Source organism: Pseudomonas bohemica (genome assembly GCF_002934685.1).
Lineage (GTDB): Bacteria > Pseudomonadota > Gammaproteobacteria > Pseudomonadales > Pseudomonadaceae > Aquipseudomonas > Aquipseudomonas bohemica.
The window spans coordinates 1-55,792 of record NZ_NKHL01000117.1 but is presented as its reverse complement, the minus strand read 5'-3'; the positions used below and the strand labels follow the sequence as shown (position 1 = coordinate 55,792).

General features: G+C 59.1%; 62 protein-coding genes, 2 tRNA genes and 2 pseudogenes (1 of these 66 cut by a window edge). 54 read left to right on the top strand and 12 right to left on the bottom strand.

The window, feature by feature from the left end:
- The 7 genes from CE491_RS22070 to CE491_RS22040 form a co-directional block, all read right to left on the bottom strand.
- Positions 1-628 carry the 5' portion of a substrate-binding periplasmic protein gene (locus tag CE491_RS22070; protein WP_110950464.1) on the bottom strand. The gene continues 128 nt to the left of window position 1, outside the view, so the window shows 628 of its 756 coding nt (coding positions 1-628); it begins with the start codon at positions 626-628; its stop codon lies beyond the left edge, outside the window.
- 269 nt (positions 629-897) lie between these two features.
- Positions 898-1,668 (bottom strand): imidazole glycerol phosphate synthase subunit HisF, encoded by a 771-nt coding sequence (hisF, locus tag CE491_RS22065; protein ID WP_110950463.1) that lies wholly within the window; start codon positions 1,666-1,668, stop codon positions 898-900.
- Between the two features lie 134 nt (positions 1,669-1,802).
- Entirely contained in the window at positions 1,803-2,540 is a 738-nt protein-coding gene (gene hisA, locus CE491_RS22060; RefSeq protein WP_110950462.1) for a 1-(5-phosphoribosyl)-5-[(5-phosphoribosylamino)methylideneamino]imidazole-4-carboxamide isomerase, read from the bottom strand.
- Between the two features lie 95 nt (positions 2,541-2,635).
- Positions 2,636-2,893 (bottom strand): DUF2164 domain-containing protein, encoded by a 258-nt coding sequence (locus CE491_RS22055; RefSeq protein ID WP_110950461.1) that lies wholly within the window; start codon positions 2,891-2,893, stop codon positions 2,636-2,638.
- Positions 2,893-3,531, bottom strand: a complete 639-nt coding sequence (gene hisH, locus CE491_RS22050) for an imidazole glycerol phosphate synthase subunit HisH (protein WP_110950460.1) — start codon at positions 3,529-3,531, stop codon at positions 2,893-2,895. Before hisH ends, CE491_RS22055 begins: the two co-directional genes overlap by 1 nt.
- The gene (gene hisB, locus CE491_RS22045) at positions 3,531-4,124 is read right to left on the bottom strand and encodes an imidazoleglycerol-phosphate dehydratase HisB (RefSeq protein ID WP_110950632.1); all 594 of its coding nucleotides are present in this window, start codon (positions 4,122-4,124) and stop codon (positions 3,531-3,533) included. The genes hisH and hisB overlap by 1 nt, the downstream gene beginning before the upstream one ends.
- Before the next feature lie 282 nt (positions 4,125-4,406).
- Positions 4,407-6,068: an OFA family MFS transporter gene (locus tag CE491_RS22040; RefSeq protein ID WP_110950459.1), complete on the bottom strand. Its 1,662-nt coding sequence runs from the start codon at positions 6,066-6,068 to the stop codon at positions 4,407-4,409.
- 392 nt (positions 6,069-6,460) lie between these two features.
- Here CE491_RS22040 and CE491_RS22035 point away from each other — a divergent pair, with 392 nt between their 5' ends.
- The 6 genes from CE491_RS22035 (at position 6,461) to CE491_RS22010 (ending at position 11,775) form a co-directional block, all read left to right on the top strand.
- The gene (locus CE491_RS22035) at positions 6,461-8,689 is read left to right on the top strand and encodes an AsmA family protein (RefSeq protein ID WP_110950458.1); all 2,229 of its coding nucleotides are present in this window, start codon (positions 6,461-6,463) and stop codon (positions 8,687-8,689) included.
- A gap of 188 nt (positions 8,690-8,877) precedes the next feature.
- Positions 8,878-9,945, top strand: a complete 1,068-nt coding sequence (mutY, locus tag CE491_RS22030; protein WP_110950457.1) for an A/G-specific adenine glycosylase — start codon at positions 8,878-8,880, stop codon at positions 9,943-9,945.
- Positions 9,942-10,214 (top strand): oxidative damage protection protein, encoded by a 273-nt coding sequence (locus tag CE491_RS22025; protein ID WP_081563613.1) that lies wholly within the window; start codon positions 9,942-9,944, stop codon positions 10,212-10,214. Before mutY ends, CE491_RS22025 begins: the two co-directional genes overlap by 4 nt.
- 102 nt (positions 10,215-10,316) lie before the next feature.
- Positions 10,317-10,392: transfer RNA gene (locus CE491_RS22020), tRNA-Phe, on the top strand.
- Positions 10,393-10,550: 158 nt separating this feature from the next.
- On the top strand, positions 10,551-11,042 hold the full coding sequence (locus CE491_RS22015; protein WP_110950456.1) for a hypothetical protein: 492 nt from the start codon (positions 10,551-10,553) through the stop codon (positions 11,040-11,042).
- Positions 11,043-11,133: 91 nt separating this feature from the next.
- On the top strand, positions 11,134-11,775 hold the full coding sequence (locus CE491_RS22010; RefSeq protein WP_234407654.1) for a cytochrome b: 642 nt from the start codon (positions 11,134-11,136) through the stop codon (positions 11,773-11,775).
- Here CE491_RS22010 and gabP read toward each other — a convergent pair.
- Positions 11,768-13,159 (bottom strand): GABA permease, encoded by a 1,392-nt coding sequence (gene gabP / locus CE491_RS22005; protein WP_110950455.1) that lies wholly within the window; start codon positions 13,157-13,159, stop codon positions 11,768-11,770. The genes CE491_RS22010 and gabP overlap by 8 nt on opposite strands.
- A 421-nt stretch (positions 13,160-13,580) precedes the next feature.
- Here gabP and CE491_RS22000 point away from each other — a divergent pair, with 421 nt between their 5' ends.
- From CE491_RS22000 to CE491_RS21955, 11 genes are all read left to right on the top strand, one after another.
- Positions 13,581-14,354 carry an ABC transporter ATP-binding protein gene (locus CE491_RS22000; protein ID WP_110950454.1) on the top strand — a complete coding sequence of 258 codons (774 nt, stop codon included), beginning with the start codon at positions 13,581-13,583 and terminating at the stop codon, positions 14,352-14,354.
- 13 nt (positions 14,355-14,367) lie between these two features.
- Positions 14,368-15,132 carry an ABC transporter substrate-binding protein gene (locus CE491_RS21995; RefSeq protein WP_110950453.1) on the top strand — a complete coding sequence of 255 codons (765 nt, stop codon included), beginning with the start codon at positions 14,368-14,370 and terminating at the stop codon, positions 15,130-15,132.
- Between the two features lie 54 nt (positions 15,133-15,186).
- The gene (locus CE491_RS21990; protein ID WP_110950452.1) at positions 15,187-15,882 is read left to right on the top strand and encodes an ABC transporter permease; all 696 of its coding nucleotides are present in this window, start codon (positions 15,187-15,189) and stop codon (positions 15,880-15,882) included.
- A complete protein-coding gene (locus tag CE491_RS21985; protein ID WP_110950451.1) occupies positions 15,879-16,568 on the top strand; it encodes an ABC transporter permease in 690 nt (229 codons plus the stop codon). Before CE491_RS21990 ends, CE491_RS21985 begins: the two co-directional genes overlap by 4 nt.
- Before the next feature lie 134 nt (positions 16,569-16,702).
- Complete coding sequence (locus tag CE491_RS21980; protein WP_110950450.1) at positions 16,703-17,908, top strand: methyltransferase; 1,206 nt, start codon at positions 16,703-16,705, stop codon at positions 17,906-17,908.
- A gap of 295 nt (positions 17,909-18,203) precedes the next feature.
- Positions 18,204-18,279 (top strand) — tRNA-Thr (locus CE491_RS21975).
- 110 nt (positions 18,280-18,389) lie between these two features.
- A complete protein-coding gene (locus CE491_RS21970) occupies positions 18,390-19,202 on the top strand; it encodes a hypothetical protein (RefSeq protein WP_110950449.1) in 813 nt (270 codons plus the stop codon).
- An 855-nt stretch (positions 19,203-20,057) separates the two neighbouring features.
- On the top strand, positions 20,058-20,774 hold the full coding sequence (locus tag CE491_RS21965) for an antA/AntB antirepressor family protein (protein ID WP_199885215.1): 717 nt from the start codon (positions 20,058-20,060) through the stop codon (positions 20,772-20,774).
- 309 nt (positions 20,775-21,083) lie between these two features.
- Entirely contained in the window at positions 21,084-21,242 is a 159-nt protein-coding gene (locus CE491_RS30390; RefSeq protein ID WP_199885214.1) for a hypothetical protein, read from the top strand.
- Positions 21,239-21,445: a hypothetical protein gene (locus CE491_RS21960; protein WP_110950447.1), complete on the top strand. Its 207-nt coding sequence runs from the start codon at positions 21,239-21,241 to the stop codon at positions 21,443-21,445. The genes CE491_RS30390 and CE491_RS21960 overlap by 4 nt, the downstream gene beginning before the upstream one ends.
- A 325-nt stretch (positions 21,446-21,770) precedes the next feature.
- Positions 21,771-23,123, top strand: coding sequence for a Fic family protein (locus CE491_RS21955; RefSeq protein ID WP_110950446.1), 1,353 nt, complete (start codon positions 21,771-21,773; stop codon positions 23,121-23,123).
- A gap of 364 nt (positions 23,124-23,487) precedes the next feature.
- Here CE491_RS21955 and CE491_RS21950 read toward each other — a convergent pair whose 3' ends face one another.
- Positions 23,488-24,561 (bottom strand): phage portal protein, encoded by a 1,074-nt coding sequence (locus CE491_RS21950; protein ID WP_110950445.1) that lies wholly within the window; start codon positions 24,559-24,561, stop codon positions 23,488-23,490.
- Positions 24,561-26,321 (bottom strand): terminase ATPase subunit family protein, encoded by a 1,761-nt coding sequence (locus CE491_RS21945; protein WP_110950444.1) that lies wholly within the window; start codon positions 26,319-26,321, stop codon positions 24,561-24,563. The genes CE491_RS21950 and CE491_RS21945 overlap by 1 nt, the downstream gene beginning before the upstream one ends.
- A gap of 155 nt (positions 26,322-26,476) precedes the next feature.
- Here CE491_RS21945 and CE491_RS21940 point away from each other — a divergent pair.
- The 25 genes and pseudogenes from CE491_RS21940 (at position 26,477) to CE491_RS21825 (ending at position 46,274) form a co-directional block, all read left to right on the top strand.
- Positions 26,477-27,342, top strand: a pseudogene (locus tag CE491_RS21940) (GPO family capsid scaffolding protein).
- Positions 27,343-27,379: 37 nt separating this feature from the next.
- Positions 27,380-28,384: a phage major capsid protein, P2 family gene (locus CE491_RS21935; protein ID WP_110950443.1), complete on the top strand. Its 1,005-nt coding sequence runs from the start codon at positions 27,380-27,382 to the stop codon at positions 28,382-28,384.
- A 2-nt stretch (positions 28,385-28,386) separates the two neighbouring features.
- Positions 28,387-29,091, top strand: a complete 705-nt coding sequence (locus CE491_RS21930; RefSeq protein WP_110950442.1) for a phage terminase small subunit — start codon at positions 28,387-28,389, stop codon at positions 29,089-29,091.
- Positions 29,092-29,190: 99 nt separating this feature from the next.
- Entirely contained in the window at positions 29,191-29,658 is a 468-nt protein-coding gene (locus tag CE491_RS21925; protein WP_110950441.1) for a head completion/stabilization protein, read from the top strand.
- The gene (locus CE491_RS21920) at positions 29,658-29,870 is read left to right on the top strand and encodes a tail protein X (RefSeq protein WP_110950440.1); all 213 of its coding nucleotides are present in this window, start codon (positions 29,658-29,660) and stop codon (positions 29,868-29,870) included. Before CE491_RS21925 ends, CE491_RS21920 begins: the two co-directional genes overlap by 1 nt.
- A gap of 62 nt (positions 29,871-29,932) precedes the next feature.
- Entirely contained in the window at positions 29,933-30,247 is a 315-nt protein-coding gene (locus tag CE491_RS21915; RefSeq protein ID WP_110950439.1) for a phage holin, lambda family, read from the top strand.
- Positions 30,244-31,083, top strand: a complete 840-nt coding sequence (locus CE491_RS21910; RefSeq protein ID WP_110950438.1) for an N-acetylmuramidase domain-containing protein — start codon at positions 30,244-30,246, stop codon at positions 31,081-31,083. The genes CE491_RS21915 and CE491_RS21910 overlap by 4 nt, the downstream gene beginning before the upstream one ends.
- The gene (locus CE491_RS21905) at positions 31,080-31,286 is read left to right on the top strand and encodes a hypothetical protein (protein ID WP_110950437.1); all 207 of its coding nucleotides are present in this window, start codon (positions 31,080-31,082) and stop codon (positions 31,284-31,286) included. The genes CE491_RS21910 and CE491_RS21905 overlap by 4 nt, the downstream gene beginning before the upstream one ends.
- Entirely contained in the window at positions 31,283-31,726 is a 444-nt protein-coding gene (lysB, locus tag CE491_RS21900; RefSeq protein WP_110950436.1) for an Rz-like lysis system protein LysB, read from the top strand. The genes CE491_RS21905 and lysB overlap by 4 nt, the downstream gene beginning before the upstream one ends.
- Positions 31,641-31,835, top strand: a pseudogene (lysC, locus tag CE491_RS30860) (Rz1-like lysis system protein LysC); the annotation flags it as partial. The gene lysB and the pseudogene lysC, both read left to right, overlap by 86 nt.
- Positions 31,832-32,314: a phage tail protein gene (locus CE491_RS21895; RefSeq protein ID WP_110950435.1), complete on the top strand. Its 483-nt coding sequence runs from the start codon at positions 31,832-31,834 to the stop codon at positions 32,312-32,314. The pseudogene lysC and the gene CE491_RS21895, both read left to right, overlap by 4 nt.
- Positions 32,311-32,763: a phage virion morphogenesis protein gene (locus CE491_RS21890; protein ID WP_110950434.1), complete on the top strand. Its 453-nt coding sequence runs from the start codon at positions 32,311-32,313 to the stop codon at positions 32,761-32,763. Before CE491_RS21895 ends, CE491_RS21890 begins: the two co-directional genes overlap by 4 nt.
- A gap of 74 nt (positions 32,764-32,837) precedes the next feature.
- A complete protein-coding gene (locus tag CE491_RS21885; protein ID WP_234407653.1) occupies positions 32,838-33,383 on the top strand; it encodes a phage baseplate assembly protein V in 546 nt (181 codons plus the stop codon).
- Positions 33,380-33,733: a GPW/gp25 family protein gene (locus CE491_RS21880; RefSeq protein ID WP_110950433.1), complete on the top strand. Its 354-nt coding sequence runs from the start codon at positions 33,380-33,382 to the stop codon at positions 33,731-33,733. The genes CE491_RS21885 and CE491_RS21880 overlap by 4 nt, the downstream gene beginning before the upstream one ends.
- A complete protein-coding gene (locus tag CE491_RS21875; protein WP_110950432.1) occupies positions 33,730-34,644 on the top strand; it encodes a baseplate J/gp47 family protein in 915 nt (304 codons plus the stop codon). The genes CE491_RS21880 and CE491_RS21875 overlap by 4 nt, the downstream gene beginning before the upstream one ends.
- On the top strand, positions 34,641-35,252 hold the full coding sequence (locus CE491_RS21870; RefSeq protein ID WP_110950431.1) for a phage tail protein I: 612 nt from the start codon (positions 34,641-34,643) through the stop codon (positions 35,250-35,252). The genes CE491_RS21875 and CE491_RS21870 overlap by 4 nt, the downstream gene beginning before the upstream one ends.
- Positions 35,249-38,236 (top strand): phage tail-collar fiber domain-containing protein, encoded by a 2,988-nt coding sequence (locus CE491_RS31080; RefSeq protein WP_110950430.1) that lies wholly within the window; start codon positions 35,249-35,251, stop codon positions 38,234-38,236. Before CE491_RS21870 ends, CE491_RS31080 begins: the two co-directional genes overlap by 4 nt.
- 22 nt (positions 38,237-38,258) lie before the next feature.
- Positions 38,259-38,948, top strand: coding sequence for a tail fiber assembly protein (locus tag CE491_RS21860; protein ID WP_199885212.1), 690 nt, complete (start codon positions 38,259-38,261; stop codon positions 38,946-38,948).
- 115 nt (positions 38,949-39,063) lie between these two features.
- The gene (locus CE491_RS21855) at positions 39,064-40,236 is read left to right on the top strand and encodes a phage tail sheath protein (RefSeq protein WP_110950428.1); all 1,173 of its coding nucleotides are present in this window, start codon (positions 39,064-39,066) and stop codon (positions 40,234-40,236) included.
- A gap of 51 nt (positions 40,237-40,287) precedes the next feature.
- Positions 40,288-40,803 carry a phage major tail tube protein gene (locus tag CE491_RS21850; RefSeq protein WP_110950427.1) on the top strand — a complete coding sequence of 172 codons (516 nt, stop codon included), beginning with the start codon at positions 40,288-40,290 and terminating at the stop codon, positions 40,801-40,803.
- 57 nt (positions 40,804-40,860) lie between these two features.
- Complete coding sequence (locus CE491_RS21845; protein WP_110950426.1) at positions 40,861-41,196, top strand: phage tail assembly protein; 336 nt, start codon at positions 40,861-40,863, stop codon at positions 41,194-41,196.
- Positions 41,197-41,204: 8 nt separating this feature from the next.
- Positions 41,205-41,324 carry a GpE family phage tail protein gene (locus tag CE491_RS21840; RefSeq protein WP_110950425.1) on the top strand — a complete coding sequence of 40 codons (120 nt, stop codon included), beginning with the start codon at positions 41,205-41,207 and terminating at the stop codon, positions 41,322-41,324.
- Positions 41,317-44,541 (top strand): phage tail tape measure protein, encoded by a 3,225-nt coding sequence (locus CE491_RS21835; protein WP_234407652.1) that lies wholly within the window; start codon positions 41,317-41,319, stop codon positions 44,539-44,541. Before CE491_RS21840 ends, CE491_RS21835 begins: the two co-directional genes overlap by 8 nt.
- Before the next feature lie 6 nt (positions 44,542-44,547).
- Complete coding sequence (locus tag CE491_RS21830) at positions 44,548-44,988, top strand: phage tail protein (RefSeq protein ID WP_110950424.1); 441 nt, start codon at positions 44,548-44,550, stop codon at positions 44,986-44,988.
- The gene (locus CE491_RS21825; protein WP_234407651.1) at positions 44,985-46,274 is read left to right on the top strand and encodes a phage late control D family protein; all 1,290 of its coding nucleotides are present in this window, start codon (positions 44,985-44,987) and stop codon (positions 46,272-46,274) included. The genes CE491_RS21830 and CE491_RS21825 overlap by 4 nt, the downstream gene beginning before the upstream one ends.
- Before the next feature lie 30 nt (positions 46,275-46,304).
- Here the strand turns inward: CE491_RS21825 and CE491_RS30385 are convergent, their stop codons facing one another.
- Complete coding sequence (locus CE491_RS30385; protein ID WP_199885211.1) at positions 46,305-46,478, bottom strand: hypothetical protein; 174 nt, start codon at positions 46,476-46,478, stop codon at positions 46,305-46,307.
- A 116-nt stretch (positions 46,479-46,594) separates the two neighbouring features.
- Positions 46,595-46,951: a helix-turn-helix domain-containing protein gene (locus tag CE491_RS21820; RefSeq protein ID WP_199885210.1), complete on the bottom strand. Its 357-nt coding sequence runs from the start codon at positions 46,949-46,951 to the stop codon at positions 46,595-46,597.
- A gap of 103 nt (positions 46,952-47,054) precedes the next feature.
- Between CE491_RS21820 and CE491_RS21815 the strand changes: the two genes are divergently transcribed.
- The 12 genes from CE491_RS21815 (at position 47,055) to CE491_RS21760 (ending at position 55,736) form a co-directional block, all read left to right on the top strand.
- Positions 47,055-47,255 (top strand): DNA-binding protein, encoded by a 201-nt coding sequence (locus CE491_RS21815; protein WP_110950422.1) that lies wholly within the window; start codon positions 47,055-47,057, stop codon positions 47,253-47,255.
- Positions 47,256-47,284: 29 nt separating this feature from the next.
- Entirely contained in the window at positions 47,285-47,758 is a 474-nt protein-coding gene (locus CE491_RS21810; protein ID WP_110950421.1) for a YmfL family putative regulatory protein, read from the top strand.
- A 76-nt stretch (positions 47,759-47,834) separates the two neighbouring features.
- Entirely contained in the window at positions 47,835-48,116 is a 282-nt protein-coding gene (locus CE491_RS21805; RefSeq protein WP_110950420.1) for an ogr/Delta-like zinc finger family protein, read from the top strand.
- Complete coding sequence (locus CE491_RS21800; protein WP_110950419.1) at positions 48,116-48,490, top strand: hypothetical protein; 375 nt, start codon at positions 48,116-48,118, stop codon at positions 48,488-48,490. Before CE491_RS21805 ends, CE491_RS21800 begins: the two co-directional genes overlap by 1 nt.
- Before the next feature lie 64 nt (positions 48,491-48,554).
- Positions 48,555-48,788 (top strand): hypothetical protein, encoded by a 234-nt coding sequence (locus tag CE491_RS21795; protein ID WP_110950418.1) that lies wholly within the window; start codon positions 48,555-48,557, stop codon positions 48,786-48,788.
- Between the two features lie 2 nt (positions 48,789-48,790).
- Positions 48,791-51,595: a toprim domain-containing protein gene (locus tag CE491_RS21790; RefSeq protein ID WP_110950417.1), complete on the top strand. Its 2,805-nt coding sequence runs from the start codon at positions 48,791-48,793 to the stop codon at positions 51,593-51,595.
- A 40-nt stretch (positions 51,596-51,635) separates the two neighbouring features.
- Positions 51,636-51,932, top strand: coding sequence for a hypothetical protein (locus CE491_RS21785; RefSeq protein ID WP_110950416.1), 297 nt, complete (start codon positions 51,636-51,638; stop codon positions 51,930-51,932).
- A gap of 38 nt (positions 51,933-51,970) precedes the next feature.
- Positions 51,971-52,108, top strand: coding sequence for a hypothetical protein (locus CE491_RS30380; protein WP_199885209.1), 138 nt, complete (start codon positions 51,971-51,973; stop codon positions 52,106-52,108).
- 470 nt (positions 52,109-52,578) lie between these two features.
- Entirely contained in the window at positions 52,579-52,782 is a 204-nt protein-coding gene (locus CE491_RS30840) for a hypothetical protein (RefSeq protein ID WP_110950414.1), read from the top strand.
- A complete protein-coding gene (locus tag CE491_RS21770; protein ID WP_110950413.1) occupies positions 52,779-53,927 on the top strand; it encodes a site-specific integrase in 1,149 nt (382 codons plus the stop codon). Before CE491_RS30840 ends, CE491_RS21770 begins: the two co-directional genes overlap by 4 nt.
- 236 nt (positions 53,928-54,163) lie before the next feature.
- The gene (locus CE491_RS21765; protein WP_110950412.1) at positions 54,164-55,066 is read left to right on the top strand and encodes a hypothetical protein; all 903 of its coding nucleotides are present in this window, start codon (positions 54,164-54,166) and stop codon (positions 55,064-55,066) included.
- 262 nt (positions 55,067-55,328) lie between these two features.
- On the top strand, positions 55,329-55,736 hold the full coding sequence (locus CE491_RS21760) for a Cthe_2314 family HEPN domain-containing protein (protein WP_110950411.1): 408 nt from the start codon (positions 55,329-55,331) through the stop codon (positions 55,734-55,736).
- Positions 55,737-55,792: the final 56 nt, after the last annotated feature.

Sequence of the window (55,792 nt, the reverse complement as noted above, 5' to 3'; positions counted from 1 at the left end):
TGAAGCGCAGCACGGTCTTCAACCCCGTCACACCCTCCTGACGCGCCAGATAACGGCCCGCCGGATCACCCGTCGCCCACAAATCGATCTGACCTTCGATCAGTTTCCGGGCATTGTCCTTGTCGCTGAGCACGGTGATCGGATTCATCCCCTGTCGGCCAAGCTCTTCGGCAATCGCGTCGCCCTTGTAGGCGCCGATCTTGTATTGCCGGGCGTCTTCAAGAGTGTTGAGCTGAATCGGGCTATCAGCTTTGGCCAGCATGATCCAGTCGTCCGGGCCGATGGGGCCGACCCATTTGAAGAGTTTTTCACGCTCAGGCAAACGCGCGGTGACGAACACGCCGTAGCCGGGCTTTTCCAGAGCGAGCTTGTAGATACGATCCCACGGAAAGCGCAGGGTCATGTTGTAGCCGATGCCTGCGCGCTTGAACGTCTCACGAACGATCTCGACGGCAATGCCCTTGATATTGCTTTCCTGGGCGAAATTCTTGCCGTCGATGGCCATGTTGTAAGGCGGGAAGTTCTCGGTCAGAAGCACCATCGAATAGCCCGGCGCATCGTCCGCTCTGGCAGTGCCTGACAGCAACGCGACAACGCTGATCAGCGCAAGAAAAACACCTTTGAACATATCCCTGGCACCCGATCCTGACGACGGCAAGAGAGTGCCGTTAACGTCGGACGTTGTCCAGTTCGGTAATGGCTATGGTCGGTTTCAGAACAGAGGTGTCCCGCAGCGTCTATTGCGGGGGGGCCCCGAAGATCTGAAGTTTGCTCACCGATACTGTGGGGAGAGCTTGCTCACGAAGACTTAGGTGCAGACGCTGGACATGCTGCGAATATAGCGGCCCCTTCGTGAGCAAGCTCACTCCCACAAGTTGCTCATTTCAATCGGTGGTATCAGCGAACCACTATCCCCTGCTTTGCCATGAACGCCTTGGCTTCCGGCACGGTGTATTCGCCGAAGTGGAAAATACTCGCCGCCAGCACAGCACTGGCGTGGCCTTCCAGAACGCCGTCCGCCAGGTGTTGCAGATTGCCCACGCCACCCGAAGCAATGACCGGGATCCCCAGCGCGTCGCTGATCGCCCGAGTAACGCCCAGATCGAAGCCGTTCTTCATGCCGTCCTGATCCATGCTGGTCAGCAGAATCTCGCCAGCCCCCAAGCCTTCCATTTTCCTGGCCCACGTCACCGCATCCAGACCCGTGGGCTTGCGCCCGCCGTGGGTGAAGATTTCCCAGCGCGGCTCTTCGCCGGGGCCGGAAACCTTCTTGGCGTCGATGGCAACCACAATGCACTGCGAACCGAAACGCGCAGCCGCTTCACCGACGAACTCGGGATTGAACACCGCTGCGGTGTTGATCGATACCTTATCGGCCCCCGCGTTGAGCAGGTTGCGGATGTCCTGCACAGTGCGCACACCGCCGCCCACGGTCAGGGGAATGAAAACCTGACTGGCCATGCGCTCGACGGTATGCAGTGTGGTGTCGCGGCCATCGACGCTGGCGGTGATGTCGAGAAAGGTAATCTCGTCGGCACCCTGCTCGTCGTAAAGGCGAGCGATCTCGACCGGATCACCCGCATCACGGATGTTTTCGAATTTCACGCCCTTGACCACTCGACCGTTGTCGACGTCCAGGCAAGGGATGATACGTTTGGCGAGGGCCATGGGCCTGATCTCCGGGAACGGTTGAAGACCTGTGGGAGCGAGCTTGCTCGCGACGAGGGCCGTACATCAGACATATCTTCAGCGTCCGGTCCTCAGTATTCGCGAGCAAGCTCGCTCCCACAGGATCTGGTCTGTCAGCCTTTGTACGAGTCGCAGAACGCCTGTGCTTCAGCGACATCCAGTGTGCCTTCATAAATCGCGCGGCCAGTAATAGCGCCGATGATGCCCGGTGCTTTCGCGTCCAGCAGCGCCTTGATGTCACCCAGGTTATGAATGCCGCCCGAAGCGATGACCGGAATCCTGGTCGCAGCCGCCAGCGCAGCCGTGAAGGGCACGTTGCAGCCCTGCATCATGCCGTCTTTGGCGATGTCGGTATAAACGATGGCCGAGACGCCGTCCGCTTCGAAACGCTTGGCCAGGTCGATCACCTGAACCGAGCTGACTTCAGCCCAGCCGTCGGTGGCGACGAAACCGTCCTTCGCGTCCAGGCCGACAATCACCTTGCCGGGGAACGCACGGCAGGCTTGGGCAACGAACTCAGGCTCTTTGACCGCCTTGGTGCCGATGATCACGTAGCTTACGCCAGCCTTGACGTAATGCTCGATGGTTTCCAGCGAACGGATGCCGCCGCCGATCTGGATCGGCAGGTTCGGGTAGCGTTTGGCGATGGCTGTGACCACTTCGCCGTTGACCGGCTGGCCTTCGAACGCGCCGTTCAGGTCGACCAGATGCAGACGGCGGCAACCACCGTCGACCCACTTGGCCGCCATGCTCACCGGATCGTCGGAGAACACCGTGGAATCTTCCATGCGCCCTTGGCGCAGGCGCACGCAGGCACCGTCTTTAAGGTCGATAGCGGGAATAATCAGCATGCTTTTTCCTTCGTCAAAAGAGCTGCAAGCTGCGAGCTATAAGCTGCGAGTCTGCGCATCTACCAATTCTTGCAGCGCGAAGCCTGGCGCTGCCTTTAATTTTTCTCGAGCGCCCAAATGTCGCTTTCGATGCTTTCAAACCGCTCTTTCAAGTGCGCCTGAACATCGAAAATCGCCCGGTTGTAATAGTGCGGAGCGATTTCACGGGTGAACAATTCAAGGATTTCGGCCGCTTCGAACGAACCCAGGTCCAGTTCGAAGCGATCCTCCATGAACCGCTTGATTTGGTGACACGCCTCGCTCTCCTGTTCGGGAGTGAGGGTCAGGATCGGCGGTTTGTTCTTCTTGCTCATTACCAGCGACCGTCCCACGCGGCGAAGTTCTGTAGCAATTGCAGGCCATGGGTGTGGCTCTTCTCAGGGTGGAACTGCACCGCAAAGCGCGAACCGTCAGCCAGTGCAGCCGCGAAATCGTGGCCGTAGTGACCGCGCCCGACGATCTGCCGCGGGTTCGGCGAGTCGATGTAGTAGCTGTGCACGAAATAGAACCGCGCCTTGTCAGGAATGTTGTGCCATAGCGGGTGATCCACCGACTGCGTGACTTCATTCCAACCCATGTGCGGGACTTTCAGGTGCTGGCCGTCTTCGTGAAGGTCCTTGCCGAAGAAACGCACTTGCCCTGGGAACACGCCGATGCAATCCACGCCGTCATTCTCTTCACTGCGATCCATCAGCGCCTGCATACCAACGCAGATGCCGAGGAACGGACGATCCTGACTGACCTCACGCACCAGCGCATCGAAACCCAGGCGGCGGATTTCAGCCATGCAATCGCGGATAGCGCCAACGCCGGGGAACACGATGCGGTCGGCTTCGCGGATGACTTCAGCGTCGCTGGTGATCAGCACGCGCCCGGCGCCTACATGCTCCAGGGCCTTGGCCACCGAGTGCAGGTTGCCCATGCCATAGTCGATAACGGCAACCGTCTGCATTACAGCACGCCCTTGGTCGAAGGCATCTGCCCGGCCATGCGCTCGTCCAGCTCAACGGCCATGCGCAGTGCGCGGCCGAATGCCTTGAACACGGTTTCGATCTGGTGGTGGGTGTTGTGGCCACGCAGGTTGTCGATGTGCAGGGTGACGTTGGCGTGGTTGACGAAGCCCTGGAAGAACTCCTGGAACAGGTCCACATCGAAGCCGCCGACCGTTGCGCGGGTGTACGGCACGTGCATCTGCAGGCCAGGACGACCGGAAAAATCGATGACCACACGCGACAGGGCTTCATCCAGCGGGACATAGGCATGGCCGTAACGACGGATGCCTTTTTTGTCACCAATGGCTTTACTGAAGGCCTGCCCCAGGGTGATACCCACGTCTTCCACGGTGTGGTGGTCGTCGATATGCAGGTCGCCCTTGCTTTCGATATCCAGATCGATCAACCCGTGACGGGCGATCTGGTCGAGCATGTGTTCAAGAAAAGGAACGCCGATATCGAATCGGGCCTTTCCGGTGCCATCCAGGTTGATCGAGGCTTTGATCTGGGTTTCCAGGGTGTCGCGCTCGACGAACGCCTTACGTTCGGCCATCACCAGCTCCGCAAAATCATTGGGCGAAAAGGCGGACATTATAGGCGCGTGGCGGAGAAACAGAAACACGAGACGTGTTATGGCTGACAGAGTGAATCAGCGGGTGGCGCCGATAGACATGTCTGTACAAGCGCCACTGAACGAACGTGGGAGCGAGCTTGCTCGCCAATGGGCCCTCACATTCAACATCTCTGCTGACTGTAAGACCCCTTTGGCGAGCAAGCTCGCTCCCACAGGTTCAGCGCCAGCCTGAAACCTCTTCAGGCTGGAAGAGCTAGCGGCTTAATGGAACAACACCGCCGTTTTCTGCAGCGTGACCCAAACGCCCCACGCCAACGGAATGCCCACGGCCAGCCAGGCCAGGATCGCCAGCGGCTTGGTGCTCGGATCGGCTTTCCACTCCAGCGAGGTGGTGTGGTCAGCGCCTGCATCGTGACCAATCGCCTGTTCAGCCCTCAATTGCTCGTCGGTCATGAAGTATTTGTCAGCCACCGGGCGTACCAGCATGTTGCAGATAAAGCCCAGCACCAGCAGACCTGCGAGGATGTACAGCGTGATGTCGTAAGCATCCGCGCGCGCAACGCCGTGGCTCAGTTGATACTCGCGCAGGTAGTTCACCAACACCGGTCCCAACACACCCGCCGCAGCCCAGGCGGTCAGCAGACGACCGTGGATCGCGCCAACCATTTGCGTACCGAACAAGTCAGCCAGATAAGCCGGCACGGTCGCGAAACCGCCACCGTACATCGACAGCACCACGCAGAACGCCGCTACGAAAAGCGCAACGCTGCCCAGATGACCCAGGGTCGGAACCGACGCGTAGAGCAAAAAACCCAGCGCGAAGAACACGAAATAGGTGGCTTTACGGCCGATGTAGTCGGAGAACGAGGCCCAGAAGAAGCGACCGCCGATGTTGAACAGGCTCAGCAAGCCGGTGAAGCCCGCCGCGATGGCAGCAATGGCGGCCAGTTGCGCGGGGTCCAGTTGCGAGAAGCCCTGATCGGTGTTCAGCAATCTGCCGCCGAACACTTCCTGCAGCAGCGGCGAAGCCATGCCGAGGATGCCGATACCCGCCGAAACGTTCAGGCACAGCACCAGCCACACCAGACGGAATTGCGGGGTTTTCCACGCGACGTTGACGTGTACGTGGCGGTTGGTGATCATCGCGCTGTTGGTTTTCTTCGCAGGCGCGGTCCAGCCTTCAGGTTTCCACCCAGTTGGCGGAACGCGGTAGGACAAGGCACCGCCAATCATGAACACGAAGTAGATCACGGCCATCGCCACGAAGCTTTGCCATACGCCGACGCTGTCTGGCGTGGCGAAGTGGCTCATCAGCGCGGTCGCCAGTGGAGCACCCACCATTGCGCCGCCACCGAAGCCCATGATCGCCATACCGGTGGCCATGCCGCGCTTATCCGGGAACCACTTGATCAGGGTCGATACCGGGGAAATGTAACCCAGCCCCAGGCCGATACCGCCGATCACGCCGGAGCCGATCCACATCAGCCAGATCTGGTGGGTGTAGACGCCCAGCGCCGAGATCAGCAAACCGCCACACCAGCACAGCGCTGAAACCACACCAGCCTTGCGTGGGCCTGCGTGTTCCAGCCAGCCGCCCCAGATGGCCGCCGAACAGCCCAGGAAGATGAAGAACAGTGTATAGATCCAGCCGAGCATGGAGATCGGCCAGTCACAGCTGGACGAAAAGACTTGCTCGAAAAAACCCATGTCAGCCGGGCAGGCGACGGCAGTCTTGATGCCGATTGCCTTGGACAGCGGCAACCAGAACACCGAGAAGCCATAGGCCATGCCGATACACAGATGAATGGCCAACGCAGCGGGTGGAACCAGCCAGCGGTTGAAGCCACGTTTGGCGATAATGCGCTCTTTGGACAAGAACGCAGGCTGAGCGACAGAGCCGCCCAGAGCAGTGCTCGAAGTCATTATTTTTTTTGCCCCTATTTGTAGTTGTGCCCCGCAAGAACGGCGACATCGCTCCGCCACCCCTCTTAATGCACGCAGGCATCGGGAGTTTTATCGGCAGGGAGTCTCTTTACGCGACAATTCGACGCAGATATGACCTGCGAACAGCGAGAGATTAGCATTTGCTGCATCAGATACAGCATTCTGCTACTACCTTTTTTATACCGTCTGTCATTGTCTGAATTGGCAACACGATCTGCAGGAACCCGCCGCATCGACAGCCATTTCCTGCTGTCGCGTTTTTTGCGTACATTCCCCGCATACCTCGCACGGCCGATCAAAGCCCGATGCCTGCGTGAGAACGCTATACTCGCGGGCTAAATTTTGAACGACTCGATTACAAGGACTCGCCCATGAAAGCGTTCGGCAAAATCCTGGGACTATTCATTCTCGGGCTGTTGCTGATCATCGTGGCTCTCGGCTTTGCCTTGACCCATCTGTTTGATCCCAACGACTACAAAGACGAGATTCGTAAATTGGTTCGTGATCGGGCCCATGTCGAGCTGACGCTCAATGGCGATATCGGCTGGAGCCTGTTTCCCTGGTTGGGTCTGGAGCTGCACGATGCGAGCATTGCCACGTTGACCGAGCCGAACAAACCTTTCGCCGACCTGCAGATGCTCGGTCTTTCCGTGCGCGTGCTGCCGCTGCTGCGCAAGGAAGTGCAGATGAGCGACGTGCGCGTCGAGGGTCTGAGCCTCATGCTGACCCGCGATGAAACCGGCCACGGCAACTGGGAAGACATCGGCAAGACGCCGGCCACTGCAGCCAATCCGGCGCAGCCGCCAGTTGCAGCACAGCCCCCCGCCGAGCCTGCGCCAGCCCAGCCGGAAAAAACCTGGCAACCGCTCAAGCTGGACATCGACAGCCTCACCGTGAACAACGCCCGCGTCGATTTCAATGACATGCAGAAGGCCCGGCAATTCACCGCCGAAAGCATTCAGCTGAGCACCGGTCCCGTGCACAACGCGACCGACATTCCAATCAAGCTGACGGCATTCCTCAGCACCAATCAGCCGGTCGTGCGCACCAAGACCGAACTCACCGGCAAACTGCGCTTCGACCGCGCGCTCAAGCGTTATCAACTCGATGACATGCGTTTCTCGGGCGAAGCGGCAGGCGATCCGCTGCAAGGCAAGACGCTGACGTTCTCTGCACAGGGTCAACTGCTGGCAGACCTGTCGGCCAACGTTGCCGAATGGACCAACCTCAAGCTGTCGGCCAACCAGCTGCGTGCCCTGGGTGAGCTGCATGTGCGTGATCTGGACAAGGCCCCGCAACTGAGCGGCGGCATTTCCATCGCCCAGTTCAACGTCCGCGAATTCCTCGACAGCATCGGCCAGACCGCGCCGACTCTGGGCGAAAACAGCCTGACCCGACTGGAAATGGTCAGTCGTATCGCGGCAACGCAAAACAGCGTTTCGCTGGATGATCTGACGATGAGAATCGACGACAGCACCTTCACCGGTCGAGTGGCCGTCGAAGACTTCGCCAGGCAGTCGCTGCGCCTGCAACTCAAGGCCGACAACTTCGACGCCGACCGTTATCGTCCACCGCAGAGCGATCAGGCCAAGGCCGCCGGCGCTGCGCGTAAATCCGAAGTGCAAAGCGGTGAAGCCCAAGCCATGGCTGCATCGGGTACCTCGCCGCTACCGAACCAGCCGACGCAGGGCGCGTGGAGCGACGCGAGGCTGCTGCCGCTGGAGCGCATGCGCAAGCTCGATGTCGACGCCGATCTGAGTTTCGGCAAGCTGACGGTTGAGAAACTGCCGATCCAGAATGCCGCGCTGAAAACCTCGGCGCTCGATGGCGTAGTCAAACTCGACAGCCTGCGCGGCGACCTCTACAACGGCAACTTCGAAGTCAAAGGCAACCTCGATGTGCGCCCGGAAGTGCCATTGGCCAGCGTGCAGACGCGGATCGCAAAAGTCCCGGTCGAGCATTTCATCCAGAGTCATGGCACCACGCCTCCGCTGCGTGGCCTGCTGACGCTGAACAGTGACGTCACGGCCAAGGGCAACAGCCAGAAAGCGCTGGTGGAAAGCCTCAACGGCACCGCCAACATCGCGCTGAACGACGGGGTACTGGTCAATGCCAACCTTGAGCAGCAGCTGTGCCGAGGGATTTCGGTGCTCAATCGCAAAACCCTCAGCGGTGATCCGCTCGGCAAGGACACGCCGTTCCAGCAGCTCAATGGCAATCTGGTGTTGCGCAACGGCGTGGCCAGCAATCCGGACCTGAAAGTCCGCACGCCGGGCCTGACGGTCAATGGCGATGGCGACATCGACTTGCGCGTGATGGGCATGAACTACCGCGTCGGCGTGATCATCGAAGGCGACAAGAGCGACATGCCAGATCCGGCCTGCGAAGTGAATCCGCGCTTCGTCGGCATCGAATGGCCGATCCTCTGCCGCGGCCCGCTAGAGCTGGGCGCCAAGGCCTGTCGCCTGGACAACGAAGGGCTGGGCAAAATCGCCGCGAAACTCGCCACCGATCGCATTGGCGACAAGATCGACGAAAAGCTGGGGGACAAGGTCAGTCCCGAGCTCAAGGATGCCATCAAGGGATTGTTCAAGCGGTAACCCTGCGCTGCCGATCAGAAGTCGGCAGAACGACGCAATACACGTGGGAGCTTGCGCACGCAGGTTACGGCGCTGGCGAAAGCGGTTCTTCAGACACTCCGCCTTCGCCAGCGTCGTAACTTGCGCAAGCTCCCACAGGGATCGGGGCAACCCTCCCTTAAACTTTTCCCTGCCCCCCCGGAACCACGATGCAACCCGAGCAGTTCTCCTCCGCCGTCCTCGACTGGTACGACCGTCACGGCCGCCACGATCTTCCCTGGCAACACGACATCACGCCCTATCGCGTCTGGGTGTCGGAAATCATGCTGCAACAAACCCAGGTCGGCACCGTCCTGGGCTACTTCGATCGCTTCATGGAAGCCCTGCCCACGGTTCAAGCCCTGGCCGACGCGCCCGAAGACGAAGTGCTGCATCTGTGGACCGGGCTGGGCTATTACACCCGCGCCCGCAATCTGCAGAAAGCGGCGAAGATCGTCGTCGCCGAGCATGGCGGCCAATTCCCTCGCGATGTAGAGAAGCTCACTGAATTGCCCGGCATCGGCCAATCCACCGCGGGCGCGATCGCCAGCATCAGCATGGGCCTGCGTGCGCCGATCCTCGACGGCAACGTCAAACGCGTTCTGGCGCGCTTTACCGCTCAAGAGGGCTACCCGGGTGAGCCGAAGGTCGCCAAACAGATGTGGGCGACCGCAGAACGCTTCACGCCGCATAGCCGGGTCAACCACTACACTCAAGCGATGATGGACCTGGGCGCCACCCTCTGCACCCGCAGCAGGCCCAGCTGCCTGCTGTGCCCGCTGGAACGTGGCTGCGAAGCGCACATGCTCGGCCAGGAAACCCGTTATCCGATTCCAAAGCCACGCAAGACGGTCCCGCAGAAACGCACCCTGATGCCGATCTTCGCCAACCACCAAGGCGAGATTCTGCTGTACCGTCGTCCTTCGACCGGTTTGTGGGGCGGGCTATGGAGCCTCCCGCAGCTGGACGAATTCGGCGACATGCAGCATCTGGCCGATCAACATGCGCTGAAGTTGGGTGAGCATCAGGCCATGCCCGAACTGGTCCACACCTTCAGCCACTTTCAGTTGACCATCGAGCCGTGGCTGGTCCGGGTCCAGGAGTCCGTCCATCACGTGGCCGAGGACGACTGGCTCTGGTATAACCTCGCCACCCCGCCGCGCTTGGGCCTCGCTGCCCCGGTGAAGAAGCTGCTGAAGAACGCAGCCGACGTATTGAATGCAGGAGAGTCGTCATGACCCGCACCGTAATGTGCCGCAAGTACAAAGAAGAACTGCCAGGCCTGGAGCGCCCACCGTATCCCGGCGCCAAGGGCGAGGACATCTACAACCACGTCTCGCAGAAAGCCTGGGCCGACTGGCAGAAACACCAAACCCTGCTCATCAACGAGCGTCGCTTGAACATGATGAACGCCGAAGACCGCAAGTTCCTGCAGGCCGAGATGGACAAGTACCTCTCGGGCGAAGAATACGCCAAGGCCGAAGGCTACGTTCCGCCGTCCGAATAACTCTTTGCAGACGGTGTTAGTCGTAAGCGGAGGAAATAATTCAAATTTTTTTCAACAACACGCTTGACGACCTCCTGAAAAACACGTCTAATGCGCCCCGTTGCCCAGATAGCTCAGTCGGTAGAGCAGGGGATTGAAAATCCCCGTGTCGGCGGTTCGATTCCGTCTCTGGGCACCACTAATACCGAGAAACCCCTGAATTGAAAGATTCAGGGGTTTTTTATTGGGCGCGATTTTTCGGAGCAATCTTTGCCCGGCCACCCTTGGTAAATCCCGGCGGCTGCGATTCAATAGCTGCCCGCAACACCACCCTCGCCTACAAAAGGACCGACCCGCATGGCCTCTGCAGACAAACAGCAAAAACGTGCCCAGCGCGCCAAAGCCAAGGCCAAGCAGAACCGTTCGGGCAAGGGCAAGCCGAGCGCGGTGCATCCGGTGCTCAATCACCCGTTCGTCAATGAGCCGTTTGACGACGTCGCGATTGATCTGAGCACCTTCGACTTCAAGGACATCATGGAGAACGGTTTCGAGCCCGCCGACTACGATGACCTGTTCGAGGCGATGAAAAAAGCTGAAGCCATCAGCCTGCTGGCGATGTGCGTGGTCTTCCTGCAGTACCCGGTGCTGGAACTGGTGATTGCAGAGGAAGAAGAAGACCCGGCCACGGATTTCCTGATGGCCTTGCTCATCACCTATCGCGGCATCTTCCATGATGAAGAAGAAGACGTAACCGTTGAGTGGCTTGGCAGCGACACGTTCCAGGATGCCTACAACGAGGCCTCGGACATCCTGCAAAGGAAGAACGCCCGAGACGCAGGTCGCCGGTAATACGCCAGTTTTAATTTGCATGACCCTGGTCAAGACGGTAGCTTTGCGCCACCACGAGAATGCAACTCCTTCTCAATAAAGGCTGGCCGTTTTGACACATCTCTCTACTCCTTCGTCCGCAGCCTCAGCGCATGAAGCGAGCGCTTATTCCAAACCCCGAATTCTCCTGCACTGGCTGTCCGCCGCTGTCATCCTCTGGGCAACGTTGAGCGGCTTCGGAGTGGCGCTACTGGACTCGAACGATCCTTTCCGCCAATGGGTCGAGTTGTTCAACCCCCAACTCACCAGCCTATTCATCCCCTTCTTCGCCTGGCGCCTGTGGCTAGCGATCAAGAACCGCCCTCAGCGCACGCATCGCAACGCGCAAGACCGGCTCGCCAGCGCGGCACACAAGGCGATCTACGCTGCCGTTTCAGGCGTTTTGATTACCGGCGTGTTGATGATGAGTCATCCGGTCATGCTTCTGGCGCTTGTGCCGCTGCCACAGCTTTCATTCGAAAGTCGCGCTGCTGGAATTGCACGAACTGCATCACGTCCTCTGCACGATTTTGGCGGGATTGGTGGCGCTGCATCTGGCGGCGGTGGTGATGCACCAGATGCGCGGGAACTCAGTGCTGGGAAGGATGCGCTAGCATCATTGCCTATCCTCAGAAGCAAAAAAACGGCCACCATCACTCCTGATGGCAGCCGCCTTTTTTCACCGGCAAAGCCGACTCAATCGCCCATCAATTGAGCACAACCTTTCCCGCTTTCGACGTCTTGCGGCGGCTCGACACGATCAAGCCCGCGGCCACGACCAGAATGCTCAGCAGGCCGGTGGCGATGATCTCCATGCGGTGGCCTTCCTGGAACAGCATGATGGTCAGTACCGCGACGATGAACACGATCACCGCCCAGGTCAGGCCCGGGAACAGCCACATGCGGAAGTCGATGGACTGGCCTTCGGCTTCACGCTTGCGGCGCATGCGCAGTTGCGAGACAGCGATCACCAGGTACACCAACAGGGCAATGGCACCGGAGCTGGCGAGCAGGAAGTCGAACACCGCAGCCGGCGCGACGTAGTTGGCGAACACGGCAGCGAATGCCGCCGCGGTCGACAGCAGCACGGCCCAGTACGGCGTGCCGGCCTTGCTGGTGCGTTGCGAAACAGCAGGTGCGTCGCCGCGTTTGCCGAGGGAGAACAGCATGCGCGAAGCGGTGTAGAGCGCCGAGTTCAAGCAGCTGGTCACGGCGACCAGAACCACCAGATCGACAATCAGCTTGGCGTTGGGAATACCCATCAGGTCGAGCACGGTCTGATACGAACCGACGTCAGCCAGACGACTGTCATTCCACGGCACCAGCGCCACGACCAGGAAGATCGACACCAGATAGAACAGGCAGATCCGCCAGATCACCGAATTGGTGGCCTTGGTGATTTGCTGACCCGGGTTCTTCGATTCCGCCGCCGCGATGGTGACGATCTCGGTGCCCATGAACGAGAACATGGTGGTCAACATCGCTGCCAGCACCGCGCCCATGCCGTTCGGCAGGAAGCCTTGCGTGTCGTACAGGTGGCTGACACCACTGACCTGGCTGCCTGGCAGCAGGCCGAACACCGCCGCGATCCCCAGGATCACGAAGCCGATGATGGCCAGAACCTTGATCAATGCGAACCAGAATTCGAATTCCCCGTAGTTTTTGACGCTGAACAAGTTGGTGGCGGTCAGCAGCAAGGTAATGACCAGCGTGAAGGCCCAGATCGCGACATTCGGGAACCACGCATGCAGGATCGTCGCGGCAGCATTGGCTTCCAGCGGAATTACCAACACCCAGAACCACCAGTACAGCCAGCCGATCGTAAAGCCGGCCCAGTGACCGATCGCGCGATCAGCGTAAGTCGAGAAAGAGCCGGTGTCCGGCGAGGCAACCGCCATTTCGGCCAACATGCGCATCACGAGAACCACCAGCGTACCGGCCGCAGCATAGGCCAACAGAACCGCTGGACCCGCTTCGGCGATGGCATGGCCGGAACCGACGAAAAGGCCGGCGCCGATCACACCCGCGATGGAAAGCATCGTGATGTGCCGGGATTTGAGCCCTTGATCGAGGTTTGAAGAGTTTGGGGTACTGCTCATGTAAGCAACCTTTAAGGATTTTTATACGGATCAGGACGTTTTGCGACCATTCGTAAAAAGATCGCAACAGTCCTGTTATTTATTTTTTACGCAAGAATTACGCCAGAATATTTCAAAAGCGACGTCGTGCGCGGATATGCCCGTTGCAGAAGCGTTCGGTAAGTGGTTGATAGAAAATGGCGTTTTGCCATTTCTTTAGGAAATGTTACCGAGCGCAACAGGATAGAGACGTTTGGTCGCACCGAAAATACACGCATGCGACCGATTAGCACCAAATAGGGGCGTTTAATCGACCTTTGATCGATTTACTGGCCGAAATACCCTTCCACACGGCGTTTAAAGCTGGCACCATCGCGCCCTTTTTGCGTAGGCCGGCTCGATTATCCGGCCCCGTGAACACACCGAACACATGAGGTCCCACATGGCCGAGGCGACGCCCGCCCTGGAAATCCGCAATTTGCATAAACGCTACGGTCAGCTCGAGGTGCTTAAAGGCATCTCGCTGAGCGCACGGGATGGCGATGTGATTTCGATTCTGGGCTCATCCGGCTCCGGCAAATCCACGCTGCTGCGTTGCATCAACCTGCTGGAGAATCAGCACGAAGGTGAAATTCTGGTGGCGGGCGAAGCGCTTAAACTCAAAGCCACGCGCAAAGGTGAACTGATCGCTGCCGACAATCGTCAGATCAATCGCCTGCGCAGCGAAATCGGTTTCGTCTTTCAGAACTTCAATCTGTGGCCGCACATGAGCGTGCTCGATAACATCATAGAGGCGCCGCGCCGCGTGTTGGGTCAGAGCAAGGCCGAAGCGATCGAAGTTGCAGAAGCGCTGCTGGCCAAGGTTGGCATTGCCGATAAACGCCACGTCTATCCGGCGCAGCTTTCCGGTGGTCAGCAACAGCGAGCCGCCATCGCTCGCACGCTGGCGATGCAACCCAAGGTCATTCTGTTCGATGAGCCGACCTCGGCGCTGGACCCGGAGATGGTGCAGGAAGTGCTTAACGTGATTCGTGGTCTGGCAGAAGAAGGCCGAACCATGCTGATGGTGACCCACGAAATGAATTTCGCTCGGCAGGTATCCAGTGAAGTGGTGTTCCTGCATCAAGGGTTGGTAGAAGAACAAGGATCGCCGCAGCAGGTCTTCGATGACCCGCAATCGGCGCGCTGCAAACAATTCATGTCCAGCAATCGCTAACGGAGCAACATCGATGCAGACCCTGAAAAAAATTCTGTTGGCCGCTGCCGCCACTCTGATCATGGCCACCAGCGCTTTTGCTGAAGACACTCTGAAGATGGGCATCGAAGGCGCTTATCCGCCGTTCAACAACAAGGACGCCAGCGGACAGGTCGTGGGCTTCGATGTCGAAATCGGCAACGCCTTGTGCGCCAAGATGAAAGTCACCTGCGAAGTGGTCACCTCCGATTGGGACGGCATCATCCCGGCGCTGAACGCGCAGAAGTTCGACTTCATCATCTCGTCGATGTCGATTACCGAAGAACGCAAGCAGGCCGTGGACTTCACCAACCCGTACTACTCGAACAAGCTGCAGTTCATCGCGCCGAAATCGACCAATCTGACGGGCGACGCCGAAGCCATCAAGCAAACCCTCAAAGGCAAAACCATCGGCGCCCAGCGTGCGACCCTGTCCGGCACCTGGCTGGAAGACAACTGGGGCGATGACGTCACCGTCAAGCTGTATGACTCGCAGGAAAACGCCTTTCTGGACCTCACTTCCGGTCGCCTCGATGCAGTGCTCGGCGACAAATACGCCAGCTACGAATGGCTGAAAAGCGAGGCCGGCAAGAACTTCGAATTCAAGGGCGAGCCGATGTTCGGCGATGACAAGATCGGCATTGCCGTGCGCAAGGACGATCCGCTTCGCGAGAAGCTGAACGCCGCACTCAAGGAAATCATCGAAGACGGCACCTACAAGAAGATCAACGACAAGTACTTCCCGTTCAGCATCCTCTGACCGGCAACGCCGCCTGCTCACGCGGGCGGCGTCTGTCCTCTATCAAGCAAAGCCATGAACCTCGATCTCCAAGGATTCGGCCCGGCCCTCGCTGCCGGCATGCTGATGACGATTCAACTCGCGCTGTCTGCCCTGTGTCTCGGGCTCGTCCTGGGCTTGCTCGGCGCGCTGGCCAAGACTTCGCCGAACCGCGCGCTGAAATGGCTTGGCGGCACCTATTCGACGCTGGTGCGTGGCATTCCAGAATTGCTGTGGGTGCTGCTGATCTACTTCGGCACCGTCAGTTCGATGCGCGCCATCGGGCATTTTTTCGGCATCCCCAATCTCTCGCTCAGTGCTTTCGCGGCGGGTGTGATTGCGCTGGGCCTGTGCTTCGGTGCCTATGCCACCGAAGTGTTTCGCGGCGCCATGCTGGCGATTCCCAAAGGCCACCGCGAAGCCGGCCTGGCGCTGGGGCTGTCGCGCTCGCGAATCTTCATCAAACTGGTCATGCCGCAGATGTGGCGCATCGCGCTGCCGGGGCTCGGCAATCTGTTCATGATCCTGATGAAAGACACCGCGCTGGTGTCGGTAATCGGCCTTGAGGAAGTCATGCGCCACGCACAGATCGCCGTCACGACCACCAAACAGCCGTTCACCTTCTATATGGTCGCTGCATTCATGTATCTGGGCATGACTGCGCTGTCGATGATCGGCCTGGCGTGGCTTGAGCGGCGTGCATCGGTTGGCTTCGTGAGGAGTGCGTCGTGAGCTGGGAATTCATCCTCAAATGGCTGCCAAAACTGCTGCAGGGCGCGACTCTGACGCTGGAACTGGTCGCTATCGCCGTCGTGGCCGGCCTGATACTGGCGATCCCCATGGGCATCGCGCGGGCATCACGTAACCCTTACGTGCGCGCCCTGCCCTACGCCTACATTTTCTTCTTCCGGGGCACGCCGCTGCTGGTGCAGCTGTTTCTGGTCTATTACGGGCTGGCGCAGTTCGACGCGATAACCCAAAGCGCGCTGTGGCCCTACCTGCGCGAGCCGTTCTTCTGCGCAGCGTTGACCATGACCCTGCACACCACCGCTTACATTGCCGAGATCCTGCGCGGCGCGATTCAGGCCGTGCCCGTGGGCGAAGTCGAGGCCGGCCGTGCACTGGGCATGTCCAGGGGCAAGGCGCTGCTCTACATCATCCTGCCCCGCGCCGCCCGCATCGGCCTGCCCGCCTACAGCAACGAAGTGATCCTGATGCTCAAGGCCAGCGCCCTGGCGAGCACCGTAACCCTGCTCGACATCACCGGCATGGCCCGCACCATCAACGCCCGCACCTACATGCCCGAGCAGACGTTCTTCATCGCCGGGATCATCTATCTGGTGATGTCCTTCGCGCTGGTTCAGGGCTTCAAACTGCTGGAGCGGTATTTGCGGGTGGACGCCAGTCAGGGGCGCTGAATACAGGTCCGCGTGGCCCGGCACCACTCCGTGGCCGGGCCAGGCCCCCGAGGGGCTGAGCCTGCACACGAATACTGCCGCCCGAACAGCAAAGCCCGTAAGCTTCACCCACACTCAACACCGCTACCCAGCCAATGCCTCAGCATTTTGACGACCTCCGCTCCCGCTTCCTCGCGCTCGATGCCTTCCTGCTCGCGCACCAACACCTGTGGCGGCCGAAACCCTTCACCCATCGCCAACTGCCGTGGGAAGCGCAACACCCGGAGTTATCGACATGGCTACGCCAGCGCTCGCTGGAACAGGCCGAATCGGCTCACAACCATCCCGAACAGCTCGCTGCCCCCACGCCGTTCGCTGAAATCGCCAGGCATTCAAAGGCACTGAGCGAAATCGACGCCCTGCCGACCCACGCCCTCAACGCCATCTCATCGCGCATGAGCGTCGACGTGCCCGGCCGTAAGTGGCAACAAATCGAAGCCTTCGCCAGCAGCCTGAGTTTTCGAAGTACGCCAACGCACTGGTTGGACTGGTGCTCCGGCAAAGGTCACCTCGGCAGACGCCTGGCCCATGACGGCCAAACCCTGACGTGCCTCGAATACGACGAGCAGCTAGTCGAAGCGGGCACTCACCTCAGCGCCAGGCTGGGCATTCAGGCGACTCACCTGCGCCAGGACGTCATGGCCGACGACGCCGCACTCCGCCTGAAGTTGCACCACACCCCCGTTGCGCTCCATGCCTGCGGCGACCTCCACGTACGCCTTATGCAACTGGCCAGCGACGCGCGCTGCACCCACATGGCCATCGCCCCGTGCTGCTACAACCGCATCGCCAGCGATCACTACCAAGCGCTGTCCACCGAAGGCCAGGCATCGGCGCTCGAACTGTCCCTCGACGACCTTGGCCTGCCGCTCAGCGAAACCGTCACCGCAGGCGCTCGCGTGCGCCGCCACCGCGACACCTCCATGGCCCGCCGTCTGGCGTTCGACCTGCTACAACGCCAACTGCGCGGCATCGACGAATACCTCCCAACCCCCTCGCTGCCCAGCGCCTGGCTCGACAAACCCTTCGCCGACTACTGCCGCGACCTCGCCGACCTCAAACAACTGCCCGCCCCGGTTGATCAGAACTGGCTCATGTTGGAGGCCGCCGGCTGGCAACGCCTGGCCGAAGTCCGCAACCTCGAACTCGTGCGCAACCTCTTCCGCCGCCCCCTCGAACTCTGGCTCATCCTCGATCGCGCACTCTATCTGCAACAGCGCGATTACCACGTACGCGTCGGCACCTTCTGCGACAGCCACGTCACACCGAGAAATCTGCTCATCCTCGCTGAACGGAAATGACCCACGTTCCACGTGCTGTCCTGTGGATAACTCTGTTGACGAAAATCCTGCGAACCCATGAAAAACCTGCGTTGCGCAAGATTTACTCAGTTGGTCATTTTTTACACAGTCGTTAAATTTTCGAAAAAACAGTAGCTTGCGAACGAATGAGAATAATTCCACAAAGCCACCTCTGTGCCTTCCTCATTGGGTCCGCTTGTGAATAAGGCTAATTGCCTTGAGTCATAAAGACGGTAAAAAAACTGAATTAGGGCTTTACTCAACTGACCAAATCCCTATAATCAGCGCCCACAACGCCGGTATAGCTCAGTTGGTAGAGCAACTGACTTGTAATCAGTAGGTCCCGGGTTCGACTCCTGGTGCCGGCACCATATAAATCAAAGGCTTGCAGCGATGCAGGCCTTTGTTTTTTGCGTGGAACGTAACAACGGACGTAACAAGCCCTCAAATTTGGGCATTAGCAGCTTACGAGGGACCGTCTGTGCCGTGGATTGACGATGCGCTGCGTGTTTTAGGGCTGAACTGGCTCAACGGTTTAATTGCCATCGCAAGCTTCTTTTTTGCATTTTTGTCGTATGTCTGGACCCGTCGACGCACTAAGTTGGCCTACGTATATGTAGGCGAACATCTGCTGGGCAGCGCCTCAGATACGCTTCCGCCTGCGATAGTCGTTCAGTACAACGGCATCAGCATTCCTAGGCTGACCAAAACTGTGGTCGTAATTTGGAACGATGGCGAAAACCCCATCACCGCAGACAACTTGGTCGCCAGCGATCCGCTGCGGCTGGAGATCGGTGGAGAGGGAGAAATACTGTCAGTAGCAATTTTAAAGAAGACTCGTGAGGTCACGAATTTCAGGTTGGCCGACTCGGCCCCCCAGCTTTCAAAACAAGCGTCGCTTACGTTCGACTTTCTAGACGCGAAAGACGGTGCGGTAGTGGAAATTTTGCACACTAGTACCGAACGGAAACCCCGGTTGCTAGGTACGCTGATCGGCCTTCCCAAAGGTTTTACCAATCTGGGCCAGTTCACCAGACCTAAGGCTAAACGGAAGTCGAAAAACAAAGTTGTTGCGAAACTGAGCGCCTGGGTTTTCTCGCCGCTATTTGTAGCCTTCATCGGTTTTCTGATGGCGATCTATGGCCCTCGTCCCGCCTTCCTCTTCGACCTTCCGGAGTCTTCGCTCTCCGCCATGGTGGGCGTTGTCTGCGGCTTTTTAATCACTTGGGCTTTCCACAGTTGGACATCTCGTCGGAGGTATCCAAAGAACCTCGATCTTGAAGCATTAGAGTGATGCAGCTGCAAGAGACTCAGCGATTGCGGCTGTATGTGTAATGACTCACCAATGAGGATGTGAGCCTGCTAATGCTCTCCCGAGTGCCCAGCTGCCATTTTATGTTGACCCGTGGGAATGAGGTTAGAAAAGGCAGGTTTGGATTGTCGCCTCTGGAAGCCACGGATTTAAAGGGCTGTAGAGTTTCGATATGGGTTAGTTTTATAGACAGGAGAAGTTAGGAACTAACCTTTTCTAACTGTTAGAAACCATGAATAAAATATCCTTATAAATCAATAGCCTAACCACTACACCCCATTTCTCCTAACCCTATTCTAACCTCGCAAAATCAGCGTCTACCCCCCGTCGTTATTGGGTTTGGCCTCTTGCGCAAGGCCTCAAATAAAAACTAACCCTTTTCCCGTGGCTGAACCTAGAAACAGCCCCCAGAGATAGCGCCTACAGGGCGTTCCAAAATAGGGGGGCGTGCAGGGATCTGCGGGGTTTTCTAAGCTCCTATTCGCGCAGGAGAAGCCCGGCGCGGGCTGTGGGGAGAGGTCTGCAGGTGCGCAGAAAACTAGACCTATTTAGCCCGCAGGCGTGGCGGGGGGACGACGGCGCGCGCCAGGTGCAGCTCACCTTGCCGGCTCTTGGACGCCCTGCTTTGGGGCGCGAAATTGCACCACCAAAGTGCCCCTCGACGCAGCCCGCTACCAGCAGCGCGCCCCCACGCCCAGAGCCCCGCGTCAATGGAACCGTCACCTTGATGGTGACGGTCGCTAACAGCAGCCAAAGGCCACGCATTGCCTCGCCTGGACCTTTCGGCCAGCGATGCACCAGATCTATAGTGGGAGGCCCTTTCAGCACGGACTAAGCATGAGCCTCACCACCCTGATCACCAGCGCAGATCCCTTCTCGTCCGCAACAAGTCCCTTGCGTTGTAGCGCTCGTAACCTGCATGCGTTCCTGCAGGTTGGCCGCCGCTTCAATGGCTGGATCAATGGCCGGATCGACGCTTACGGGTTCGAGGAGGGAGAGGACTTTTTCGTCCACACCTCGCAAAGGGAGCGCTTTGATAACCCCGATCGGGGCAATCAAACATCCGGCGACAAGACGAGCTTTGGTCTCCCCAATCGGGGAGACCAAACTTTGACGGGGCTGGGACATATCCCAGCCCAAAGAATGGGGGCTACGGATCTGACCTCGCAGAGAGGCGGTGACCGGCGATCCATTGACTACCTCCTCACCCTGGACATGGCTAAAGAGCTAGCCATGATCGAGAACAGCGAGATCGGCCGCCAGGTTCGCCGCTATTTCATCGAGCGGGAAAAGCAGCTCGTCACCATGCTGGAAGAGCGCGCGGCGCGGATTCTCCCGCTGCCAGGCGTAATGCGCAGCGCGCGGGACGGCATCAACTTCAAGCAGCTGCTGATCCTTCAGGAGCAGGCGCACCACTTTGAGAAGTCGCTGGACGCTGCGTCGGGCAGCTTTGAACGCCAGGGCTTATACAGCCGGCTGCGCCAGGTGAACGACGCCCTGGGCCTGCCAACCCCGCCGCTAGAGCCGAGTCCGGAGGCTATCCAGCGAGGCTGACACCTCCCATCACCATGCGACTGCATGTACGCGGATAGTTGTTTATCCGCATACGGAAGAGTAGAGTTCGCCCGTCGCTGCCAATTCAGCGACCGGGCTTGGTAACCCGACGAATTCAAGGCGCAACAGCGCCCAGATCACGACTGCGAGCGCTTTTTTTACGCTCTCAGTCCCGTGTTATGGCGGCTGTGTGTGGGAGGTCTTCGGGCCTGCCGGGTTCCTTGATTCCCGGTTTACCAACCCGCGCACAGCTGCCACCCATTCGCTTGGTAACGAACGTGGCAGCTCCTCAAATCAAGGAGTTTCACGATGACCGCCCTCATTTCGTCCAAAATCCGCGCACTTGCCCATCGCCGCATGGCTCTCGCCGCGCTGCACGCTGACTCCTCGCTGTCCACCCGCCTCAAGCGCTACAACCATCACATGCTGCAGGTGCGCGTTCTCGAGACGCATGGCGGTGCCCAATGAGAAAGCCCTACGGCCTCACTGAAGACGATCTGTTCGATCTGGAACGGGCGCGGGACTCGCTTGCCTTGGTGCATGCACTTGCCCAACAGGCCGATCACCCTGGGCTGTATCAGCAGCAAATGCTGGCAGGCTTTCTCGACGGTATTTGTACTGATCTAAACCGCGTCATTCGAGCCGCTACCGGCAATCAACGCCGCATATGAGGCTGAGGGGACACCGCGATGAATACCCGACTGATGCCCGTTACTTTCCATGGCGATGCCACGCATGGTGCTGGTAGGAAGGCAAAGCCGTGAAATGCTGGGTGTTCCGGACAAACGCCCCGCAGCCGCAATGACCAAGTGACATCAGGGTCGACACTGTAGTACCGCTCCTACCACTAGCGGTAACGGCCGGTTAGCAGCCCCTTGATCTAGGGATTCGGTGGCTCTGTAGGGTTAGTAGAGGCGCCATTTCAAATTATAGAAAAATTGAAATGCGTCAGATGTGGATGTATGCTCCATTTCAAATTTGAGAGAAACTGAAATCATGATCAAGTCACCGCCAAAACCGATCGGGAATCCGTACAGCCGCATCGTCACGGAACACAAAGATCAGATCGGTGCCTATGTAGAAGTGGGTCAGGTCCTAGACAGTCAAGGCAGATATTTGCCTTTCGATAAAATGCGCTTCCGGTTTCCAAAGGAGCTGGATCATGCACTTGCATGGGCAGTCGTAAAATTCGCGAGGAACAAGCAATTAGCCCCAGTGATTAACCTTGGACAGCCACCGCAGGTGTGTAGGTTTCTTTACACCCCAGCAATGCATATCGCAGTATCGGCTTGTGACCAGAATACGACCACCGCAGCGCTAGAATGGATGTGTTCTAAGATTGGAGAGTCGAAGCAGCTGCAGTATTTGCTCAACGATCTGGTTGAAGACGAGGCCATTAGCAGCAGCCAGTTAGAGGGTGCTGCCACAACAACTAAAGTCGCAAAGGAGTTATTGGGCAGAAAGCGTGGCCCTAGAACTCCAGACGAGAAGATGATCATCGGCAATTTCAAGATGATGCAGCATGCTTGGGAGTGCAGGGACAGAGACCTATCGCTAGAACTAATCACCGATTTACATCAAGTAGGTGTAGAAGGTATCGACGACGAAAGATACTATCCGGGTGTATTTCGTAACGATGACAACGTGGTGGTTGAAGATGGTGAAGGTAACATCGTTCATCAGCCACCTCCCGCGGAGCAATTAGAGGCGCGGCTAAGTAAGGTCATTGAATGGGTAAATACAAACCATACAGACATCAACAACCAAAATTATATTCACCCTATGATAAAGGCGATAATTTTGCATTTTATCATTGGCTACGAACACCCCTTCCATGACGGGAACGGACGGGTAGCAAGGTCTCTGTTCTACTGGTATCTGTTTAAGAAAGGTTTTGGCGGTTTCCGGTACATCGCCATCAGTACGTTATTGAAGATAGCGCCTATTAAATATGGGAAAAGCTATCTGTACACCGAAACCGACGAAATGGACTTGACGTATTTTATCGATTACCAATGCCGTGTGATTGCGAGAGCGATTAGGCAATTCAAGAAAAACTATGACAACGCCGTAGCCTCTATCGACGCCTTTAACACGTTCTTGTACGAATCTGGTTTATTTGGGAAATTATCAGAAAAGCAACGGGTCGTTTTTAACGTTGCCAGATCTGGCAACAATAAATTCTTTACCGTTAACAACGTAAAAGAAAATCTAAATTGCGCCTACAATACAGCCTCAACCGTACTGAACGGACTTGTAGATTTGAAGCTGTTTCGCAAAGCTAAGCAAGGCAATGAGTGGGTCTATTCGATGATTGAACCAAAGCAAATTCTACAGAATTGGACATGACGCAAGAAATCAATAAACACATCCGAAGAGGTCTTAAAGTTGTCGGAATTCAATTGGAAAAAATTTCAGTTCATCACTGAGGTTCAAGCTGCACTTATGGCAAATGCAGTAAACATCGCAAGACATGATGAAGAGGGCAGAGAGCGGCATTAATATTCGGGAACGGTCATGCTTATCCACATGGACGATGCCTTTTATGCTGCAGAGCGGATTCCCGAAGGGCTTTCAGCTCATGAGGCAGCGTGTCAGTTTTATGGGGGCTGTAAAGGTGAAAGCTGGCCGCGTTGGGCCCAGCGTTCGTAAGGGTTTAAGACAGGTCCACATAAAGCTGGGCCAGCGTTGAGCTGACCCGTTTTCGTTCGAATTACGGATTGAGCAGGCCGGAGGTGCCTGACGTCTCCTCTAACGGCCGAAAGCGGACCACCTCCTCGCCCAGCCAATCGTTGATCTGCTGCAGGCGGGCCTGAACGGGTTCGAGCTCGTTCATGGCCCAGATCTCGGCAGCTTCCTTGATTGAGCCGAAGCCACCAGCGTTCTGCGGGACGATGCCCATGAGTTGCGGCGGGATACGCAGCGCGGCCAGCATGTCGTCGCGGCTGATGTTCTTGATCGAGGCGAATTCGTCCTTTGCCGCGACCTCGCTGACGGGGATCAGCTGAATGCCGTCTTTCTTGCCGCCAGGCGCGTACATGAACAGATTGCGGAAGTTGCCCGGCCCTTTTGCGGCCTTCAGCGCGCTGCGCAGCGCCGCAACGTCTGTTTCGTTCTGGGCCGTGTCGGTCATGTACATGATGAAACCGGCGTGACTGCCGTTGTTGTAGTATTTGCGTCGAAACAGCGTGGCGGACTCGTTCAGCAGCGCGCTTTGCAGCGCCGGGAGCCACTCTGGAAGGCCGTAAATTTCCTGATTGATATCCGCCTCACGCTGATGAAAAACGGTCCCCGTCTTGAACTCGTGCTCATCGCCCCACCCACGAACCTGGTAATAGGTGTCCAGATCAACGCCGCGCCGCATGTACTTGCCCAACGCAGGCTGCAAGCCGAGCGTGCTTCGCATCATGCTGTCGCGCTTTTCGAGATAGCCGTTGCCGCACCAGAGAAAGTCCAGGGCGAACTGTTCGAACGTCTGCCGTGTCAGCAGCTTGTGGGGGATGAAGGTGCGAGCGAGCATATTGCGCTTGAAGTTCAGCCCCGACTGCAGGAACACGCTGGCCCTGGACGACTTCGCAAGGCCGTCGAGGGACATGGGCGGCTCGTACCATCGACCGTTCAGCCAGCACTCCAGGTAATCCAGTATTCCCCGCTCATCAAGCACGGGCGTGGGATCGCCGAAAGTGAACGCCTCCATCTTGCCGCCGGCCGCAGGCAGCAGATCCCCCTCGATCGGGGGCTGGGTCGCGGCGCTGGTTTGCGTGTTTCTGCTGCGGCGGTTGCTCATCAGTAAATCTCCATGAAGCCAGTATTCGTTGAGGTCTGGCCCTCAAGCGGTTCGTTCTGCAGTGCGTGGAAGAGCGCCCAGGCGAGATCCGCGTGTCCGGTCTCGTCGGTGCGGCCTGCGGTATAGGTGAATTGCCGGCCGCTGGCCGTGATGGTCTTGCGGATCGCCATCAACGACTGCGCCATGTCGGTCCAGCCGGCGTCGAATTCGAGGCGACCTTTGTGAATCACGTCGTATGCCTTGAGCACCAGGCGCGTCTTCACCTCGGGCGAGTAGCTGAACGTGGTGACGTTCGGAAAGAATTGGCGCACCAGCTGGGCCACGCCCGAGCCCATGCCGGTGATGTCGACGCCGATGTAGGTGACCCAGTACCGCAGCGTGACCTGCCGGATCGCTTCGGCCTGCGCCGCGAAATCCATTCCCCGGAACTGATGGCGCTCGAGCACGCGGAATTTACCGCCGGGCACAAGCGGCGGAGCAACAACGACCAGGCCAGAGCTGTCGCCTGTTTCCGCCGGGTCATAGCCCACCCAAACCTGCCGATCGGCAAACGGCCGCAACGCGAATGGCTTGTAGTCCTCGGACCACTCGACCCAACTGTCTACCATGCAGGGCTGCAGGACGTTGAGCGGGAAGATGCTGGCCCCATCGTCGACGAACTGGCACATGAGCAGATTCGCGAACGCATCCGCGTTGTATTCGAGCCGCAGCTCTTCCAGGTCGAAGAGATCGCAGCCGCGCTGTTCGGCGTCCAGGATGGTGACGATCTGACGCCAGATCCGGTCCTCGCACAGCCTGCCCTGCTGCAGCGCGTCGTGGGAAACGTCCAGATTGAGCCGCTGCGCCGCTGGCTTGCCTTTGTTGAACCGCTCACCGGTCCAAAACGTGTACGCCTCATGCGCCATGCTCGATGGCGTTGAAAAGTAGGTGCGTCGGTACTGTTTCTGCATCGCCATGCCGCTGGCGACCTTGTTCAGTTCGTTGAACTTGAACGTCCAGAAGAATTCGTCAAAGTAGAAATTACCATGATAACCCTGAGCGGTTCGGGCGTTCGTGCCGAGGAAATGCAGCTCGGCGCCGTTGGCAAGAATGATCGGATCGCCAGTCAGTTCAACGCCACACACTTCACGCGCAAACCCTTGAATGTAAGCCTTGAAGATGTGCGCCTGGTTCTTCGAAGCCGACAGGAATATCTGATTGCGGCCAGTGACCAGGGCGTCAATGAACGCCTCCCGGGCAAAGTAGTAAGTCGCGCCGATCTGCCGGCTTTTGAGGATTGCCCTGGTGCGTTGATTGCTTGCCCGGTACCAGTCCAATTGATAGCCAAAACAGCCGTCTTTGAACGCCTCGGTCAGCTGCTCGATCTGCTCCTCGCTGAACTCGTTTCGCGCCGCTTTCTTCTTCGGCCCCTCGTTGCGCTTCGCAAGATTCGGATTGAGATCAGTGTCGGTGCCGCCCGCCTTGTAACGCTCAATGCGCGCCTGCCGTTCCAGCTGACGGTGGAGCAGGTCAATTTCCTTGAAGTCACCGCCGGTTTTCCCGTCTTTCAGGATCAGCTGCACCAGGCGCGCTTCCAGAGCCCCGCCGATCCGCTCCACGTTGTCGGCCCGGTCCCACTCGTCGCGCGTCTTCCAGGCGTGAACGGTCTTTTCTTTCTCACCCAACATTTCGGCGATCGCGCAGATCCGCAGGCCGGTCCAGTAAAGGAATTTGGCCTGACGGCGGTTATCGCGGATGGGAGTGGCTTCGGTTGTCGTCATGGCGGCGATGCTGACGCCACGCGCGCGTGAAGGCGTAGTGACGGGCCGTGTAGCGCCCCGGGTTACAACTGGCGCCGATTGCTCATAAAAGCGCCAATGTCGACGATGCACCTCAACGCAACTGCACCCGCAGCAACGCTTTGAGGACCCGCTCGATGAGTAAGAAATTTCGATCCAAATGGTTTCGCGTCGCCGTAGAAGGCGCGACCACCGACGGCCGCCAGATTGAGCGCCAGTGGCTGGTGGACGCCGCCGAGACCTACAACCCCAACACCTACGCAGCACGCGTCTGGATGGAGCACTACCGCAGTGTTCTGCCTGACAGCCCGTTCCGTGCTTACGGCGACGTGCTGGCCGCGAAGACTGAAGAGGTCGACGTCAACGGCGCGAAAAAGCTGGCCCTGTTCGTCCAGATCGAACCTACGCCAGACCTGATCGCCATGAACAAGGCGCGTCAGAAGCTGTACACCAGCATCGAGATCGCACCCAAGTTCGCCGATACCGGTCGCGCTTACCTGGACGGGTTAGCCGTCACCGATTCGCCTGCGAGCCTGGGCACTGAAATGCTGACTTTCAGCGCGCAGAACCCGGACGTATCGCCGCTCAAGGCACGCAAGAGCAAGCCGGACAACCTGTTTTCCGAGCTGCTGGAAGCGAAGCTCGAATTCGACGAGATCGAAGAGACCCCCGGCAGATTCGAAGAGCTGTTCTCACGCATCGCCGAACTGCTCGGCGCGACCAAAGAAAAAGACAAGCCGGTCGAGATCGAGAAGCCCGAAACCGACGACGGGAAGTTTCGAAGCTGAACGACGCCGTGGGTGCGCTTGCCGGCCACGCTGCCGAGCAGTCCCGATTGTTTACCTCGATCGAGGAAGCCCACAGCTCCCTGCAGGGCAGTTTCGACAAGCTCAGCACCGACTTCAACGACCTGATCAAGCGCCTGGGCGAGACCCAGGACCACAGCCAGACGAGCCGTCCACCCGTAGTCGGCGGCGACGGCGCTGTGCTGACTGCCTACTGATCGAACCGCTCACCCAAAGGTTTACCTGGAGAACACCATGCGTAACGAAACACGACTTGCCTTCAACGGCTTCAGCAAGCAGGTGGCACTGCTCAACGCCGTCGCCTCGGCGGCTGAGAAATTCACCGTCACTCCGACGGTGCAACAAACCCTCGAAACCGCCATCCAGGAATCGAGCGATTTCCTGAAACAGATCAACGTCATCGGCGTCGATGAGCAGGAAGGTGAAGCGATCCTGCTGGGCGTGGGCTCGACGATTGCTGGCCGTACCGATACGTCGGTCAAGGCTCGCGATCCGCGCAGCGTTGGCGCGCTGAAGAGCGATACCTACAGCTGCAAGAAAACCGACTTCGACACCTACGTGAAGTATCAACTGCTCGATGCCTGGGCAAAGTTCAAGGATTTCCAGGCACGCTTGTCGGGCGCGATCGTCGGGCAGCAAGCACTCGACCGCATCATGATCGGCTTCAACGGGAAAACCGTTGCCGCTGACACCGACCGCGCCGCCCATCCATTGCTGGAAGATGTAAACATCGGCTGGCTTGAGAAGTACCGCACCAAGGCACCAGAGCGCGTTCTGAGCAGCGGCAAAGTTGCCGGCAAGATCACGATTGGCCCGAACGGCGACTACAAAACCCTCGACGGTTTGGTGTACGACGCGATCCAGTTGCTGGACCCGTGGCACCGCAAGCGTCCAGATCTGGTCGTTTTGGTCGACCGCAACCTGCTGCACTCCAAGTTCCTGGCGAACATCGAAGGCGCAGCAGACAACGAAAACGAGCTGGCTGCAGCCCGCATCCTTGCGAACGGCACGCTAGGCGGTCTGCCCTACGTCGATGCCCCGTTCTTCATTGACGGCGGTGTGTTCGTGACCACCCTCAAGAACCTGTCGATCTACTTCCAGATCGGCGCTCGTCGCCGTATGACTCGCGAAGAACCGGAGCGCGATCGCATCGCGGACTACCAGTCGTCGAACGAGGCTTACGTCGTCGAAGACTTCGGCCTGGGCGCTCTCGTCGAACACATCGAAGAGGCCAAGTAATCATGGGCCTTTCTCTCGCTCAACGTCACCGGCTGCAGGCGCTTGCGTCACAGGAAGCCGCTGCTGCTACGCCGTTGGTATCGATGGCGGGCGGGACGGCCTACGAAATGCAGCTGGCCCAGCTTCTCCAGGATCGTCTGCGCCTCAAGCAGATTCAGTCGAATGAAGGGAAAGCCGCGCTGAAGTTGCAGCTTCTGCCGGCCTATATCCCCTACGTCGACGGTGTGCTGTCCGCCGGCAACGGCGCCCAGGACGAAGTGCTGACGACGATCATGATCTGGCGCGTGGACGCCTCGGATTATGCCGGCGCGCTCCAAATTGCAGCGTATGTGTTGCAGCACAACCTGCTCATGCCTGATCGCTTCGAACGAACCACCGGCTGCCTGATTGCTGAAGAAATCGCGGAAGCGGCCTTGAAGGCACAGAAGACCAACGGAACGTTTGACCTCGCCATCTTGCACCGCGCGATGGAGTTGACCGCAGACCACGACATGCCCGACGAGGCCAGGGCGAAGCTGTACCTCGCTACCGGCCGCGCCACTGTGGCAGGTCTGGACGCGGATAACCCCGGCCAACCCGGGCAGGTAATAGCAGGGATCGAGCTGCTCAAACGGGCCATCGAGCTGAACAGCAGCTGCGGTGGCAAAAAAGACCTGGAAGGCGCCGAGCGCCTTCAGAAAAAGATTGCTCCCCCACCAGGGAGCTGACCGAGCGTACCCCGCAACCCCGGCGGCCCGAGGCTGATCAGCAGGTTCTCTCCTTTCCTTGCTGAGACGCCTCGGCCACCGCCGACTTAGGGCAGAAACATGAGCGGATTCATTGCCACTGGCACAAACACTACTGCCCCGTACCCCATCACGAACGACGGATTCTGGCCGGACATCGATGGCGCCCATGTGCGCGCATCTTTAAGGATCGATGGCAGCGTTACCGACGCGCGTCTTGAGGTAGCGATTGTCAACGCGCTGATTCAAGTCAACGGCGAGTTGAGCGCAGTCAAGAAAGGCTACAAAGCCGAAGGACACGACACGCTGGAAGTGGTACCAGCGGACGAGATCAAGGGCATCAACCTGCTCGTCCACCTCTATCGCCGATCCATCTATTGCAGTGCCGGCGCCGAACTCACCGAGCGGTACCGCAGCTATGACACCTCGACCGAAGGCAACAAAAACGCTGACGAACTGACGCCGTCAGTTGACGAATACCGCCGCGATGCCCGGTTCGCGATTCGCGATCTGCTGGGTGTTCCGCACTCGACAGTGGAGCTCATCTGATGGCGACGACCGTGTATGCCCAACAGCACGACACCGTCGACGCGCTCTGCTGGCGGGTGTACGGCCGCACTGCCGGCGTCACCGAGGCGGTACTGAACGCGAACCCCGGCCTTGCCGATCTGGGCCCCGTCCTGCCGCACGGCACGGCGGTGATCCTCCCAGACGCGGCCCCCCAGGCTCCGGTCCTGCAAATGGTGAATCTATGGGACTGATTCATCACACGACATTCACGGATGACCTCCCCATTTCACCCTCAGATAGCGGATCAAAGCGCATGCCTGACAAACCGGATTCATGGGCCTGGTTCGCTGCCTGGCTCCAACAAAACTGGCCTGCGTTTTACGCAGGTGGACTGGCCGCCGTGATCGCGGCCCTACGAATCATGTACGGCGGCGGCACATGGCGACGGGTTCTGCTGGAGGCTCCGTTGTGCGGGCTGCTGGCCCTTTCGGCGAGCCACGGCCTGTCGCTGCTAGGCATCCCCACGACGACAGGCCCGTTCTTCGGTGGGGTGATCGGCCTGCTGGGCGTTGAAACCACGCGCGCCATTGCCAAATCTTTCCTGAATCGCAAGGTGGAACAAGTATGAGCGTCTTACGTCACGGGGATCGCGGCCAAGAAGTCCGCGTGTTGCAGCAACGCCTGAACCTCCAAGGCGCCGGGCTTAATCCTGACGGCATTTACGGCGACAGCACAGAGGCCGCAGTTCGCGATTACCAGCGCAAAGTTGGCTTGGTAATCGACGGTATAGCGGGCCAGAAGACGGTCATGGCCTTGTCCGGCGACGACTGCTCCAACCTCCTGCAGCACGCCTCCCTGGTAAGCGCGGCGGCGAGACTCGGCGTCGACCTCGCCGTAGTGATGGCCGTGAACGAAGTTGAAAGCCAGGGCAGCGGCTTCCTGGATAACGGCAAGCCGAAGATCCTATTCGAGCGCCACATCATGTACCGCCAGCTCGAAACCCCACGCACGCCTGAAGACGACGCAGCGGCGCTGAAAAAACATGCTGACCAATTAGCTGCGTCCCAGCCAAACCTGGTTAATCCCAAGGCCGGCGGGTATGCCGGCGGATCCGCCGAGCATCAGCGCCTGGCGAACGCGCGATTGATCGACGACGTGTGCGCGTTGGAATCGGCCAGCTGGGGCGCGTTCCAGGTGATGGGGTATCACGCGGTGCGGCTCGGCTATGGCAGCGTCCAGGACTTCGTCACGCGCATGTCCAAGAACGAAAACGAGCAGTTCGAAGCCTTCGTGCGCTTCGTTGAAGCGGATGCGGGGCTGCTGAAGTCGTTGAAGGGCAAGAAGTGGGCGGCGTTCGCCAAGGAATACAACGGCCCGGACTACGCCCGGAATCTGTACGACACCAAGCTCGAACGCGCTTATCAGCGTCATGCTGTCGGCTGCCCAGTGCCGGAGGCCGCATGATCGACCGCGACCAGATCCGCAAGCTGAGCCCTGCCGACGGCGACATTTTCACGCTGCCGGCAGATGCCCCCTTTGAACTGGCTCAGCAGCTCGGTGAAGCGATCACGATCGCCAAGCCTGGCATTAAGGCCGACGTGATCTGCGCCGACCTTCGCCAAGCCGACGAGTCCGTGATGAACGCCGCCGGCTGGTACCGGAAATGAGCACGCTGCGCCAGGCGCTGTATGGGCTGGCGTTGCTCTGCGCTTTGGGGTTGCTGCTCTGGGCCCAGTCCGAGCGAATCGAGATCGCAGGAAAAAACGTCGAGTTGGCCCAAGGTGCGACAACTGCCGCGCTTGGCAGGGCTACCCGCAGCGAAGCTGTGGCCGCCCAGATGACGGGCGCGCTGGATGTGGAGCGGAAGGCGCAAGCGGCGCTGCGCCTCCTGCAGAACGACCTTCGCAAAGCGCTCTCCGATCGGAAGCAGACAATTGAGGACTTGAAACGTGAAAACGAAGAGCTTCGGCTATGGGCTGATCAGCTTCTCCCTGACGCTGCTCGCCGGCTGCGCGACCGCCCCGCTATCACCGGAGCCGCTGCTTATCGAGACTGGTTGTCCGGCAGTCGTGCCTTGCGTCCTGCCGGCGACGCGACCGCTCAGTAACGGCGCGCTTCTCAACGACCAGGACGTGATCGAGGCGGCATGGGCGGATTGTGCCGCGCAAGTCGACATCGTCTATCAGCATCAGCTGGAACAGGCGCGGAAACCATGAACAAGCACGAATCACTGCGCGCGCACCTGCTCGCGGCTGTTCCAGGTCTGGCGCAGAATCCGGACCGGCTGATGATCTTCATCGACAACGGGAAGATCCGGAGTACCGCTGCCTTCGGCCTGTCGTTCGAATACATCTACACGCTCAATCTGATTCTGACCGATTACGCAGGCCACCCGGACGCCGTCGCCATCCCCTTGCTGGCATGGGTCCTGGTCAATCAGCGCGAGCTGATGGAAAACGTCGATCGCAGCAAGGATTCGATAGTTTTCGAGGCGGATGTCCTGGACAACAGCAAGGTCGACCTGTCGATCAAACTGCCGCTAACCGAACGGGTAATCGTTAAACGCCAGGACGATGGAACTCTGCAGGTCAGGCATCCGCCCGAGCCCGTCGTTGCTGACGATCCGTTCGATCTCGAAAGCCTCGAGCTCTTCACATCAGACGGGGAGTTCATCACCCGCTGGAACCGCCCATGAAACAGGACCTTCACGCACTTGAACAGTGGGCCAGCGTGCTGCTGGCGAAATTGAGCGATGCCGAGCGCCGCAAACTGCTCGGCACGATGGCCCGTGATCTGCGGCGCAGCCAACAGAAACGGGTAACAGTCCAGCGCAATCCGGACGGTAGTTCGTTCGTGCCTCGTAAGCCAAAGGATCTGCGCGGAAAGAAGGGGCGCGTCAAAACGAAGATGTTCACCAAGCTTAAAACCGCGCGCTACCTGCGCACGGAAAACAACGCCGGCGGCTTCTCGATCGGCTTTGTCGGTCGCGTTGGACGGATCGCACGAATCCACCAGTACGGACTGCGCGACCGGCCGGCCAAAGGTCAAGCAGACGTGCAGTACGACACCCGGGAACTGCTAGGTTTCTCCGGAGACGAGCTGGAAACGATCCGGAATGCGCTGATCGATCACCTCGCTGGCTAACGCCGCCTTGTAGCCCCCCCTCCTACACCGTCCCGGTGATGCGGCACGCACGCGCGAGCCGCACCATCTGCGTCATGGACTCCCTCACTGATGTAATTCGACGCCTAGAAAACCTGATCCGCGCCGGCACCATTGCCGCGATCGATCCGGCGATCCCCCGTTGCCAGGTCAAAACCGGGGGCCTGCTCACGGACTGGTTGCCGTTCTATACGCTGCGTGCGGGCGAGGACAGCGACTGGGATCCGCCAAGCATCAACGAGCAGTGCCTCGTACTGTCGCTCTCAGGTAATCCAGCCCATGGGTTTGTTATCGCAGGCTTCAACAGCGACCTCTTCCCTGCGCCTGATCAGAGCCTCACCCGTCGCCGCCGCCGGTACCGCGACGGCGCGACCGTGGATTACGACACCAAAACCCACACCCTGACCGCAACGCTGCCAGACGGCGGCAAGGCGGTACTGGTTGCGCCCGGCGGCGTACACATCACGGGCGACGTGGTGATCGAGGGCCTCGTGACCGTCAGCAAGGACGTCGTTGCGGGGCCGGTGGGAATCAGCCTGGTCAATCACCGAACGGTTGGCGTGAAGCGCGGCAACGAGGTTTCGGATGGGCCCATCCCATGATCGGCATGAACAGCAAAAACGGTAAGACGTTGACCGGCAGCGCGCATCTCGCTCAATCCATCAGCGACATCCTGAGCACGCCGCTGGGCACGCGAATCATGCGCCGGGACTACGGCAGCCAGCTGGCTGACCTCGTCGACTGGCCGTTGAACAACGCAACCAAGCTGCAGGCGTATGCCGCCGTCGCGATCGCGTTGATGCGCTGGGAACCTCGCATCCGGCTGAGCCGTGTGCAGTTGTCTCTCGGCGAACAGCCCGGGCAAGCAATCCTCGACATCGAAGGCGCGGTGGTCGACACCAACGAGCCCTTGAGCCTCCGCGTACCCCTGAGCCTGGGAGCGTCTGCATGAACACCTTTACTCCTATCGATCTGACCCTGCTGCCCGACCCGGACGTGGTCGAGCGCATCGATTACGAAGAGATCCTGGCCGAGCGCAAAGCCTATGCCGTCACCCTCTGGCCGGCCGATCAGCAGGCGGAAGTCGCGGCAACCCTGGCGCTGGAGTCGGAGCCACTCACAAAGTTGCTTCAGGAGAATGCCTACCGCGAGACGCTATGGCGTCAGCGGGTCAACGAAGCGGCACTGGGCACCATGCTCGCCAAGGCCAAAGGCAAAGATCTGGAACAGGCTGCGGCGAACATGGACGTCGAGCGGCTCACCGTGGCGCCGGCTGAGCCGAGCACGATTCCTCCGACCCCCGCTGTGATGGAATCCGATGACAGCCTGCGCGAGCGAGCGCAGATGGCATGGGAAGGTCTATCAACGGCAGGCCCGAAAAACAGCTACATCCTGCATGCCCGCAGCGCTGACGGTCGTATCGCAGACGCCACTGCCGAGAGCCCCTCCCCGGCCGTTGCTGTGGTGACAGTGCAGGCGCTCCTGGGCGACGGCTCCGTCGACCAGGCCGTGCTCGATATCGTCTATGCCTACCTGAGCGATGAAGACCGGCGCCCGGTGGCTGATCGGCTGACCGTCCAATCCGCTGAGGTGTTGCAGTACGGCATCGACGCGACGCTGTATCTCGCTACCAATGGTCCCGAAGGCGAGCCGATCCGCGCTGCAGCCCAGCAAAAGCTGTCGGGGTTCGTCACCCAGCGCCGTCGCCTGGGGGTTGAGATTTCGGAATCCGCAGTCCATGCGGCGCTGCATGTTGAGGGCGTCCGCAAGGTCGTCCTGCACAACTGGACAGACATCAAGCCGACGCCATACCAGGCGGCCTATTGCACCAGCGTCAGCGTTGTAGTCGGTACCGAAGCATGACGGGGCTTTTACCTCCCAATGCGCAGTCGCTGGAGCAGCTCGCTGCGTCTGCCCTGACGCAGATCGAGCGCGTCCCGATCCCGATCCGTGACCTGGTCAACCCTGACCGCTGCCCGCTCGCGCTTCTGCCGTACCTGGCATGGGCGTTTTCTGTGGATCGATGGGACGAGCGCTGGCCCGAAGCGATAAAGCGCAAGGTCATCAAATCCTCGTACTTCGTACATTCCCGCAAAGGAACGATCGGCGCGCTGCGCCGGGTCGTGGAACCGCTGGGTTACCTGCTCGATGTCCAGGAGTGGTGGCAGCTCAAGCCCGAGGGCGTCCCGGGCACGTTCCAGCTGAAAGTCGGCGTCCTGGACACGGGCATCACTGACGAGATGTACCAGGAGCTGAGCGCACTGATCGACGACGCCAAGCCCCTCACCCGCCATTTGATCGGGCTGGCTATCAGCCTCGAAACCAACGGCCACACCTATCTGAGCGCCTCGATCAGCGAGGGCGATGTAATTGACGTTTACCCACCGCAACAGCGAGACATCGATGTCTCGGGTGTGATCGGCCGGGGTGGGCGCGAAACCACTATTGACACCCTGGACGTGTATTCATGACTGACCAAACCTCGCAGTTCTTTGCCATCCTCACGAATATCGGCGTCGCGAAGCAGGCCAACGCAGATGCGCTCGGCATTGCCTGGAAGATCACCCAGATGGGGGTGGGTGATGCCAATGGCACGGATCCGCAACCTGATGCCAAACAGAAGTCGCTGATCCGGGAATGGCGCCGTGCGCCGCTCAATGAGCTCAAGCAGGACCCAAGCAACCCGGCCATCATCATCGCCGAGCAGGTCATCCCTGCAGAAATCGGCGGCAACTGGATCCGCGAGATCGGCCTTTATGACGCTGACGGCGACCTGGTCGCTGTAGCGAATTGCGCGCCCTCTTATAAGCCAACGCTTGCGCAGGGATCCGGCCGCACACAAGTGGTCCGGATGAACCTGATAGTCAGCAACACGGCCAGCGTCGAGTTGAAGATTGATCCGAGCGTGGTACTCGCGACACGCGAATTCGTCTTGAGCGAGCTCGCCAAGCAGGACTTCAAGAGTTCGGTGATGGCGTGCGCCCCGGGTAGCATCGTGCTGAGCGGACTGCAGACGATCGACGGCGTGGCCGTTCCGGCAGGCAAGCGTGTTCTCGCTCCCTTTCAGACCGCCGCCAAGGATCGTGGGATCTGGGTCACCTCGGCGAATGCGTGGACCCGTGCAACGGATGCGGACACCAGCGACGACGTGACGCCGGGCATGCTGGTTCTGGTGGAGCAGGGCACGCTGTACGGCGACAGCGCCTGGCAATTGGTGACTGACGCACCGATTACCTTGGGCGTAACCGCGCTGACGTTTGAGATGGCATGGGGCCGGACCGGCGTTGCCCCGGGCGAATACCGCAGCGTCACGGTCGACAAGTACGGGCGCGTTCTGGCGGCCAACAACCCGACGACTGTGGCCGGCTACGGTCTTACGGATGTCTACACCAAGACGCAGATCGACAGCGCGCTACAGGCCAAGGCGAACACGGCCAGCCCGACTTTCACCGGTATTGCGAAGGCCCCGACGCCGGCGGTATCGAACAACAGCGATCAGATCGCGACGACGGCGTTCGTACAGGCCATGTTCACCGCGCTGATCGGCGCGGCGCCGGAGACGCTGAACCAGATCAACGAAATCGCTGCTGCAATGGGGAATGATCCGAACTTTGCGGCCACGGTGATGACCGCGATGGCCAAGCTGGCGCCGCAGCTGTCTCCGATTTTTACCGGCGATCCGAGGGCACCGACCCCGGCGCTGGGCGACAACGACACCAGCATTGCCACAACCGCATTCGTGCAGGCGGCTTTGCGCGCTTTCGGCATCGGCTCGTCAGACAACGGCACCGGCAACACGCTGGACTTTAACCAGGCCCCCTGGGGCTCGTTCATCAAGGCCGAAGGCGTCGAGTCTGACGCGGCGCTGTATAACCGGCCGGTAACCGGTGCGGCGGGTAATGCCCCGGTTTGCTTCGACGTGCTGACGTTCGGTCTGGCGGGGCGAACTACCCAGCACGCCACGCAACTGTTTGCCCCGGGCGGTCGCGGCCGGACGTTTACTCGCGTGCAGCACGATTCGACGTGGTTTCCGTGGCGCGAAATCGCCATGACCGATTCGCCGGCGCTTCTCGGTGCGCCGACGGCCCCGACGGTTCCGTTCAATACGGAAAATGCTCAGCTGGCGAACATGCAGGCCCTTGGCGATGCGAAGCAAGGCTGGCGAGGCGTAGGTATTGGTTACACCGCCTCGGCGGTATTGAACCCCACTTCCGTGGGGCGCTGGCATCGGGTGACGGTGGCAGGCGTTACGCTAACGCTGCCGTCCAAGTCAGAAGTGGAGGCTGGTAAGGCTCTGGCTATCCACAACGCCTCGGCCGGCAATATCACGATCAAGGCCACCGGGACGGAGGTTATCGCGATTCCCGGGGGCGGTTCCTCGATGACGCTGGCGCCCAACGAGTGGGTGCAGTTTGCGTACAACTCGGATGCCATTTACTTGCCGGGTGGTCGCGGAAAGCTGGTCGAAACCGCTGCGATTGATTCGCCGGTATTTATCGGTGATCCGCGAGCCCCGACGGCGCCGGTGGGTGATAGCGATACGACACTGGCGACGACGGCCTTCGTTCAGGCCGCGCTCGCGGTCTTTGGCTTGGGGACCATGACCGGCCCGCTCGTTAATGACCTCAATACGACTGTTCTGGGCGGTCTGTTTCGGACCTCGAACACGACAGTGAACCAGCCAATGGGCGCGTCGGCGAATATGTCGGGGATCGTCATTCCATACAACAACGGCGGGTGCCTACAGATTGCCGCGCTGTTGTCCGCCAACGGTGCCAATGCGCGCATTTTCTTCAGGACTCAAGCGGCGGGGGGCTGGTCATATTGGCGCGAGTTCGGGGCTACTGATAGCCCGGTACTGACCGGAAATCCGACCTGCCCAACCCCGGCGCCGGGCGACAGCAGCAAGTCGCTGGCCACCACTGAGTTTGTCCGCAGCGCTGCGGGCGACATGGTGGGCATGGTGGGCATGTTTGCCATGCCTACACCGCCAGACGGATGGCTCAAGCGAAACGGGGCAGCAGTATCGCGCACCACCTACGCGGCGCTGTTCGCGAGAATCGGCACGCTTTGGGGCGCAGGCGATGGGTCCACGACCTTTAACCTGCCCGATGCTCGCGGCTACTTCGACCGTGCATGGGATGACGCGCGCGGCATCGACCCGAGCCGCGCCTTTGCCACCAATCAGGCCACGCAGAACCAAAGCCACGGACACAGCGGCACCGCCCTGAGTGCGGGCGCGCACGGCCACACAACGACGTTTGTTAGGGAAATGATCGATTCCCCTACAAGCAACGCCGGTAACGCCGTTCTGGGCGACCAGCTGGGCGATGGCTACCAGTACATGACCACAGACACGGCCGGCGCGCACACGCACACGCTGAGCATTGCCAACTCCGGCGGCAATGAGTCGCGGCCGCCTAACCAGGCGTATCTGGCGTGCATCAAGTTCTGATTAACAGTGAATGGAAATTCAAATGACCGAAGATAAAGAGAGCCTGGTAACGCCCGCTGTTGAGGCACCTGTGGGGCGTTGGTGGGAGCAAGACGGCGTTTTCGCCCCCACCGTCTGCCACGTATCGCCATTGACTGGCGAATTTATGGGCGTGGGCGTTGCAGATCCGAGCCCATTAGAACCAGGTGTATGGCTCATGCCGGCGCACACATATCAGGGCGACGCGCCGATCATTTTCCCGGGTTGTGCAGCAGTCCGAGGTGACGCTGATGGCGTGTGGCATCAAGTGCCCGACTATCGGGGCAAAACCGTCTATGACAAAGACACTCGGGTGGCGAGCAAGTATCAGGAGCTCGGCGAGCTCCCGGAACTCTTCACGCTTTCGGCACCCTCCTCCGACTTCGATATCTGGCAAGGTGGGCAGTGGGTGCTCGATGTCGCAGCCAAAAACGCGGCGTTGACGAACCGGGCAGGATTGAAGAAAGCGCTGCTGGCCCAGTGTGCCGGCAGCGTGATTTCGACCCTGCAGTATGCGGTAGACAAGGGCATCGCCGACGAAGCGGAGATCGACCTGCTGGATGCCTGGCGAAAGTACACAGTTACATTGAGCCGAGTCGCGGCAGGACCCGAGGTAGTGTGGCCCGCCAGTCCGGATGACCCTGCAACCGTCGCATTCCTCCAAGCGCGCGGCTACGACGACATCACCGTTTAACCATAGGGGCTTGCAACTCGCCTTGTGAGCCCTTCCCCTACAAGCCCCCCCGCTACATTCCTCGACGCGCGCGCGTCAATCTGCGCTCTACCGCCATCAACGCGCAGGATCCCCCATGCCATCCGATTATCAACACGGCGTCCGAGTCGTCGAAATCAACGAGGGCTCACGCCCTGTACGCACAGTCGCCACCGCCGTGATCGGCATGGTCTGCACCGCCGAAGACGCGGATGCGGCGACCTTCCCCCTTAATAAGCCCGTGCTTCTGACGGACGTGCTGACCGCCAGCGGTAAAGCCGGCGTGAAAGGCACCCTTGCACGAAGCCTGGATGCGATTGCCGATCAGTCCAGTCCTGTGGCTGTAGTCGTCCGTGTCGCCGAGGGCGCAGATGCCGCCGCCACCAGCTCCAATGTGATCGGCGGCGTAAGTGCCAATGGTCAGTACACAGGTTTGAAAGCCCTCCTGGCCGCTGAGGTCCAATTGGGGGTTCGTCCACGCATTCTGGGTGTTCCTGGTCTGGACAGCCTTCCGGTGACTACCGAGCTGGTCGCGATCGCGCAGAAGCTTCGCGGTTTCGCATACGCCAATGCCTGGAACTGCGAAACCGTGTCCGAGGCCATCGCATACCGCGAGAACTTCGGCGCGCGCGAGCTGATGACCATTTGGCCCGACTTCATCAACTTCGACACTGCCTTGAACGCTGATGCCCCGGCTGCAGCTGTGGCGCGCGCTTTAGGCCTGCGAGCAAAAATTGACCAGCAAACGGGCTGGCACAAGACCCTATCCAACGTCGCCGTCAACGGCGTAACGGGCCTGAGCAAAGACGTTTACTGGGACCTGCAGAACCCCAACACGGACGCAGGACTGCTGAACGCAGCAGACGTGACCACCCTGATCCGCCGCGACGGATTCCGCTTCTGGGGCTCGCGCACCTGCAGCGACGATCCGCTGTTCGCCTTCGAGAACTACACACGAACCGCACAGGTACTGGCCGACACGATGGCCGAGAACCACTTCTGGGCCGTGGACAAGCCGATGCATCCGAGCCTGGTGCGCGACATCGTGGAAGGCATCAACGCCAAATTCCGTGACCTGGTGCGCCAGGGGTATCTGATCGGCGGCGAGTGCTGGTACGACGAGGCCGCAAACGACAAGGACACCCTCAAGGCCGGCAAGCTCTTCCTGGACTACGACTACACACCGGTGCCGCCGCTGGAGAACCTGAACCTGCGTCAGCGCATCACCGATCGTTACCTGGTCGACTTCGCCAGCCGCGTAAACGGCTGATCCCCCCATTGAACAGCGCGGCAACGGCCGCGCCTGCAGGAGAGCGCCACTATGGCTCTGCCCAAAAAGCTTAAGAACATGAACCTGTACAACGACGGCGTCAGCTACGTCGGCCAGTGCAAGACCGTCACCCTGCCGAAGCTGGGCCGGAAGCTGGAAGCCTGGCGCGGCGGCGGTATGGATGGCCCGGTGAAGGTCGACCTCGGCCACAGCGACGACGGTATCTCCCTGGAGTGGACGCTCGGCGGCTGGGACCTCACCGCGCTGCGTCAATACGGCGCCGTATCAGTCAGCGGCGTCCAGCTGCGTTGGGCTGGTTCAATCCAGCGCGACGACAACGAGCAGGTTTCTGCTGTGGAAGTGGTTGTGCGCGGCCGGCATGAAGAGATCGACATGGGCGACTCGGAAGGGGGCGAAGACACCGAGCACAAATTCAACACCGCCTGCAGCTACTACAAGCTGACGATCGACGGAAACGTCGAGGTAGAGATCGACCTGCTCAACTTCATTTTCATCGTCAACGGCGAGGACAGGCTCGCCGAGCACCGTAAGGCGATCGGCCTGTAACCACGCCTCAACGCGCCGGCTCTTCCGGCGCTTCACTCTCCATAACGGGTACTAATCATGACCACCATCGAAGCCTCCAACGAAATCACCACCGTCGCACCGAACCCGAACACCATCATTCTGGACAGCCCGATCAAGCGCGGCTCGTCCGAGATCAGCGAGGTCACTCTGCGCAAACCCATGGCAGGCGAACTGCGCGGGGTAACGCTGACTGACCTTCTGCAAATGGACGTGCTGGCCCTACGTAAAGTACTACCGCGCATCACCAACCCGACCTTGACCGAACATGAAATCGGCCAGATGGATCCTGCTGACCTGGTGCAGCTTGCGAGCCTGGTAACAGGTTTTTTGTTGCCGAAGTCGGCGAAGGCGGATGCGTCCCTCGTTGCGTAGATGACGCAATGGCGGACATCGCCGTTATTTTCCACTGGGGACCAGCGGCGATGGATCCGCTGTCCCTGACCGAACTGATGGACTGGCGCGAACGCGCCCGCGTGCGAAGTGGGGCTAAGGATGAGTGACAAGCTGCGGCTGGAAGTACTGCTGTCGGCGATCGACAGAGTAACTGGCCCCCTGAAACAGATCAGCGCCGGGAGTACTTCGACGTCGCGAGCGCTCAAAGCGGCCCGAGACCAGCTCAGGGAGCTGAACGCACAACAGTCCAATATCTCCAGCTACACACGTCAGAAGGAAGCGGTTCGCCAGTCCTCCGAGGAGCTCGCCAAGGCGCAAAACAGATTGCGTGCGCTGCGCGAGCAGCTGCAGGGGATGGACGCGCCCACGGCCGCCTTCCAAAAATCGTTCGTCAACGCGAGCAGCGCTGTCGAAAAGCTGACCAACAAACATACTGCCCAGCGATCGGAGCTGCAGCGGCTTATCCCGCTGATGCGATCGATGGGCGCTGACACCCGCAACCTCGGAGCCACCGAGCGCCGTCTAAAGAGCGAGATCGAGGCCGCGAACGTCGCCATCCAATCGCAGAAAGACCGGCTATCTGCGCTCGCCAAGCAGCAGGAGCGCGTTTCCCGAGCACAGAAGAACTATTCCAAGGGCAAGGAATTAGCCGGCAACGCGGCCGTAGCAGGCGCAAGTGCCGGCGCAGTCGGCGCCGCTGCCGGCATGCCGATTCTGAGCATTGTCAAGAACTACGCCTCCTACGAGGACGCGATGGCAGGCGTCGCAAAGCAGGTCAGCGGCGCCCGGGATGACAACGGGCAACTGACAGCGACGTATTACGAAATGGGCGCGGCCATCAAGAAGATGTCCGAGACCATTCCCATGGCGACAACCGATATCGCCGCCCTGGTGGAAGGCGGCGCAAGGATGGGCGTCGAAGGTAAAGACAATCTGCTCGAGTTCGCGCGCGTGGCGGCGACAGCGGCAACTGCCTTCGAACTTCCGGCCGAGCAAGTGGGCGAAAACCTTGCACGGATCGCCCAGCTCTACCATCTGCCGATCAAGAACGTCAGCCAGTTGGGTGATGCGATCAACTACCTCGACGACAACGCCATGTCCAAGGGCAAAGACATCATCGACGTGATGCAGCGCACTGCAGGCGTCACGGCTTCGGTTGGGATGTCGTTCAAGGATGCGGCGGCGCTGGGCTCCACGTTTCTGACACTGGGGGCATCGTCAGAGATCGCGGCAACTGCGACGAACGCGATGATTCGCGAACTGGCTATCGCCACCCAGCAGCCCAAGCGCTTCGTCAAAGGTCTGCAGGCGATCGGGCTGGAAGCGAAATCCGTCCAGGACGGCATGACCAAAGACGCCACCGGCACGATTCAAAAGGTGATGGAGGCAGTCAATAAGCTGCCGAAAAACAAGCAGCTGGGGGTCATGACTCAACTCTTCGGCAAAGAGTACGGGGACGACGCCGCCAAGCTCGCGTCGAACCTGGGCGAATATAAGCGTCAGCTCGATCTGGTGAATGGCGCAAAAGCCGCGCCTAAACGCGACGGATCGATGCAGCGCGAGGGCGACATCCGGGCCGACCTGCTTTCAGCTCGCTGGCAGATGGCACAAAACCGCATGTTCAACCTGAGCAGCGCGCTCGGCGCCACCTTGCGGCCGGCACTGATCGAGCTGGTCAACGGTTTGAACGGTGTCATGGCACGCCTCACCGCCTGGGCAGACGCCAACCCTGGCCTGGTGCTGGGCATTCTGAAAGTTGTCGCCGGCATCGCCGCCCTGTCGATCGGATTCAGCTCCGTCGCGCTCGCCTTGGCGACGACGCTCGGCCCTTTCCTGGCGGTGCGCTACGGTTTGTCGCTGATTGGGATCAAGCTGCCGTCGCTCATTGGGATGATGATCAACCTGGGGTCGAAGGTGCTGCCCTTTGTGGGTCAGGCGTTCATGTGGCTCGGCCGGCTGTTCTTGACCAACCCAATCGGGCTGGCCATCTCCGCGATCGCTCTCGCTGCATATCTGATCTATGCCAACTGGGACAAGGTGAAAACCTACTTCGCAAGTGCCTGGGAGGAAATCAAACAGGGCTTCAGCGGAGGCATCGGCAGCATCCTGAAGACGATCGCGAATTTCAGCCCGATCGGCCTGATCTATCAGGCGTTCGCGGCAGTGATGAGCTACATGGGTGTTGAGCTGCCTAACCGGTTCACTGAATTCGGCGGCATGATCATGACCGGCCTGGTCAACGGCATCCGGGATGCCATGGGCAGCGTGAAGACAGCTATTTCCGATGCCGGTACCGAAACGATCGGATGGTTCAAGGAAAAGCTCGGGATCCACAGCCCGTCGCGGGTGTTCGCCGAACTCGGTGGCTTCACCATGGCCGGTCTCGCACAGGGGCTCACCCAGACGCAGGGCGGTCCGCTTGAGGCGGTTGCGGCCATTGCAAAGCGCGTCGCTCAAGCCGGCACAATCACGATCGGCACCAGCGTGACGCCACCTGCAGCACTGCCAAGGGCGCCGGTGCTTCCTGCTGTTTCAGGGGCTCCTGCCCCGGGTGAATCGCAGGGGCTACTGTCCAGCATCGCCGACGCGGGGAAAACGATGGCGAACGCCGGGTTCAGTGCGATCACAGCGCTGTCGTCTGCCGCGTCGCAAGCCGGCCTATCTAACACGCCTGCCGGCATGGTGCTGAGCGTGGTGTCGACCTTGGGCAAGAGCTTGGCGCAACTAGGTGGGACGCCGAGTCAAGCTGCACCCGCCCAAACGATTCTGCCGGTCCAGGGCGCGCCAGAGAGTGCGGCCGGAACGCCGCTGATCCAACCCCAGCCGAGCCTGGTGGCGACACAACCCATCCAGAAACCCCGCGAAGGATCTGCTGTATCGCAGGCCCCGGCCGCACCTAAAACGTCGCCCGACATGCTCGGGGTGCTTGCAGGCATTGGGAGGCGAGTCGCGCAGGTTGGGCAAATCGCGATCGGGATTGCCGGGGCAGGTCGATCGGCCGGCGCAGCCCCTTCCGAGGCACCTGAAGGCTTTGGAATGCTCGATGCAATCAGCGTGATGGGCAAGAACCTGGCTCAAGCAGGAGCCATCGCAGTGGGAATGACCGCAGCGCCGGCATCCATTGCCGTCGACAGCCGGCCACCTATCGCCTCAGTCGCACCACAGCCGGTCGTGCAATCGGCCCCGGACCACATCGAAATCAACATTCACGCAGCCCCGGGAATGGATGCGGCCGCAATCGCCCGAGCGGTTTCTGCCGAGCTGGATAAACGTCAAAACGCGAAGCGGGCTCGGGCACGCAGTTCGCTGTATGACCAGGAGTAAACGACCATGATGATGGCCCTAGGCATGTTCATCTTCAGCCTTGAAACGTTGGTGTACCAGGAGCTGCAGCGGCAAACAGAATGGCGGCACGGTTCCACCTCCCGCATCGGCACCAATCCGGCACGTCAGTTTCTCGGACGCGGCGACGATTCGATCACGCTTCCTGGAGTTCTCCTGCCGGCACTCGCTGGCACTCCGTTGAGCGTCGACACGCTGCGTTACATGGCCGACACCGGCAAGGCTTACCCGTTGGTTGAGGGGACCGGCCGCATTCTCGGCATCTGGGTGATCGAAAGCATCAACGAGACGCGCACGCTGTTCTTCCAGGACGGCGCAGCGCGTCGAATTGAATTCACTATCGCGTTGAAGCGCATCGACGACGGCCGCGTTGATTTGCTTGGCTCTGCCGTAAGCAGCGCGGGCAACATTTTGAGGGCCGTCCTGTGATCGATGAGGCTATTGACCAAGTTGACCGCTACCTGGACAGCGCGCAGAAATCCATGCGCGAGGCGAAGGCTTATCCCCGCCCTATCTGCCGTCTGATGGTCGACGGCCGCGATATTACGGCGGCGGTGGAAAAGCGCCTGGTCAGTATTGAGCTCACTGACAACCGCGGACTCGAGGCGGACCAGCTGGACGTGACGCTTTCCGACCACGACGGCCTGCTAGGGATCCCGCCCAAGGGTGCCACGCTTCGAGTCTGGCTCGGGTGGAGTGATACCGGGCTGGTCGATAAGGGAACGTTTACGGTCGACGAAACTGAACACAGCGGCGCTCCGGATCAACTGAGCATCCGAGCGAGGAGCGTCGATCTGCGCGCAGGGCTCAAGGTCAAGCGCGAGCGTAGCTGGCATCGCCAGACGATTGGCGCCGTAATCACCGCTATCGCAGGGGCTTACGGGCTCGCGCCGGTCATCAGCGCGGTATTGAACGTGATCGAGCTGGTGCATCTCGACCAGGCGAACGAATCGGATGCGAATTTGCTAACGCGTCTGGGCCAGGAGTACGACGCGATCGCCACGGTCAAGGCTGACAGATTGCTGTTCCTGCCGATCGGCAAGGCGACCAACGCGAGCGGATTGAACCTGCCGCACGTCACACTCACGCGGCTCGATGGTGATCAGCACCGCTTTCTCCAGGCGGACCGTGACAGCTATACCGGCGTGCGCGCCTTCTACTACGACGTCAACAGTGCCGAGAAAAAGAGCGCCATTTCCGGCGGCGGGGAGAACATCAAGGATCTGAGGCACTCTTTCACCGATCGGAAAAGTGCTCTCGTTGCGGCGCGTGCCGAGTGGAACCGCCTGCAGCGCGGAACCGCGACGTTGAGCTACACGCTCGCCCACGGCCGGCCCGACCTTGCGCCTGAACTGACGTACACGCTGACGGGGATCAAGCAGGAAATTGCCGACATCATCTGGCTCGGCGGCAACGTGAAGCACAGTTTCACCTCGGACGCCTTCACCACCAGTCTGGAGCTGGAATCGCAACTGCCCGACGGGGATGAAGTTGCCGAGCTTGCAGAGGATGGGAAAAGCTACACGGGCATCATCGCCTGGTACCGGGAATCGAAGACAGCGAAACAGCACACTGTCACTGCGGGCGACCAAGCACGGCCACGACGGCTCACGCATCTGTACGAAAGCAAGGCGACGGCGAAGCGGGCGGTTGAAAGGGAATATAAACGGCTGCAGGCAAAAAATAGTGCGCCTACTGCCGGAGCTCCGGCGTGACCAGCCGGAGCGCGGTTGTGCGACGCGGGCCTATTTCGTCCGGGTCAGCATTTCTGCCAGGCGCTGCAGGTGCGCCTGATCGGTTTCCGACATCTGCCGGTACCGCTGGAGCAACAAGTACTCCAGTTGGGTCAACTTCAGGTCGGGCCTATCGTTGTTTCGAGCATCCTGCTCAAGCTTCTCCAAAACGCCTCGATCCAACATGCTCAATACTCCTGGGAAACGGTAAGCATCGACGGTTTCGCAGGATTCTAAATGGCCCAAAGTCGCTACTTTCAGCGATTGGCGATGGATGGAGTCATCGGTCAGTTGTCGGGTGTCTATTCGGGTTTAGCCGCAGGATTGACGCGCCCGGTATTCATTTCCGCAAGGCCGGTTACAACGCGTCGGGCCACGGCCTGGTCCGCAGGACTCAACGAGCGGATAGAGCAAATCAGCTCGGACTCAATCCCCGCCTGGGCTTCAACGGCATGGTCGCGTCTTCCAAAAAGGACGTACATCACATCGATCCCAACTTTCGAGATAGCCAACAAATACGCCGTGTCCGGGTTCTGCCGGCCGCGCTCGTAGTTACCTTGGGAGTTGCGTTTCACCCCTCCAATATCTGCCAGCTCGTTTTGTTTAATGCCAAGCCGGTCGCGCTCTTCCCGGAGCCGCTCGCCCAAAGTTTTTTCCAAGGAATCTCCGCATACACAAATTTTTGGCACGCACCGCTTTACACAGCCAATTTCTTGGGCATAATGATGGCACTTCCAACACGATTGAACACACATGAACACTATGCCCGTCCTCCTCACAACCGAGCAAGCCCGCGCGGAACTTGACCGCAACGGCATAACGATCGCCCAGTTCTGCCGCAAACACGCTCTGAACAAAAATTTGGTCAGCGATCTGTTGAACGGTCGGAAGAAAGGCGTCCGAGGCGAGGCCCGACGAGCAGCTGTGCTCCTGCGTATCAAAGACGGCGTGATATCAAACTAATTGCAGTTCTGCCGGTGAGAAACCAGAAGATGAAACGCACCGTTCTAGAAACCCGCCGCCAAGTCGTAAGTGCAGTGATCTGCGCCTACCCCGGCGGGCGCGATTGCGCAGCACCTCGGCTCGGCATGTCGGTAAAGAAGTTTGATAACCACGCTTACGAAAATGCCGGCAGTCGCCCTCTGACGGACGAGCAAATCTGCCTTTTGGAATCACAGACAGGCACCACCCATCTGCCGGACTTCGTCTGCGGCCTGTACGGCGGGGTTTTCGTCCCCGTTGCCGAGGCAGGTCAGCTGGACAACCTCGATCTGTATGCACGCTCGATCAATACCTCCATCAAGCGCGGTTTGGTCGACGCCATCATTGCCAAGGCCCTCGAAGATGGGGTCATCAACGATAGCGAAGTGCAAGACATCCTCACCGCGCACCGCGCCCACGTCGCGGCCAGCCATGAAGAGATCACCGCCGTGATCGTTTTGCACCGGGAACGCCCGGGCACTTAGGAACCGAAGTAGGCGCAGGAAGCGCCGCCAATTCTCGGCGTCAGCCGAAGGCCGCAACTAGCGGCGGGGAGAACAAGTGAGCACCTACAAATTGGTATGTCCGCACTGCCAGGGGCGAATGCGCATCCGAACCAGTGAGGGCACGCATATCTTTTTGCGTATCGCCTACCTGCAATGCACCAACGAAGCGTGTGGCTGGTCCGTTCGCGCCGAGTTCGAGATGACTCACGAAATGAGCCCGTCCGGCATGCCAAACCCATCAGTTCGCCTGCCGGTGGCACCAGTTGCGATTCGCCGGCACGCGATGAAAAAGGATGGCGAACAACAGATGGATCTACTGGGATTGGAGACGGCCTGATGAAAATCGTACTGAAAGCGCAGAACCCTGAACTGGAATATCGCTCGACGATGCAGAGCGCTGCCCTGTGCTTCATGCAGCGTCACCAGGGCGAACACCTGGACAATGACCAGCAGCTCTTCGTCCGGGCTGTGACCTATCTGCAGACCTCTCTCGAAGTGCCCCTTTATCTCGCAGAGACGCTCGCGGCCCTTGCCTACAGCGAGCTGCGCTCCACTGGCGATCAGCGCCGGCTGGATCTTGCCAACAGCAGCGAATCCGTGGCGGTGCTCACTGACCCCACCAGCGGCAATGCCTACGCCATCCCCGTCGCCCATATCTTCGAGCAATTGATCGACTTGCCCGGGCAGCGACAGACACCCCCGACCATCTGAACAAATAGCACGACCCAGAGCGTGTGGGTTTGGGCGAATTGCGCCCGAAATCAGGGATACAGCCATGAGCACAGCACTTTCGATCCGGATGGACCTGAGCAAGAACCTTGCAGAAGCCCTGCAGCACGAGCTGCGAGAGCGGCTGCGCCTCGGAATTCAAGAGCACTGGTATTCGGATGAGTTTCGGCGCGTCCCTGACGGTCTGCGCTCCGGCGCGATCCTTTCCGCTTACCCGGCCCTGGCAGCACAAAAAACCACTCTCGGCGCCTTACAGGCCGCCATAAGTAAGCAGGCTTGACGATGGAAGACGTAATCCGGGCTGACGTATTGACCCGACTCGAAAATGACTACGGGCTGAAGCATCGTGCCGGCACTGATTTCATGCGCGGCGGTGTATGCCCGGCATGCGGCAAAAAAGAGCTCTACTCCAGCTTCGTGAACCCGTGGTTCATCAAGTGCGGCCGGGAAAGCAAGTGCGGTCAGCAGTGGCACGTTAAAGAGCTGTACGACGACATTTTCGACGACTGGAGCAAACGGGCGCCGGCAACTGATGATCAGCCCACTGCCACGGCTCGCGCCTACCTGGAGTTTGCTCGCGGGTTCAAGATGGACCTGGTCGCAGGCCTATTCACTCAAGAGAGCTACTTTGATCGGGATTTGGAGATCGGATCAGCAACCGTGCGCTTCCCTCTGGAGCGCGGCGGTTATTGGGAGCGCCTGATCGACCGACCTCACCGGTTCGGAAAGAAGAAGGCTCGGTTCAAGCCAAAGGAATCGTACAGGGGCTATTGGTGGTGTTCACCGCACGTCGACCTCTCCAACACCCGCGAGCTCTGGATTGTCGAGGGGATCTTTGACGCCATTGCCCTGCAGCACAACGATATCGACGCTGTCGCCGCGATGTCGTCCAACGCCTTCCCGGAGGCTTCGCTCAAGGCGCTGATCACGCTACGGGCTGGCAGTCTCCCAAGGCTTGTATGGGCGCTGGACAATGAACCAGGCGCACACAAGTACACGCGCAAATGGGTGGCAATGGCCCGTGCGATGGGGTTTGAGTGTACTGCCGCGCAGATCCCGCAGCGTGATGCGCGAAAGGTGGACTGGAACGATCTACATCAGCGCTGGGGGTTTATCGACGACGAAGCCGACCGGCAGAAGCGGTTGGACGGCGACCTCGCCGAAGCACGCCACCACGGCGCCCTGCTCATCGCGGAGAGTGCCTCGGAAAAAGCGCTGCTGATGTACGACTGGCGCGAGCGAGAGGAATTTCACTTTGGCTTCGAATCCCGTCTGTACTGGTGGAAGCTGGACATCAGCAAGTTCAACAGCGCCATGCAAGCGCTGGAGACGAGCGAAAACCACGAAGAGCAGCAGCTGAACAACAAGGCAATGCGAGAGAAGGCGCTGCGCATGTCCGGCTGCGTGGTGGAGATCGCCAACTGCTACCCGCAGGCCCTGTATTTCCAACGCAACGAGATCACCGACGAGTCCTGGTACTTCTTCCGAGTCGACTTCCCCCACGACGGCGTGTCGGTAAAGAACACGTTCACCGGCGGCCAGGTCGCGGCCGCGAGCGAATTCAAGAAGCGCCTTCTGGGCATGGCTGCAGGCGCCGTGTTCACTGGCAGCGGTCAGCAGCTCGACAAGATCATGAAGGACCAGCTATTTGCGATCAAAACGGTCCAGACGATCGACTTCGTTGGCTACAGCAAAGAGTACGCCTGCTATGTCTACGGAGACATGGCAATCAAGGATGGTCAGGTCGTGGCGGTCAACGACGAGGAGTTCTTCGAGTTCGGAAAACTGCGACTCAAGACTTTGCAAAAGGCCGTGCCGGTCCGCATTCAGCGCGATCCAAAGGAATACAGCGATGAATGGGCAAAGCTGCTGTGGACGTGCTTCGGCGCCCAGGGCGTGGTCGCGCTGACGTTCTGGTTCGGATCACTGTTCGCCGAGCAGATCCGGGCTCGTTACCAGTCGTTCCCCTTCCTGGAAGCAACGGGCGAAGCCGGCGCCGGTAAAACCACGCTGCTCAACCTGCTGTGGAAATTGCTTGGTCGGTCTGGCTATGAGGGTTTCGACCCCTCCAAATCGACCAAGGCCGGCCGGAGCCGGTTGATGGGTCAAGTTTCCGGGATGCCGGTGGTACTGCTGGAATCTGACCGAAGCGGCGATGACAAATCACACGCCAAGAACTTCGAATGGGACGAGCTGAAGGATTACTTCGGCGGCGGCACACTGGCGACCAAAGGCGTCAAGACGGCCGGTAACGAAACCTACGAGCCTCCGTTCCGGGGCACGATCGCGATCAGCCAGAACGCTCCGGTTGTAGCGTCCGAAGCCATCATGACGCGGATCGTTAAGCTTCATTTCGTCCGCCCGGCTGTCACTCCGGCAAGCCGCGAGGCTGCTGACAACCTCACAGCGCTGGACGGTAACAAGCTCAGCCATTTTCTGCTGCAGGCGGTCAAGCGTGAAGCCGATGTCATGTCCACCCTTGCGGACAAGATCCCGGCTCACGAAGCCCGTCTGCGCCGGCTTCATACCCATTGCGTCAGCTGCGATACGGCGCACCCGCCTGATAGCGAAAAGTCTGCGTGCCAGAAGTGCGGCAACCAGTTGCGCGGATACATTCGGGTCGAGCGGATCGTAAAGAACCATGCGCAGCTTCTCGGCCTGGTTGACTGCATTCGTTCGCTGGTCCCACTGACTGACGCACAAATCACCGCGACACAACGCTGCATCGTCGGCATGGCGATCGAGCGCCAGAGCTCGATCAGCGCAGACCACCCGGTAGTAGCTGAATTCTGGGAGGTTTACGACTACCTGCAGAGCCTGGATGCCGAAGGGCCAGTGGTAAACCACAGCAAAAAAGACAACGTCATCGCCATCAACCTCAACGAGTTCGTCGAGCGCGCCGCCGAGCATCGCCAGAAGCTGGCCGACGTCAGCGAGCTGCGCGATCGCCTCAAGGAATCCCGCCGGCACAAATTTCTGGAATCGAATAAGTCTGTGGACAGCAAAGTCCGGGCTCACCACGCCATGCGACATAACAACACGATCACCAAATCACCGATCGTCAAGTGCTGGATTTTTCAGGCGTAGGGCTGCAACCCACGTCGAACAGCCCTGAAAGGAGAGAACCATGCAGATTCAAGTCGTCGCCGGCACGGCGCAGGCGCAACAAAGCCGCGTTACCGAGCTGCTCGACGAACTGGGCAATGACCAGCGCAAAACCGTCCAGGCGGAAGCCTATGGTCCCAGCGGACTCGTCGACATTCTGGAGGTCCGTGGCGCCGACGGTCAGCGAGAGATCCTGGTGCTCAATTGCACGCGGCGTCAGATTCAATCGGTGCTGGATTGGCAGTCATGCGAGGAAGACAACGACCAGTTTTTAGACCTGGTGCTGTACCTGGTGCGATTGCCAGACAGCGACCTGTAACGCCGGCTGCAACCGGCAACCCCTGAAAGGAGAGAACCATGCGAAACACCGAACCACTTGAACAAGCCGCTCGCGGCGCACTACTGGGGCAGTTGTTGGGAGCGGTACTGACTGTGACGCTGATCGCAATCGTCGCGGTGCAGGTTCCGGATCTGATGATCTGGATCCTTCGCTAGAAATCCAAATGAAGTCGGTGCCATGGGGCTGCAACCCCATGACACCTACCACCCCTGAAAGGAGAGAACCATGCAAGCCCAAACCCTCAACAGCAGCGCGGCCGAGGCTACCATGAACACGATTGTGGATGGACATACGTTCGAGCTGAGCGAGGTGCTTGATGCCTAAGCAAGCCGCTGCCCGCCAACGACCAACGATGGCGAGCCACCGACTCGACCTGCCGAGCATTTGCGACATTTGCGGTAGAGCTCGATCGACTCGCACCCATCAAAGCTGCAGCCGCATTAGGCAAAAAAGAAAAGAGGATGAATGGACGGAACTGATGGCCGAGAGGGTTGCTGCGAGATTGGCCCGAGGCCGACGCTATTCCCGGTAGGCTTTCCTCCAGAAGATCGCTCACTTTTTTCTAACAACTATGCCCCGGCACACTGACTACACTGACCGGGGCGTAAGAGATCCTGAGGCAACCATGTCGAGCAATGTCTTGATATTCGAAGATCTGCAGCGCATCACCGGATATCAGCGCCGGTCTGACGTTGAACGGTCACTCATTGAGCAGGGCGTCCGCCTGTTTCGAGGCCGTACCGGCCCGTGGACAACTCTGGACCTTATCAATCAAGCAGCTGGGCTGACCCCAGCATCGAACGAACGGTACGAACCCGACATTTTATGAAGCGAGCGAGGAAGCGGAAGCACAATCCGAACATCCCTGCCCACGTCGATCAGGCCGCCCTTCCGGCGGCCATTTTCTTCGACCTGCGCGGCAGCGGAGTTTGGTACACCCTCCACAGGGACGAAACCGGCAAACAGCGGCGCCGCAATGTGGCGCCTGCAGACGTGTCTCTGGCAGAACTACATCGGATCATGGATGAAGCGTCGAACGTCGACAGAGGCACGCTCCGTTACGTCTGTAAGAAGTTTCACGAAAGCGATCGCTATAAGAAACTCAAGCCGAAGACGCACGACGACTACTGCTACTCCCGAGACGTACTGCTGAACATTCCCACCAAACTGGGCAAGCCGCTGGGCGACCTCGCTGTGAAGAAGTTTACCGCCGCCCTGGTGCAGCGCATCGTTGATCGGCTTGCAGACGAGGGCACCCCTTCAAAAGCCGCGCATGCCCTCCGATATCTGCGCCGAGTTCTGCAGTGGGGGCGCAACCGAGGTTATCTAGAAATCAATCCAGCGCTGGGAATCGAGGCGCCGATCGAACGCAAGCAGCGCCGGCTGCCGACACAAAGTGTCATGGAGGATCTGATTGATCGGGCGACAGCTCGCGGCCGGCTCGCGCGCAACGAACCCGGTGGCTGTCCGGAATATCTACCGATCGTGATGGAACTGGCCTATCTGTGCAGGCTTCGAGGTATCGAGGTCGTCACCCTCACAGACGCCAATGAGCTGGAAGAAGGGATTTTGACCAACAGGCGCAAGGGCAGCAGGGACAACATCGTTCGTTGGACGCCGCGCTTGCGGGCCGTGTGGGACAGCGCAAAAGCTTACCGATCAAGCACCTGGGAAAAGCGCAGGACGCCAATCCCGATTGGCGCCGAAAAACGTCCAATTATCGTTGCGAGCCATGGCGGCATGCTGCGTAAGTCGAGTCTGGATACAGCCTGCCAGCGGTTCATCACCCTCGCGCTCAAAGACGATATCATTACTCCTGAGCAGCGTTTCGCACTGCATGACTTAAAGCGCCGGGGCATAACGGATACTGTAGGCAACCGAGCAGACAAACAGGAGGCAAGTGGTCATCGTGACCAGAAGATGATGGACATCTACGACCATAGCTTGCCAATTGTCTCCCCCTCAGCCAACTGAATGCGGTTAAGTTACTTGGCGGTATGACAACGGCATTGGACACGTGGCGGCAGTTAGCCAAAAGCTTGGAATGGGTCGCGGATGATTTCGCTCCCTGGAACGTCCGCTTTTTTTGAAAAAAACACCGACCCTTGGGCGCCTAGGTCACCTCTTATGCCCACCCCAGAAGGGCAGGTTCGCAAAATGCCTGTTCCCAGCAGTAGGCCGTACATTGATGATCATTGACAGGAAGCAATATGAGTAATCCAGGAATTCGATACGAGCGACTATTGTTTTGGGCAGCGCCTATTACCTTGGCCGCTTGTGCGGTGTTTGTTTCTATGGCTGGATACAATACCTATGAAGATAAGATTGCTGCAAATTGCTTTGACGCGGCTGCTGATGTCATAAAAGACAGTTCTAGGGTGTTATCGGACGAATGGAACGACGTTAAGCTCGATCAGATCAAAAATAAAGGCCGAGGAATCCTTAAATTCGATTATCGAGCCGCCGTGGCTAAGAAGTTGATATACGGCATCGAAAACAGCTGCTGGAAGAGAATTGACACTGGTGGATATAACTTGGAACGAGACCCAAGTATATTGATCGAAGATTTTCGATCTGTTGCCGCCGATCATCGCAAGCAGCCTATCAAAATGTATGGGGTCGAAATACCAGATTTTGCCGTTATCAGTTTAGCAGGCACAAAGATACAAATTGCAATGGCAAATTTTATCCAAGCTCTGCAAGTTGCGCTGGCCCCAATAATGCTTCTTTGGCTCGGCAGTCTTTATCATACCCGGTTTAGAGAAATCACAGCCTTCAAAAGCCATGAAAATATATTAGCTGTCCACCCTCATGTGATAAATGTATTCCCAGTGGGCTATTATCCAGACTTACGAAAAAAAAGCTGGTTTGGGTCTAGAGCGCCATATTTTTGGTCGATTTACTGTTTCCTCATACGGACGTTTTTAGTGCTCTGCTTCATAGCCCCGGCAACTGGTTTTTACGTCGGCTCGCTCTTCTACCAACCTATCTTTGGCTACTGGACTGCCAATTTTTTTGCAGGCTTGGGAGTAACTGTATACGCTTTTGGCGTTCTCCTCAGCGAGGCATTCGTAGGTCTGAAGCATTTCAAGGGAGAGGGCCCGTTACGCTGAGAGTCGTGATTACTCGTCGCTTAGGCTCTGATGCGGGCGAGTATGCAGGCCATCGTGGCAGTCTAAATCCACAGAGCGGAGCTTGGTGTGCGCTGCGTGTCACACGCCACCAAGGCGCGCGCATGCAGGCTTTGGCACTGCAAAGTTCAGAGAAAGCCCGATGCCGATGACGCATATAAACGTGATTGCAGTTCCTCACGGTCTACGAACTAGAGAAACGGCATCGCGTGGGTGATAGTACTTTATTAAATGAGAGGCTCTAGTGCATAAAATTGAAGAAGCCATAATTCTAGACAATGAAAGTCCTTTATTCTCGTCTAACTTAGCTAAAGGTGTGGTAGAGCTGGGAACGGCGGAAAACCTAGCTGTTTATATATTTGACTGTAGCAAAGCGCTCAGCAACATATCATCCTCGCTGGGTAAGGCAAGGCTCTCGTTGGCGCTTATGGACGTCAAATTTCTGGCCGCGCTCGCCGAAGACGACATCACCAAAAGCGACTACATTGAAATGCTTGTGGAGAATAGCATAATCAGAGTGCAACCCATTTATGATCGAGTGCTGATTTTGGTCAATAAGATACTAGATTTGGGCATTAGCAATGAGTCAATCAATCACATGTCATTGACGTCTAACGAGAATGTAAAGAATGAATCGCCCCGGATTTTCTAGACACTCTCCAAGCTCAGGAAATAGCGTTTCTCATACTCTACTGGAGACAGCTGCAT

What these genes read in the sequence shown, in the direction of transcription:
- CE491_RS21885 (WP_234407653.1), top strand. Translation starts at nt 32,838, where the DNA reads ATGGACTCCCTCACTGATGTAATTCGACGCCTAGAAAACCTGATCCGC.
- CE491_RS21930 (WP_110950442.1), top strand. Translation starts at nt 28,387, where the DNA reads ATGGGCCTTTCTCTCGCTCAACGTCACCGGCTGCAGGCGCTTGCGTCA.
- CE491_RS21840 (WP_110950425.1), top strand. Translation starts at nt 41,205, where the DNA reads ATGGCGGACATCGCCGTTATTTTCCACTGGGGACCAGCGGCGATGGAT.
- CE491_RS21980 (WP_110950450.1), top strand. Translation starts at nt 16,703, where the DNA reads ATGCCTCAGCATTTTGACGACCTCCGCTCCCGCTTCCTCGCGCTCGAT.
- hisA (WP_110950462.1), bottom strand. Translation starts at nt 2,540, where the DNA reads ATGCTGATTATTCCCGCTATCGACCTTAAAGACGGTGCCTGCGTGCGC.
- CE491_RS21925 (WP_110950441.1), top strand. Translation starts at nt 29,191, where the DNA reads ATGAGCGGATTCATTGCCACTGGCACAAACACTACTGCCCCGTACCCC.
- gabP (WP_110950455.1), bottom strand. Translation starts at nt 13,159, where the DNA reads ATGAGCAGTACCCCAAACTCTTCAAACCTCGATCAAGGGCTCAAATCC.
- CE491_RS30390 (WP_199885214.1), top strand. Translation starts at nt 21,084, where the DNA reads ATGACCGCCCTCATTTCGTCCAAAATCCGCGCACTTGCCCATCGCCGC.
- CE491_RS22040 (WP_110950459.1), bottom strand. Translation starts at nt 6,068, where the DNA reads ATGACTTCGAGCACTGCTCTGGGCGGCTCTGTCGCTCAGCCTGCGTTC.
- CE491_RS21905 (WP_110950437.1), top strand. Translation starts at nt 31,080, where the DNA reads ATGATCGACCGCGACCAGATCCGCAAGCTGAGCCCTGCCGACGGCGAC.
- CE491_RS21845 (WP_110950426.1), top strand. Translation starts at nt 40,861, where the DNA reads ATGACCACCATCGAAGCCTCCAACGAAATCACCACCGTCGCACCGAAC.
- CE491_RS21875 (WP_110950432.1), top strand. Translation starts at nt 33,730, where the DNA reads ATGAACACCTTTACTCCTATCGATCTGACCCTGCTGCCCGACCCGGAC.
- CE491_RS21990 (WP_110950452.1), top strand. Translation starts at nt 15,187, where the DNA reads ATGAACCTCGATCTCCAAGGATTCGGCCCGGCCCTCGCTGCCGGCATG.
- CE491_RS21830 (WP_110950424.1), top strand. Translation starts at nt 44,548, where the DNA reads ATGATGATGGCCCTAGGCATGTTCATCTTCAGCCTTGAAACGTTGGTG.
- hisB (WP_110950632.1), bottom strand. Translation starts at nt 4,124, where the DNA reads ATGGCCGAACGTAAGGCGTTCGTCGAGCGCGACACCCTGGAAACCCAG.
- hisF (WP_110950463.1), bottom strand. Translation starts at nt 1,668, where the DNA reads ATGGCCCTCGCCAAACGTATCATCCCTTGCCTGGACGTCGACAACGGT.
- CE491_RS21945 (WP_110950444.1), bottom strand. Translation starts at nt 26,321, where the DNA reads ATGACGACAACCGAAGCCACTCCCATCCGCGATAACCGCCGTCAGGCC.
- CE491_RS21790 (WP_110950417.1), top strand. Translation starts at nt 48,791, where the DNA reads ATGGAAGACGTAATCCGGGCTGACGTATTGACCCGACTCGAAAATGAC.
- CE491_RS21870 (WP_110950431.1), top strand. Translation starts at nt 34,641, where the DNA reads ATGACGGGGCTTTTACCTCCCAATGCGCAGTCGCTGGAGCAGCTCGCT.
- CE491_RS21815 (WP_110950422.1), top strand. Translation starts at nt 47,055, where the DNA reads ATGCCCGTCCTCCTCACAACCGAGCAAGCCCGCGCGGAACTTGACCGC.
- CE491_RS21935 (WP_110950443.1), top strand. Translation starts at nt 27,380, where the DNA reads ATGCGTAACGAAACACGACTTGCCTTCAACGGCTTCAGCAAGCAGGTG.
- CE491_RS31080 (WP_110950430.1), top strand. Translation starts at nt 35,249, where the DNA reads ATGACTGACCAAACCTCGCAGTTCTTTGCCATCCTCACGAATATCGGC.
- hisH (WP_110950460.1), bottom strand. Translation starts at nt 3,531, where the DNA reads ATGCAGACGGTTGCCGTTATCGACTATGGCATGGGCAACCTGCACTCG.
- CE491_RS21895 (WP_110950435.1), top strand. Translation starts at nt 31,832, where the DNA reads ATGAACAAGCACGAATCACTGCGCGCGCACCTGCTCGCGGCTGTTCCA.
- CE491_RS21965 (WP_199885215.1), top strand. Translation starts at nt 20,058, where the DNA reads ATGAGCCTCACCACCCTGATCACCAGCGCAGATCCCTTCTCGTCCGCA.
- CE491_RS21910 (WP_110950438.1), top strand. Translation starts at nt 30,244, where the DNA reads ATGAGCGTCTTACGTCACGGGGATCGCGGCCAAGAAGTCCGCGTGTTG.
- CE491_RS21950 (WP_110950445.1), bottom strand. Translation starts at nt 24,561, where the DNA reads ATGAGCAACCGCCGCAGCAGAAACACGCAAACCAGCGCCGCGACCCAG.
- CE491_RS21770 (WP_110950413.1), top strand. Translation starts at nt 52,779, where the DNA reads ATGAAGCGAGCGAGGAAGCGGAAGCACAATCCGAACATCCCTGCCCAC.
- CE491_RS22015 (WP_110950456.1), top strand. Translation starts at nt 10,551, where the DNA reads ATGGCCTCTGCAGACAAACAGCAAAAACGTGCCCAGCGCGCCAAAGCC.
- CE491_RS21855 (WP_110950428.1), top strand. Translation starts at nt 39,064, where the DNA reads ATGCCATCCGATTATCAACACGGCGTCCGAGTCGTCGAAATCAACGAG.
- CE491_RS21890 (WP_110950434.1), top strand. Translation starts at nt 32,311, where the DNA reads ATGAAACAGGACCTTCACGCACTTGAACAGTGGGCCAGCGTGCTGCTG.
- CE491_RS21995 (WP_110950453.1), top strand. Translation starts at nt 14,368, where the DNA reads ATGCAGACCCTGAAAAAAATTCTGTTGGCCGCTGCCGCCACTCTGATC.
- CE491_RS21810 (WP_110950421.1), top strand. Translation starts at nt 47,285, where the DNA reads ATGAAACGCACCGTTCTAGAAACCCGCCGCCAAGTCGTAAGTGCAGTG.
- CE491_RS21860 (WP_199885212.1), top strand. Translation starts at nt 38,259, where the DNA reads ATGACCGAAGATAAAGAGAGCCTGGTAACGCCCGCTGTTGAGGCACCT.
- mutY (WP_110950457.1), top strand. Translation starts at nt 8,878, where the DNA reads ATGCAACCCGAGCAGTTCTCCTCCGCCGTCCTCGACTGGTACGACCGT.
- CE491_RS21795 (WP_110950418.1), top strand. Translation starts at nt 48,555, where the DNA reads ATGAGCACAGCACTTTCGATCCGGATGGACCTGAGCAAGAACCTTGCA.
- CE491_RS22035 (WP_110950458.1), top strand. Translation starts at nt 6,461, where the DNA reads ATGAAAGCGTTCGGCAAAATCCTGGGACTATTCATTCTCGGGCTGTTG.
- lysB (WP_110950436.1), top strand. Translation starts at nt 31,283, where the DNA reads ATGAGCACGCTGCGCCAGGCGCTGTATGGGCTGGCGTTGCTCTGCGCT.
- CE491_RS21800 (WP_110950419.1), top strand. Translation starts at nt 48,116, where the DNA reads ATGAAAATCGTACTGAAAGCGCAGAACCCTGAACTGGAATATCGCTCG.
- CE491_RS21785 (WP_110950416.1), top strand. Translation starts at nt 51,636, where the DNA reads ATGCAGATTCAAGTCGTCGCCGGCACGGCGCAGGCGCAACAAAGCCGC.
- CE491_RS21850 (WP_110950427.1), top strand. Translation starts at nt 40,288, where the DNA reads ATGGCTCTGCCCAAAAAGCTTAAGAACATGAACCTGTACAACGACGGC.
- CE491_RS21880 (WP_110950433.1), top strand. Translation starts at nt 33,380, where the DNA reads ATGATCGGCATGAACAGCAAAAACGGTAAGACGTTGACCGGCAGCGCG.
- CE491_RS22025 (WP_081563613.1), top strand. Translation starts at nt 9,942, where the DNA reads ATGACCCGCACCGTAATGTGCCGCAAGTACAAAGAAGAACTGCCAGGC.
- CE491_RS21835 (WP_234407652.1), top strand. Translation starts at nt 41,317, where the DNA reads ATGAGTGACAAGCTGCGGCTGGAAGTACTGCTGTCGGCGATCGACAGA.
- CE491_RS21765 (WP_110950412.1), top strand. Translation starts at nt 54,164, where the DNA reads ATGAGTAATCCAGGAATTCGATACGAGCGACTATTGTTTTGGGCAGCG.
- CE491_RS30840 (WP_110950414.1), top strand. Translation starts at nt 52,579, where the DNA reads ATGTCGAGCAATGTCTTGATATTCGAAGATCTGCAGCGCATCACCGGA.
- CE491_RS30385 (WP_199885211.1), bottom strand. Translation starts at nt 46,478, where the DNA reads ATGTTGGATCGAGGCGTTTTGGAGAAGCTTGAGCAGGATGCTCGAAAC.
- CE491_RS30380 (WP_199885209.1), top strand. Translation starts at nt 51,971, where the DNA reads ATGCGAAACACCGAACCACTTGAACAAGCCGCTCGCGGCGCACTACTG.
- CE491_RS21955 (WP_110950446.1), top strand. Translation starts at nt 21,771, where the DNA reads ATGATCAAGTCACCGCCAAAACCGATCGGGAATCCGTACAGCCGCATC.
- CE491_RS21915 (WP_110950439.1), top strand. Translation starts at nt 29,933, where the DNA reads ATGCCTGACAAACCGGATTCATGGGCCTGGTTCGCTGCCTGGCTCCAA.
- CE491_RS21960 (WP_110950447.1), top strand. Translation starts at nt 21,239, where the DNA reads ATGAGAAAGCCCTACGGCCTCACTGAAGACGATCTGTTCGATCTGGAA.
- CE491_RS22000 (WP_110950454.1), top strand. Translation starts at nt 13,581, where the DNA reads ATGGCCGAGGCGACGCCCGCCCTGGAAATCCGCAATTTGCATAAACGC.
- CE491_RS21920 (WP_110950440.1), top strand. Translation starts at nt 29,658, where the DNA reads ATGGCGACGACCGTGTATGCCCAACAGCACGACACCGTCGACGCGCTC.
- CE491_RS22055 (WP_110950461.1), bottom strand. Translation starts at nt 2,893, where the DNA reads ATGAGCAAGAAGAACAAACCGCCGATCCTGACCCTCACTCCCGAACAG.